Below are 57105 nucleotides of genomic sequence, written 5' to 3'. Positions count from 1 at the left end.
CGGGCGAGGCCGCGAGCATCCGCGTGCGGGCCGGCCCGGGAGTCGGCCAGGGCGAACTCGTCTCCGCCCTGACTCCCGTGCTGCCCAAGGGAGTCGAGGCCATCACCGGACAGGAGTCGGCGCAGGAGAACACCGAGGTGATCTCCAGCCAGTTCCTGACGATCTTCACCACGCTGCTGCTCGTCTTCTCCGGGATCGCGCTCCTCGTGGCGACCTTCTCCATCCACAACACCTTCGCCATCGTCGTCGCCCAACGCACCCGCGAGAACGCGCTGCTGCGTGCCATCGGCGCCTCGCGCCGACAGGTCACCGCCTCGACCCTGGCCGAGGCGACCGTCGTCGCCGTGACGGCCTCCGCCGTCGGACTCGCCGGTGGCGTCGGAATCGCGGCAGGACTCCAGGCACTCTTCCCGGCCATCGGATTCCCCTTCCCGGAGGGCGACTTGGTGGTGAGCGGCCTGTCCATGCTGCTGCCCCTCGCCGTCGGCGTCGTCGTCTGCCTCGTCTCCGCGCTGCTGCCCGCCGCCCGGGCCGGACGCACCGCGCCGCTCGCCGCCCTGCGGGAGACCGCCGTCGACGAGTCCGGCGCCTCCCGGGCGCGCGCGATCACCGGCGGGGGACTCGCGTCCCTCGCCGCGGCCGTCACCCTGACCGGTGTCCTGCTGACCCCGTCCCTCTGGCTCGCCGGCCTCGGCGCGCTGCTCGCCCTCGCCGCCTTCGTGGTCCTCGGACCCGTGGCGTCCGCCACCGCGGTACGTGTCCTCGGGGCACCCGTGGCCCGGCTGCGCGGTGTCACCGGTGGACTCGCCCGGCGCAACGCGCTGCGCAGCCCCCGCCGCACGGCGGCCACGGCCGGCGCCCTGATGATCGGCGTCGCCGTCGTCTCACTGTTCACCGTGTTCGGCGCCTCGCTCAAGGCCACCATGGACCAGACGGTGTCCCGTTCCTTCGCGGGCGACATCGCCGTCAGCGCGCCCTCGTTCGGCGCCGGAGGCAGCGGGCTGAGCCCCCGGCTGGCCCCCGCCGTGGCACGGGCACCGGTGGTCCAGGACGCCGTCGGGCTGGGGAAGGGCGTCGCCGAAGTCAACGGCAGCGGACAGGCGTTGACGGTGACGGATCCGGTCACGCTCGGCAGGGTCTTCGATCTCGGCCGTGTGCAGGGCTCGTTGAGCGCTCTCGGTGCCGACGGCATCGCCATCACCCGGAAGGAGGCGGACCGGCAGCACCTGGTGACCGGTGACACGGCCCGGCTCACCTTCACCGACGGCCGCAGTCAGGACTTCACCGTCCGCGCCGTCTACGGACAGTCGGAACTCGCGGGCGAGTACGTCATCACCCGCGCTGCCTGGGCCCCGCACCGCACGCAGGACTCCGACCGGCTCGTGGCCGTCTCCCTGAAGGACGGAGTGAGCACGGAGCAGGGCAGGGCCGCCGTACGACAGGTCGCCGAGCGTTACGGCAACCCCGAGGTGCAGACCCGCGACGCGTACGCGCGGTCCTCCGCGGGCGGCATCGACATGATGCTCACCCTGGTCTACGCGCTGCTCGCCCTCGCGGTCCTGATCGCCCTGCTGGGCATCGCCAACACGCTGACGCTCGCGATGCACGAGCGCACGCGGGAGATCGGACTGCTGCGCGCCGTCGGGCAGACCCGGGCGCAGCTTCGCGCCATGGTCCGCTGGGAGTCGGTGCTCGTCGCCGCGTTCGGCACGGCGGGCGGTATCGCCCTCGGTGCCTTCCTGGGCTGGGTGCTGGTCGAGGCGTCCGAGGGGGCGTCCGACACCGCGTTCGCCTTCGCGGTACCGCCGCTCCGGCTCGTGGTGGTGGCCCTGGTGGGCCTCGGCGCCGGGGCCCTCGCCGGCCTGCGTCCCGCTCGGCGGGCGGCGCGACTGGACGTACTGCGCGCGATCGCCACCGAGTGAGCCGTCCGGACCCGTACGACATGCTCGGGGGAGCGGCGTACGCGACGGGGGTCACCGCCCGGTCAGCCGGCAACGGCCGACCGGGCGGGAGCGTGTTCCGGCCGAAGGACGTCGACGGTCTGCCGCAGCGGGGCCTCGCGGGAGATCTCGTACGGCGAGCGGAGCGTGGACGCCACCACGGGCGCCTTCGCCGGAAGTGTGAACCAGACGACCTTGCCCGACTCGCCGTCGGGCCGTGCGCCCCAGTTCTCGCTGACCGCGGCGACCATGGCGAGGCCGCGCCCGCACGTGGCGCCGGTGTCCGCCTCCCGCACCTCGGGAAGCCGCGGGTCGTGGTCGCGCACCGAGACCGTGAGCGTGTCGAGCAGCAGCTCGATCTTCACGGTGCACTGTTTGTCGGGCTGGGCGTGCAGGTGCACGTTGGTGAGCAGCTCGGTGACTCCGAGCGCGGCCCGGTCTATCAAGGGGTCCAGATGCCAGTAACGCAACTGTGCAGAGACGATTCTGCGGACCTGGCCGATCCGCGACGGCAGGGCTTGGAGCTCCACCGTGCAATGCCTGCTTGGCTGGCTGATCACGGCTGCGACTCCCCGAATTGAGGTCCGGAAGAAGACGGAGATCGGATCCAGCGGGGCGGCTGAGTGGAACGGCCGCCCGCTGTGGTGACCGGCGGGCTGGTTCGCAGCGTTATCGCCGGTTGACCCAGAGTAGTGAAGTGACATCAGAGTGACCCAGGGGGCGCCGTCCTGCAACTCGCGGTGCCTTCCGAGTCGTCGTGGACCGCCTCAGCGGCCGTGTCCCGCCGCCCTGCGGACCGCTTCGATGAAGCGGCGCGCCGAAGGCGGCCCCGGCTTTCCAGGGGCGGGATCGTGCTCGCCGAGGGTGAGCGAATAGCGGGTGCCGTTGACGTCCGCCGACGCCCGGTCCTCGTGTGCGAACCAGGGCTTCGACGCGCGCACCGCCTGTACGGGGGCACTGTCGATCTCACTGCCGTAGCTGGTGAGCAACTGCAGCCGGCCGTCGCTGATCCGGACCTGTCCGGCCCGGGTGAGCGAACGCAGCCGCTTCCCGATCCGTACGCCCGTGGCCGTGAACTCCGGCTCCCCCATGCTGCTCCGCCCCCTTGTGCGCCGCGGCTGTGCCTGTCGTGATTCCCGCTCTCCGTCCGCCGGGGGCGATCGCCCCGTGGGGCAGTCTGCCCGCAGGCGGCGCCCAGCACCAGTGCGCATGGCGAGGCGGTCGGGGCGCCGGGCGCAAAGGCCGGTATGCGCCCCCCTCGCCGGCGCCCGCGCGCCGTACCCAGGGGTGCCTTTGGGGCGCCCAAAGGTGTGTTTATGCAGGTGAGAAGCGTGCGGAAGGTGTTTATGATCGAAGAGTCCGACCAGTTCAAGCGGCGTCGGCACCAGGCGTTAGGAGCCCTGCCGTGAGCACTCCCCAGCAGATCCGGACCGGAGAGACCCTCGACGTCGACCGTACCGACGAGAGGTACCGGAGCTGGCTCAAAGAGGCCGTCCGCAAGGTCCAGGCCGACGCCAACCGCTCGGCGGACACCCACCTGCTCCGCTTCCCGCTGCCCGAGGCATGGGGCATCGACCTGTACCTGAAGGACGAGTCGACCCACCCCACCGGCAGCCTCAAGCACCGCCTCGCCCGCTCCCTGTTCCTGTACGGCCTGTGCAACGGATGGATCCGCCCTGACCGCCCGGTGATCGAGGCGTCCAGCGGTTCCACCGCCGTCTCCGAGGCCTACTTCGCGGGGCTCATCGGCGTGCCCTTCATCGCCGTCATGCCCCGCACCACGAGCCCCGAGAAGTGCCGCCTCATCGAATTCCACGGCGGCCGGTGCCACTTCGTGGACGACTCGCGCCGGATGTACGAGGAGGCCGCCGCCCTCGCGGTCGAGACCGGCGGCCACTACATGGACCAGTTCACCTACGCGGAACGCGCCACGGACTGGCGCGGCAACAACAACATCGCCGAATCCATCTTCCGCCAACTGGAGTTGGAGCGGTTCCCCGAACCCGCGTGGATCGTCGCCACGGCCGGCACCGGTGGCACCTCGGCCACCCTCGCGCGCTACGTCCACTACATGCAGGCGGACACCCGCATCTGTGTCGCCGACCCCGAGAACTCCTGCTTCTTCGAGGGCTGGACCACCGGCGACCCGGACGTCACCTGCGACTGCGGCTCACGCATCGAGGGCATCGGCCGGCCGCGCATGGAACCGAGCTTCGTGCCGGGTGCCGTCGACCGCATGATGAAGGTCCCCGACGCCGCCAGCGTCGCCGCCGTGCGCGCGCTGGAACAGGCCATCGGCCGCAAGGCGGGAGGTTCGACCGGAACCGGCCTGTGGAGCGCCCTGAAGATCGTCGCCGAGATGGTGGCGGCGGGACGCAGGGGCAGCGTGGTGACCCTGCTCTGCGACCCGGGCGACCGCTACCTCGACAAGTACTACTCGGACACGTGGCTGGAGGAGCAGGGGCTGGACATCGCCCCGTACACCGAGGCGATCACCAGCCTGCTGCGCACCGGTGTCTGGCCGGACTGACCCACACGGGGCAGGAGTTCAGGCGGGGGCCGGCGTCAGACGCCGGTCCAGGGCCGTCACCGCGCCGCGGAAGGCACGGCCCAGACCGGCCCGCCCCACGGTGAGGCCCCCACGGAACAGCGCCGACCCGTCGGCGGCGAAGGTCCACCGCACACACGTGCCCCGGCCGGCGGGTGTCAACCGCCACTCCTCGACGAGCGCCCGTATACCCGGCGCGTTCGTGACATCCACCCGGTACGCGTATGTCCGGGGCGCCTCGGCGACCAGAACCGTCTCCTCGAACCGCGTGCCGCCCCGCAGCCGCAGCTCGCGGCCCGCGCCGTCGGCGGTGGGCCGGGCCAGCGTCACCGCCGAGAACCAGTCGCTCCAGCCGGAGACGTCCTCGGCCAGCGCCCGGAAGACCGCCTCCGGGGCGGCGGCCACCTCCCGGGCGAACACCAGACGCACCGGAGCGGTCTCGACGAAGTCGGCTCCTACCGGGCGCAGACGGCGTGCCATGAGCGAACCCCCCAGCGGGAACCAGTCCCGGTCGGCAGCGATCGATGACCTCGCGCCCGGCACCGCGACAGCTCCGGCGGCGCGGGCAGCGCCACCCTAGCTGGCGGACCGTCAGATGTCTGTATCGTCCTCGGGCTCACCGGCCACGACCAGCCGCCGCAGATGCTCCGCTATCTCCGACCGGGCTCCGGCCGGAAGACCCCCGTCGGTGACGAGCGTGTCGACCTGCTCCAGGGCGGCGAACGAACTCAGGCCCACCGTGCCCCACTTGGTGTGGTCGGCGACCACGACGACCCGCCGCGCGGACTGCACCAGCCGGCGGTTGGTCTCCGCCTCCGCGAGGTTCGGCGTCGACAGACCCGCCTCCAGCGATATGCCGTGCACGCCGAGGAAGAGGACGTCGAAGTGCAGGGTCGCGATGGCCTGATCGGCCACCGGCCCGACGAGCGAGTCGGACGGCGTGCGGACCCCGCCCGTGAGGACCACCGTGGCGCCGCCCTGCCGCTGGCCCGACGTGCGCTGCGCCGAGTGGAACACGTCCGCCACCCGCACCGAGTTGGTGACCACGGTCAGGTCCGGGACGTCCAGGAGCCGATGCGCCAGCGCGTACGTCGTGGTACCGCCGGAGAGCGCGATCGCCGACCCGGGCGCGACCAGTTCCGCCGCCGCCCGCGCGATGTCCTCCTTCGCGGTCAGCTCCAGACCCGACTTGGCCTCGAAACCCGGCTCGTGCGTGCTCGCCTCGGCCACCGGGACCGCGCCGCCGTGCACCTTCTCGACGGCACCCTGACGGGCCAGCGCGTCGAGATCGCGGCGGACCGTCATGTCGGACACACCGAGCTTGCGCGTCAGTTCGTTCACACGGACGCCGCCGCGCCGGCGCACCTCGTCGAGGATCAGGGCGCGACGCTGCTCCGCGAGGAGGTTCTGATTCTCACTCACGACCGCTTCGGTCCTTTCGCCGCTGCCTGCCCGACACTCCGTCCGAACCCACTCCCACGTGGACGTTCTCCTTGTCCGAGGTCTGGAGGAGGTCCCATCCTCGCACGGGACACCGTCGGTCGCGCCACTGCCCGCACGCCCGTTCCGGCCCTCCAGAGCCGTCACTTTCACACGTATCGGGGAGATTCCGCGCGTTCGGCTGTGCCCGGCGCCGCCCAGCCGCGATCCTTGTGCCTGAACATGACAGATGTGGCACGCGTTGCCCGGGGGAGTGCGGAACAGTGGAACACGCACCGGAACAGACCGCCGACGGGGAGAACGGACGAGCCTTACCCCGGCCCGAGGCGGACGGCATGGCGCTGGAACTCCTCGTCCACGGCGTGGGGGGCGCGACCCCCGAGGACATGCTGGACGATCCGCGGACCGTCCGCGTCACCGGCGACGCGACCGCCGCCGTCTTCCGCCGCGCGGAGGACGCCGACGCCGAGGAACATCCGGAGGCCCACCGCGGCGCCCCGGTGCGCGAGGCGTACGTGTGGTGCAACCTCACCTCCGGCAACGGCGCCCGTGCCCTGTGGCTCGTGCTGCTCCCGTTCATGGTGGTCAACCTCGCGCACTGGATGCGCCCGGCCTCCCACCACCGCCCGCGCACGGTGCGCCTGTACGGCCTGCTCGTCCGGCTCGCCGGGCTCACCCTCACCGTGCTTCTGGTGGCCGCCGCCTGCGAGGTGGCCCTCGACCTGGCCGCCTGGCAGTGCGCCGGCACCCGCCGTTGCGTCCGTAACCACTCCTGGCTCGGATTCCTCTCACCGGACCGCCCCGACGCCGGCTGGTGGAGCCAGCCGGGCCGCCGCCTCGCCCTGGCCGCCCTCGTCCCCGCCGCGCTCACCGCGGTCCTCTGGTACCTCTCCCACCGCACCTGGAGCGCGTACGAGTCCCAGCAGCCGATGTCCCGCCGGGCCGAACCCGACGAGGAGACCGACGGCACCGGACTCGGCCGCCCCGGCTTCTGGTACGGGCGCCGCCTGGTGGCCCGGCTGCGCGCGGCGCACACCGCTGCCGGCTTCCTCACCGTCGCCGCGGCCGTGACCGCCTCCGCCTCACGCCACGACCGCGGACCGGGCGGACCCGGCGCGCTGAACGTGCTGGGCACCCTCCTGAACACAACCCTCGTGCTGGCGGCGGCCGTTGTGCTCTGGGTGGTCTGCCGCCGGGGCCGCAGCGAGAACCGCATCGACCGGGGGCGCGACCGGACACTGGTCCGTCTGCTGCCCCAGGGCGCGATCCTGCTGCTCGCCCTCGCCCTGGTCTACGCCGGCTGGTCACGCCCCGAATGGCACGCGACCGGACGCCTCCCCGGCGACGCCACGTTCGGCGGCCTCGCCCTCGTCCAGGGTCTGCTCGTCATCGGGCTCGGCCTCGTGGCCCACTTCCTGTACCGCACGAACCCCGCGACCTGGGGCGCCCCGGGCAGGCCGGACGCCCCCGTCGACACCCGCACCGCGATGCACGGCCTCGCCGGACCCGCCGTCGCCATGCTCGCCTGCGCCCTGGGCGGTGTGATGTCCGGAGGCGTCTCCCAGCGGGTCGCCGACTGGCTCGACGGAACCCGGCACTCGATCCCCGGCCCGCCCGTCCTGCTCACCTGGCAGGCCTCCGCGATCCCGCCGCTCCTCCTCGTCCTGTTCGCCGTCGTCGCCCGCCTCGGCCGCCGCACCTGGACACTGCGGCGCCGCGAGATGAACGCCGTCGAACGCGACTACCCGGGGGAACCCAAGGACACCACCCGCACCCGCCGCATCGCGAGCACCCGCGCGATGTCCGGCCTCACCGACCGCGCGCCGTTCATGGTCGGCGTCGTCTCCTTCGCGACGCTCCTGCTCGGAGCGGGCGCGGTGGCCGGCGCGTTCGCCACCGGCGACGCCCCGAGCGAGGCCGCACGAGGGACGTACGGCATCGTCCACGGCGCGGCCGAGACCGCCCAGGCACTCGGTTCCTGGCTGATCGGGCTCGGCTTCATACTCTTCGTCACCTGGGGCCGCCGCGCCTACAAGGACCCCGCGGCCCGCCGCACCATCGGCATCCTCTGGGACGTCGGCACCTTCTGGCCGCGCGCCGCCCACCCTTTCGCGCCACCCTGCTACGCCGAGCGCGCCGTGCCCGACCTCACCTGGCGCATGGCCACCTGGACCCGCGCCACCGGCGGGCGGCTCGTGCTCTCCGGACACTCCCAGGGCAGTGTGCTGGCCGCCGCAGCGGCCTGGCAGCTGCGGCCCGCGACCCGTCGGCGGATCGCCCTGCTCACCTACGGCTCCCCGCTGGAGCGCCTCTACGGGCGCTGGTTCCCGGCCCACTTCGGACCCTCCGCCCTCGCCTCACTCCACCGCGAGGTCGCCTGCTGGCGCAATCTGTACCGCCCGACCGACCCGATCGGCGGACCCGTCCGGCTGCCCGGCGACTGCGGCCCCGAGGTCGACCACGAACCCCTCAAGGACCCGCTCGCCTACGGCCGCACCGCACGGCAGCCGCTGCCCGCACCGATCCTCGGCCACTCCGACTATCAGGCGGACCCGGCCTTCGCCGCCGAGCGCGAACTGCTGCTCGCGCGGCTGCGGACCGAGGTCCCCGGCCAGCGCCCGCACGGGATCGCTCAGGACAGCTCCGGCAGATCCTCGGAGTAGAGCAGTGTCAGATCGTCCGTGCTCGGCTCGTCCAGCTGGGCGACCCGGCCCGCGTGCCGCTCCACCATCGCCTCGAACGTCTGCCGAGCCGTACGGCCGTTGCCGAACGCCGCGCCCTTGGGAATCGCCGTGAAGTACTTCAGGAGCGCCTCGGCCGCACCCGGGCCGAGCCGGTACTCGTGCTCCTCGGCCTGCTGCTCCACGATGCGCAACAGCTCGTCGGGGAGATAGTCGTTGAAGGTGATGGTCCGCGAGAAACGCGACGCCACACCGGGGTTGACCGACAGGAACCGCTCCATCTCGACGGTGTACCCCGCGACGATCACCACCACCGCCTCCCGGTGGTCCTCCATCAGCTTCACCAGGGTGTCGATGGCCTCACGCCCGAAATCGCGACCCGAGTCCTCCGGCGACAGCGCGTACGCCTCGTCGATGAACAGCACGCCGCCGCGCGCCCGGTCGAACGCCTCCTGGGTACGGATCGCGGTCGACCCGATGTGCTCGCCGACGAGGTCCACCCGGGACACCTCGACGAGATGTCCCTTCTCCAGCACACCCAGCGAGGCGAGGATCTCGCCGTACAGCCGGGCCACGGTCGTCTTGCCGGTACCGGGGGAGCCGGTGAAGACGAGATGCCGGCGGGCGGACGCCGCCTTCAGCCCCGCCTGCTGCCTGCGCCGGCCCACCTCGATCATGTCGGTGAGCGCCCGCACCTCGCGCTTGACGTTCTCCAGGCCCACCAGCGCGTCGAGTTCACCGAGGACGGCCTTCGAGGCGCGCGCCGGCGGGGTGGCCTCGGTCTCGGTCGCCAGCGGCTCCCGCGCGGTGGTGCGCTGGCCGGGGATCGCCCCGCTCAGACTCGGCGACGGGTGCGACGTCTCGACGGCGGTCTCGTGGGCCGGAGCACGCAGACCGGTGCTCTCGTCGCTCGCGCAGTCCTCGACGACCGGTCCCGCGCCGGGTGCGCCGCCTTCCGCGAACTCGTAACCTCCGCGCGCGCAGCGCTCCGTGCGGCACTTGCGCAACGTCGCGCGGCAGCCGTCGATCACATGGAAGCCGTAACCCCCGCTGTCCGCCACGCGGCAGTTGAGGAAACTGCCCCGCCCGTCGGCCGACACATAGAAGCCGGCCTCGGCGGGCGAGGTCACCGTGCAGCGCTCGATCGTCGGATCGGCGCCCTTGGTGACGATCACGCCGGTCTGGGTGCCGTCCACCGTGCATCCGGAGAGCGTGCCGCCGCTGCCGTGATCACGGAACCAGGCCCCTGTCGCGGCGTCCCTGATACGGCAGTCGTCGAGCTGCGCCGTGGCGCCGTCGCTCACCGACACCGCCGTGTTGCGCACCTGCGAGATGTCGCTGTCGACGACGTCCGCGCGCGAACCCCGGTCGAGGACGAACAACGCGTCCGGCACGTCGTGCACCCGGCACGAGTCGAGCACCGCCGTCGCCCCGTCGCTCACCCACACCGCGGGGTAGTCGCCGGTGCTGTCGAAGATCTCGCACTGGTTGGCGTCGACACGGGTGCCCGGGTCCCAGACCGACAGGCCGTTGCGCCCGAACTGCCGCACGGTGGTGCGCGTCAGGGTCAGCACGGAGCGGGACCGCAGGTCGACCGCGTTCTCCGGGATGTCGTGGATGCGGCAGTCGGCGAGGGTGAGGACCGCGTCCGTGTCCAGGGTGACGCCGTCCGCGGTGGTCCGGTGCACATCGCAGTCCGTGAGGTGGGCCGTGGCCCGGGCGGTGACCTGCACGCCGGAGCCCTTGACCTCGTACACCTCGCAACCCACCGCCTCCAGCGACGAGTTCTCGCCCGTCACCGACAGGCCGGCACCGGAGGTGTGGTGCACCCGGCAGCGCTCGAGGCGCGGATGCGCGCCCCCGCGGACCAGGACGCCCGACTGACCGGCCGCGACGACCTCGCACTCCTCGAACACCCCGCCGCCGCCGTCCAGTACGGCGATGCCGACGCCGCCGGGATTGTCGACGGTACAGCGACGCACGGTCGGGCGGGCACCGCCGCGGACCTCGATCCCGGCCGCGGAGCGTGTCACGATCCGCACGTCGAGCAGTTCGGGCGTGCCGTCCTCGACGAGGAGCGCGGGCGCCGCCGAGTCCTGGCCCTCCACGTGCAGGTCCTGCACCACGGCGGAGGCGCGGACGGTCAGCGGCACGCCGTCGACCGGCGCGATGCGCACCGAGCCGGGCGATCCCTCGGGGCCGCGGAGCGTCACCGCCCGCTCCACCACCAGGTTCTCGCGGTAGGTGCCGGGAGCGACGGTGAGCACGTCACCGTCGGCCGCGGCTTCCAGGGCGGCGGCCAGCGATGCGTACTCACCCGTGCGGCGCCGCCACCGCGAGGTTCCGGTGTGCGTCACCTGGACCGTGCCCTGTGCCATGGCGCTGTCGTGCCCCCACCTCGTCGTACGCGGGTCCTGCGAGGCCGTGCTGATACCCCGTCGGCGGGGATTCAGGCCCCTGCCGGACAGCCTCTCATGACGGTGCGGGTCAGCGCGGCCGGTCCACCGTAGCGTGCGCGGACAGGGGCTGTTGACCGCTGACGGCGGGCCGTCAGCTGCCGGTGCCCGCCTTGCCCCAGTCGGGACCGGCCTTGTCCCAGGCCCGGTCCCAGTGCGCGTACCGCCGGCGGACCAGGTGCCAGACGATCATCCGTCTTCCGCACTCCACGCATCCCGCCGTCAGGACGGCCGCGCCGAAACCGGCCAGAACGGCGTGCGTCGTGGCGGTGGCACCGTCCAGCGGGCGGCCCACCAGGCGGCCGTGCCGGTCGGTCCAGAGCGCGAAGTGGGCTCCCGCACGGGGCGACTTGAGCAGGGTGATCACGACACCGCGCTGCCGTGTGCCGTCCGGCGCCGTCCAGGAGGCCATCACCCGGCTGCGCACGTCCCGCGCCGTCGACGACTCGGGGTCGGACTGCAGGGGCCCGTGGGAGAGTGTCCTGACGACGGTGGCCGCCACCACGTGGCGGTCGGCACGCTGATGCCGGACGGCCTGCTGCAGCGCGTGCTCCGCCGAGGCGCCGACGGCCGCTCCGGCGAAGGGCGCTCCGACGACGAGGATCACCAGGGTGGCCAGGGCGAGCCAGGCCTCGACGAGATCCGTCGTGCGGCGCAGCGGGTTGTGCCGCCAGCGCCAGAGTCCGATGAGCGAACGCACCGTCCCGCACCCCCTTCCGCGTCCGTGATAACCCCCCGCGGAGCCGTTCACGCCCATGGCCGGGGAAGAGAGAGTGAAATCACCTCTCCGCCAAGACCTCCGTGACCGCCCCGCATGCCTTCAACGATCCTGCCCGCGGCCGGGGTTCCCCGTGCGCCCGGCCTCCGGGCGACGGGCCCGCGCGGGCTATTCGAGGATCGTGACCGGGTCGCCGACATGCAGTGTTCCGCGGGACTCGGGCACCAGATTCTGCCCGAAGACCAGCTTGCCCGCGAAACGCCGGTGGCGCGCGAGCGTGCGCAGGGGCTCCTTGCCGCGCACGGCGGTGTCCTGGTCGGTCGTGGTCACGACGCATCTCCCGCACATCTTGGCGACGCGGAAGGTGACGTCCCCGATGGCGATACGGGACCAGTCGTCCTCGGCCCAGGCGTCGGTGCCCGAGACGACGGCGTTCGGCCGGAAGCGGGTCATCGGGAGGGGGCCCTCGTCGGGATGGTCGCCCCGCGCGATCAACGAGTTGAGGGCGTCGAGCGAGCCCAGCGTGGTGACGAGGAGCGGATAGCCGTCGGCGAAGCTGACCGTCTCGCCCGGCCGCGCGAACAGCGGGTCCACTGGGCGGCGGACGGCGGGGTCGTCCATGTGGGCCAGACGCACGTCGGCGCCGAGACGGGCACTGCACCAGGCGTGGGCGGCGGCATCGGCGAGCACCGCCTCCACCTTGTCGCCGAAGATCTCGACGGTCGTCGTGCCCACGGGTTCCGGCACGGGGACGGTCACCGGAGCGCTGCCCTCGGCGGACAGACGAAGACCGCCGTCCGAGAGGATCTCGGCGGCGGCCAGCGCCATACGCGGCTGCTCGCGCTGTGTGACGACCTTTCCCCCGGCGTCGATCAGGACCCAGCGTCGGTCTCCGGCCAGCCCCCAGGGCTCCACCAGGGCCTCCCTGGGCGACTGGGCCCGGAACGCCTTGACCGGATGGACGTGAATCGAGTGCAGTACCGCGTTCCCCATGACCGCCATGGTGCCAGGAGGCACCGACAATCCGGCGCGAAGGGGTCAGTAGCCGCGGTACTGCTGACCGTTGTTGTACGGGTCCTGGTACGGGGTCGGCGCGGGGCGCGGAGCGGCGGGCCGCATCGCCTCGTAACCGGTGTTGCCCGACATGGGGCGCGGCTGCTGCGGCTGCTGGCCGGGGTAGCCGCGCGGGGCGCCCGCCTGCTGCGGGATGTACGGAGCGGGGGCCTGGTGCAGCGGAGCGGGCTGCTGGGCCTGCTGGTATCCGTACGAGGAGGCCTGGTGCGAGGGGCCGGCCGGCAGTGCGGGCAGAGCGGACGGCAGTGCGGGGAGGTGGCTGCCCGAGTCGTACGCGGAGGGAACGCGGATCGGGGCGATCTGAGGGGTACCCCGCTCGGCGACGAGGGAGTCGTAGATCGGGGTGTCCTGGAAGGCGGAGTAGTAACCGCCGCCATAGGTGGAGCGGGGGGAGGTCATGGCACATAAGTTAAGCCCACGATGTGCTGGTTGGGGAGACCGATAAGAGGGTTGTTTTCCGTGTGCGCGGTGATGCGGGATCCCCAATGCGAGCGAACTCGGCAAAAAAGGACGCCAAAGCGGGTTCAGATCGTGTAAAGGGCGAGTTCCTTGCGGGTTACCGGCGGTCGGCCGGGGATCTTCCGGTCCGAGTCGGGGGAGTTCCGCGGGCCGGGGGATTAGGTTGGGCGGGAACGGAGCCGGGGGGCCCGCGGGGCTCGGACCCGGTGCGGAGACACGCGATGGGGGCGCACATGAGCATGTCCAAGGGATCCAATGTTCCTGTCCCGACGAGCACGCTGCGGGTGGAGCTGGGCTGGCGACCGGGCCCCGGGGTGCCCGACGCGGACGCCTCGGCGCTGCTGCTGGTGAACGGCAAGGTCCGATCGGACGGCGACTTCGTCTTCTACAACCAGCCGGCGCACACCTCGGGCGCCGTGCGCCACGAGGGCAAGCGGACCGCGGACGGCCAGGTGACCGACGCCCTGCTCGTCGACCTGCCGCGCCTGGAACCGGTGATCGAGAAGGTGGTCCTGGCCGCCTCCGCGGACGGCGGCTCCTTCGGACGCGTGCCCGGCCTCCACATCCGGGTGCTCGACGCGCGCGACGGCACGGAGGTCGCCCGTTTCGACAGTGCCGACGCGACCGTGGAGACCGCCTTCGTGCTCGGTGAGTTCTACCGCCGCCAGGGCGCCTGGAAGTTCCGCGCCGTCGGACAGGGCTACGGCAGCGGTCTCGAAGGACTGGCCACCGACTACGGCATCACCGTGGACGAGCCGCAGCACGCCGCCCCGGCACCCGCCCCGCCCTCGCCCGCCACCCGGGTGCAGGGACCGCCGCCGCCCGCGGCCCCGCCGGTCACCGTGCCTCCGCCGGTCGCCCCGCCCGTGACCGTGCACCCGCCACAGGCACCGCCCGCGAACCCGTGGCAGCCCGCGGCCCCTCCGGCGCCGGTCCGTCTCTCCAAGGTGACGCTGACCAAGGAAGCGCCCTCCGTCTCGCTCAGCAAGCAGGGCGGCACCTCCGGTGCCCTGCGCGTGAACCTCAACTGGCAGGTGCGCAAGCAGTTCTCGGGGTGGGGCAGCAAGCGCGGCCGGGCCGTCGCCATGCACGCCGACCTCGACCTCGACCTGTGCGCCCTCTACGAACTGAGCGACGGACGCAAGGGAGTCGTCCAGGCCCTGGGCAACGCCTTCGGCGCACTGCACCAGCCGCCGTACATCCACCTCGACGGCGACGACCGCACCGGAGCCGTGGACACCGGCGAGAACCTCAGCATCAACCTCGACCACAAGCACGACTTCCGCCGCATCCTCATCTTCGTGACCATCTACGAGGGCGCCCGCTCCTTCGCCGACCTGCACGCCACGGTGACCCTCCAGCCGCTGAACGGCGCCCCGATCGAGTTCTCCCTCGACGAGTGCACGGTCCCCTCCACCGTCTGCGCGCTCGCCCTCATCTCCAGCAACGGCACCGACCTCGTCGTCCAGCGCGAGGCCCGGTACCTGGTCCCCGAGCGCGGTGTCAGCCCGCAGCGCACCATCGACCACGTCTACGGCTGGGGCATGAACTGGACACCCGGCAGGAAGTGAACGCCCGCGGCGCCGTCCGGACGTCCGTCAGCCCTCGTCGAGGGCGGTGTCGGGCCGCGCGTAGGTGCGGCCCTTCCACGCGGCCCCGCGTCCCCTGTAGTGCTGCACCGCCGAGTCGACCGTCATGAGGAGATAGAGGAACGCCGTCACCGGCAGCAGCGGAGCGAGCCACGGGGACTGCCGGTAGTAGCGGAGCATCGGCAGATACGTCGCCGCCATCAGGGCCCAGGCGAGCCCTCCGGCCGCCGCCGCCCGGTCGGCGCCCGTGACGAGTCCCGCCAGCAGGGCGACCGGCGGCACCAGGTACACGAGCGCGAGTCCGGCGACCGTCCCGGCGAGCAGCGTCGGACTGTGCCGCAGCTGCGCGTACGCGCTGCGCGAGACCATGCGCCACAGATCGCGCAGCCGCGGATACGGGCGCACGCTGTCCACCCGGTCGGCCAGGCCCAGCCAGATCCGGCCGCCGCCGCGCTTGACCGCCTTGGCGAGTGCCACGTCGTCGATGACGGCGTGCCGGATCGCGTCCGGGATCCGCGCCCGCTCGGCGGCGTCCGCGCGCAGCAGCACGCAGCCGCCCGCCGCGGCCGCCGTCCGCGCCCCGTCCACCGCGATCCGGCGGAACGGATAGAGCTGAGCGAAGAAGTAGACGAACGCCGGCACCACGAGGCGTTCCCCCACGCTCTCCACGCGCAGCCGGGCCATGAGGGAGACCAGGTCGAAGCCCCCGGTACGGGCGGCCGCCACCAACTCCCGCAGGCTTCCCGGCTCGTGCGCGATGTCCGCGTCCGTCAGCAGGAGGTACTCGGGACCCCGCGCGCGGGCCAGGCCGATGCCGTGGCGCACGGCCCACAGTTTGCCGGTCCAGCCCGCCGGAGGTTCGCCCGGCGAGCCGACGGTGAGCGGCAGACCGCCGTGCCGCCGCGCCAGGTCGAGGGCCAGCTCTCCGGTGCCGTCCGAACTGCCGTCGTCGACGAGGAACACCTCGGCCCGTCCCGGATAGTCCTGGGCGAGGAGCGAGGGCAGGCTCTCGGGCAGCACGCCGGCCTCGTCCCGGGCCGGCACCACGACACAGACGAAGGGCCACTCGGCCGGCGCCTCGCGCGCGGGCAGCCGGACGTCCGTCCGCCAGAAGAAGCCCTGGCCGAGCAGCAGCCACAGCCAGGCGAGCAGCGATCCGACGGCGATCCACACGAGGGCGTCCACCCGCCGCAGTCTGCCCCACGGCGGAAGGCGTCCGGGGCGGATCGTCTATGGTGACCGGGTGAAGATCGCGCTCATGGACTCCGGAATCGGCCTGCTCGCTGCTGCCGCGGCGGTGCGCCGACTGCGGCCCGACGCCGATCTCGTCCTCTCCTCGGACCCCGGCAGCATGCCGTGGGGACCGCGCACCCCGGAGGACGTCACCGCCCGCGCCCTGGCCGTCGCCGAGGCCGCCGCACTGCACCGGCCCGCCGCCCTGATCGTCGCCTGCAACACCGCCTCGGTCCGCGCCCTGCCGGCGTTGCGCGCCCGGCTGGAGCCGGACGTGCCCGTCATCGGCACCGTCCCCGCGATCAAGCCCGCCGCCGCGGGCGGCGGACCCGTCGCGATCTGGGCCACGCCCGCCACCACCGGCAGCCCCTACCAGCGCGGACTCATCGCGGAGTTCGCCGGGGACGTCGAGGTCACCGAGGTCGCCTGTCCCGGGCTCGCGGACGCGGTGGAGCACGCCGACGAAGCGGCCGTCGACGCGGCGATTGCCGCTGCTGCGGCGCGCACCCCCCAGGATGTGCGGGCCGTCGTCCTCGGCTGCACCCACTACGAACTGGTCGCCGAACGCATCCGCGCGGCCGTGCAGCGCCCGGATCTCCCGCCCCTGGTCCTGCACGGCTCGGCCGGCGCGGTCGCCGCGCAGGCGCTGCGCCGGATCGGCGCCGGACCCGACCCCGCGGCGCCCGCCCGCTCCACGGTCACGGTGCTGCTGTCCGGCCAGGAGGGCGCTCTGCCCGCGACCGCCCTCACCTATGAGGAAGGCCGCATCCTCGCGGCGGTCAGCCCGGCACACTGAGTGACGACTGCCGCGCCGGGTCCGCGCGCACATCTATGCCGCGCACCTGATGGGCACACGCCCTGGACACCGGTGGTACCCGGGTGGACACCCCCGGTACCGGCACGCGCCGTCACCATGACGAAGCCGTCGGCGGGTGGATCGCCCACCCGGGGGAGTAACGCTCCGCGACCCGGTGCCCGCTCAGCGGAACCTGAGTAGTCTCATACGTATGAGGGACCACCCCCACGGCAAAACCATCCCGCTGCCGGAGCTCTGGACCGGTCGCGCGAGGAACCGCGTCCAGTTGCTGCCCGCCCTCGGCGGTGTGGCCTGCCTGGCTCTCGGGATCGAGCTGGCGGTCGACTCCGGCTGGACCTCGGGCACCGCCCCGCTGATCATGTCCGTGGTCGGCTGCATCGCGGCCGGACTGCTCATCCTGTTCGGCACGCTCGCGTTCGTGCATGTCGCCGTGAAGGTGGACAAGGACTGCCTGGAAGTCCGGTGCGGTCACATAGGGCTCCCGCGTCGCCGCATCCCCCTGTCGACCGTCGTCGGCGCCGACTTCGCCCCCCAGGTCACCCCGCGCCAGTGGGGCGGCTGGGGCTACCGATGGCGACCCGAGCAGGGAACCGCCGTCATCGTCCGCCGCGGTGAGGGCGTCGTGCTGCGCCTGGGCGACGGCCACACCTTCACCATCACCGTGGACAACGCCGAAGCGGCGGTACGGATCATCCGCGACCACCTGAGGCCCGGCGCGTCCGGCGCGGTGCGCTGACGCCCTGCCGAGGCGCTCAGGGTTCCGGCTCATCCGCCGGACGCGCGATCGCGCCGACGGAATCGTCCGGTTCGTGGGAGCCGAGCGGGCGGGCGGTGGCGAGGCCCGCGAGCAGTCCGGCCCCGGCCGTGACCGTCATGAAGCTGAGCGCGTTGCCGATCGACGCGATCACCGCCAGTGCCGTGAGCGCCGCGCCCGCCGTCAGCGCGATCGGCGTGGAGCGCGGACTGCGCAGGAGCGCGTAGAGCATCCAGCAGAACGCCGCCGCGAGCAGGGCCACGCCGATCAGTCCCTGCTCCGCCGCCTGCTGGAGGGGCGCGGAGTGGGCTTTGCCGTCCGGCAGCAGCGACCGGGCGACCGTGGGACTGAGATCGCCGTACCGCCCCGGCCCGACCCCCAGCACGGGATCGGCCCGGACCATGCGCAGCGCGTCCTGCCAGAGCAGCATCCGGTGGCCGGTGAGCCGGCCCTGCAGCGCGGCCGTCGGACCGTCGGGCAGCGCGTCCTCGCCGATCGCCCAGGCAGCCCCGGTCACCACCACGGCCGCGGCCGCGAACCCCCCGAGGCCGACCGCGCGACGGCGTACCCGCGCGGCGGCGAGCGAGCACAGCAGGACCCCGGTACAGGTGACGAGACCGGTGACCGAACCGAGCAGCGCCGCCGTCACCGCGATCACCGCCGCCAGCAGGTGGAGCGCGAGCCGCAGGCCGGGCGGGCGGGCCGCCCAGGCGGCGCAGCACGCGGCACCGCAGGAGAGGGTCAGCAGCGCGGCGGTCGCTCCGCTGTGACCGAGGTGCAGGCTGATCTGCGGGCCGGGTGTGGCGATGGCGAGGCCGAGACCGGTGAGTGCTCCCGCGCAGGGCGCGGCGACCGGCAGGAGCACGCCGAGGATCCGCCCCGAGGCGTAGCCCGCGGTCACGGCGAGCACCGCGAGCAGCACACCCTCGGGCCGGCCGTCGTGCGCGGCCGCCGTGATGAGCGACCAGGCCGCACAGGCCGCGAGAACGGCCATGCCCGCCGCGTCGGACCCGCTGCGTCTCTCCGCCGTGACCGAGGCGTCCGTCGCGGCCGCCGTCCCCGTGGAACCCACCCCGTCGCCCCCCGGCGTCGTCGGACCTCGGGCGCCGTCACCGGGACAGGCCGCACGTCAGAGGCTCGGGCACACCGTAACGGCTGATGTGCCGCTTTGGGGAGAAGTTGTGCAGGAACGTTGCTGCATCCGACGGCACGGCCGTCCACGGAGCACCGTCCCACCCCCTGGGGTCCGGCGGACCGAGCTGTCGGCCCCCAGGTCAGCCGCCGTACACTCCCGGAGTGACCGCCACCGCAACCACCGTAGACGAGCCGGAACAGCTCGAACCCCAGGCCGCGCCCGCCTCGCGCGGGGCCGTTCTGGTCCGCCGTCTCGTCCCGGCCGCCGCCGCGGCGCTCTCCGGCGTGCTGCTGTACGTCAGCTTCCCGCCACGGACGCTCTGGTGGCTGGCCCTGCCCGCCTTCGCGGTCTTCGGCTGGACCCTGCGCGGCCGCTCCTGGAAGGCCTCTCTCGGCCTCGGCTACCTGTTCGGCCTCGGATTCCTGCTGCCCCTGCTCGTGTGGACGGGCGTCGAGGTCGGTCCCGGCCCGTGGATCGCGCTCGTCGTGGTGGAGGCGGCGTACGTGGCGCTCGTCGGCGCCGGCATCGGACTTGTCTCCCGGCTGCCCGCGTGGCCGGTGTGGGCGGCGGCCGTCTGGATCGCCGGGGAGGCGGCACGCGCGCGTGCTCCCTTCGGCGGGTTCCCCTGGGGGAAGATCGCGTTCGGCCAGGCCGACGGCGTCTTCCTGCCCCTCGCCGCGCTCGGCGGCACCCCGGTGCTCGGCTTCGCCGTCGTGCTCTGCGGATTCGGCCTCTACGAACTCGTCCGGCTCGCCGTCGAGGCCCGCGGCACCCGGGTCCTGCGCCGGGGCGCGGCGGCCGCGGCCCTGCTGAGCGTCGCCGTCCCCGTCGTCGGAGCGCTGGCCGCCCGCACCCTCGTCAGCGACAAGGCCGAGGACGGCACCGCGACCGTCGCGCTCATCCAGGGCAACGTCCCGCGCGCCGGGCTGGACTTCAACTCCCAGCGGCGGGCGGTCCTCGACCACCACGTGCGGGAGACCGAACGACTGGCCGCCGAGGTCAAGGCGGGCAAGGTCGCCCGGCCCCAACTGGTCCTGTGGCCCGAGAACTCCTCCGACATCGACCCCTTCGCCAACGCCGACGCCCGCGCCGTGATCGACGAGGCGGCCCGCGCGATCGGCGCCCCCATCTCGGTCGGCGGCGTCGTCGAGCGCGACGGCAAGCTCTACAACGAGCAGATCCTCTGGGACCCGGTCAAGGGTCCGCAGGACACGTACGACAAGCGGCAGATCCAGCCCTTCGGCGAGTACCTGCCGATGCGCTCGCTGCTCGGCGCCATCAACAAGGACTGGACGACCATGGTCCGCCAGGACTTCAGCCGGGGCACCGAGGCGGGCGTCTTCACCATGAACGGCACCCGGGTCGGCCTGGTCACCTGCTACGAGGCGGCCTTCGACTGGGCCGTGCGCAGCACCGTGACCGACGGCGCCCAGATCATCTCGGTGCCCAGCAACAACGCCACCTTCGACCGCAGCGAGATGACCTACCAGCAGCTCGCCATGTCCCGTGTCCGGGCCGTCGAGCACAGCCGTACCGTCACCGTGCCCGTCACGAGCGGTGTCAGCGCCGTGATCATGCCCGACGGGCGGATCACCCAGAAGACCGGCATGTTCGTCGCCGACTCCCTGGTCCAGAAGGTGCCGCTGCGCTCCTCCCGGACCCCGGCCACCGAGCTCGGGATCGTCCCGGAGATGCTCCTGGTGCTGGTCGCCGCCGGCGGTCTCGGATGGGGCGCCGCGACGGTGCTGCGCGGCCGGCGGAACACCGCAGCGCAGCGCTGATCCGGGTCGCCTCCGGGAGAGCCCGGGCGCGCGGTTAGGGTCGGGGCCATGGCTACTCCCGACTTCATCCTCGCGATCCGGGCCTCCGCCGGCCACCAGCTCCTCTGGCTCCCCGGAGTGAGCACCGTCGTCTTCGACGACGAGGGCAGAGTGCTGCTGGGGCAGCGTTCCGACAACGGCCGGTGGGCCCTCATCTCCGGTATGCCGGAGCCGGGCGAGCAGCCCGCCGCGTGCGCCGTGCGCGAGGTGTACGAGGAGACGGCCGTGCACATCGAGGTCGAGCGCGTCGTCCTGGTCCAGGCGGGCGAGCAGATCACCTTCGACAACGGCGACGTCTGCCAGTTCATGGACACCACCTTCCGCTGCCGCGCCGTCGGCGGTGAGGCCCGCGTCAATGACGACGAGTCGCTCCAGGTCGGCTGGTTCGCCGTGGACGCCCTGCCGGAGCTGAGTGAGCACGCCCTCCTGAGGATCAAGCATGCCCTGCTCGACGGGCCGACCTGGTTCGAGCCCGCGACCTGACGCCCGCGGCGGGCACCGCCGCGCCGGTCGGACCACCGCCGCGGCCGACCCCGTGCGACGCCTCTCAGCGGGCCACCCGGAAGCCGGTGTTGCCGGTCGAGCTGTCCGGGGTGTTGGAACTGCGCGCGCCGACCCGGTAGCGGTTGCAGTACGAGACATGGCACAGGTGGGAGCCACCGCGCATGACCCGCGCCGTGCCGTGCGTCGGCCCCACGGGCGACGAGCGGGGGCCGGTGCGGTGGAAGTCGGGGCTGAACCAGTCGGCGCACCACTCCCACACGTTGCCGACCGTGTTGTAGAGGCCGAAGCCGTTGGGCCGGTGCGAGCGGACCGCGGTGGTGCCGTTGTGGCCGCCCGGGTCGGCCCGCGGGAAGTCGCCCTGCCAGATGGTGAGCATCTCCCGGCCGCGCGGCGCCAGTTCGTCGCCCCAGGGATAGCGCTTCCGCTCCAGACCGCCGCGTGCCGCGTACTCCCACTCCGCCTCCGTCGGCAGCCGGGTTCCCGACCAGGCGCAGTAGGCCGTCGCGTCGTTCCAGGAGACGTGCACGACCGGGTGTTGCTGCACGTCGAGGAAGCGTGAACCGGGTCCTCGGGGCGCCCGCCAGCTCGCTCCGGGCACCGCCCGCCACCACGGAGTGCCGGGGACCGGCGGGGACGAGGCCTGGAGCTCCGCGCTCAGGAAGCCCGCGAAGACGTACGAGAACCCGAAGCGTTCCGCCTCGGTGACATGGCCGGTGGCGTTGACGAAGGTCGCGAACTCGGCGTTGCTGACCGTCGCGGGGGCGACGGAGAAGGCGCCGACCGTCACCTCGCGCACGGGCCCCTCGCCGTCGGCGGGCACGGCGTCGGGGTCGTCGCTGCCCATCAGGAACGTTCCGCCGGGCAGCGGAGTGAGGGCTTTGCGGGCCCTTCGGGCGGCCGGGCCGTCGGCGGCCGGCCGAGGCTCCGGGGGCAGCAGATCGAGGGGTCCCCGGGCCGGGGCGCAGCAGGACGGGCGAGGAGCGCTGTTCATGGAGTCTCCCGGGGCGGACGGCGGACGGCGGACGGCGGACGGTGAGGGACGGTCACCGGTGGCGGGGTCGCGGGCCGGTGTGGTGGTGCGGCGGGCGCCCGCCGCACCACCACACCGGCAGGTCAGGCCGCCCGGTCCGCGGCGAGCTGGGCGGCCAGGGCCGGGATGCCCAGGCGCCGTTCGTCGGCGGGGGTGGCCCCGTACAGCAGGTTGGTGAGCTGGTACGGGTCGTTCACCAGGTCGTAGTACTCGCGGAACAGCACCTCGCCGGTGCCCGCCTCCTGCCCGGAGCCGTCGGTGTGCAGTGCGTAGTACTCGGTGTACTGCTCGGTGGCGCTCTTGTAGGAGGACCAGGTGTGCGGGTTTCCGCCGGGGTTGCGGTGCCACCACTCGATGAGCAGGTGGTCGCGGCTCGCCGTGCCGAGCAGCGACCGGCCGTCGTGCAGCGGGCTCGGTGCGATACCGGCCGCGTCCAGGATGGTCGGTGCGACGTCGATGTTCGCCGCCAGCCGGTCGTCGGTGGTGCCCGCGCCGAGCCCGCCGGCCGGCCACGACACGTAGAACGGCACTTCCACAGCGGGACGGTAGGGCACCGACTTGGCGCCCCAGCCGTGGTCGCTCCAGCTGTAGCCGTTGTCGCCGAGGTAGAAGACCAGGGTGTTCTGCAACTGTCCGAGGTCGGCGAGCTTGTCGTGCAGCGCTTGGACCGCGTCGTCGACGGACAGCAGCGTGCGCAGTTGGTTGCGGCGTACGGTCTGGCCGTCGGCGAGCGTGCGGTCGGCGTTCTGGACGTAGTCCGGCTTGTCGCTGCGGTCCGCCTCCGGCACCGAGGGCCGGCCGTTCCAGGCGGGCACCGGAGTGTTCGCGTACTTCGGTTCCGGCGTGTTCGGGCCGTGCGGTGCCTTGGGCGCCACGAACGCGAACCACGGGCGGTGGTCGGTGGCGGCCTTGTCCAGGAACTGGAGCGCCCGGTCCCGGATCACGCCGGTCGTGTAGCCGGGCAGGGTGCGGACCGTTCCGTTGTCGTTGTAGGTCCCGTCGTTGTACGTCACCGGAGCCGACAGCAGCCACTCGTCGAAGTGCGGAGGGTTGTCCTTGTTGCTCCAGGCGTTCAGGTACTTCCCGAAGAGCCCGGTCCGGTATCCGGCCTGCTGGAGATGGCGCTGGACGGTGGTCGACTGGTCCAGGTTGTACGGGCTGCTGTTGTCCCGGACGCCGTGGTGACGGGCGTGCCGGCCGCTGAAGATCGACGAACGCGACGGTGCGCAGAGCGGGGTGGCGACGTGCCCCCGGGTGAACTCGACACCGCCGTCCACCAGCCAGCTCAGCGTCTTGGGCGTGGCCCATTCGGTGTGCAGCGGCTGGTCGTCGGTGAGGATCACCAGGATGTTGGGACGGCTCGCCGCCGCGGCCGTGGCGGCCTCGGCGCGGGCAGCGAGCGTGGGGACGGTGGCGGCTGCCGCGACGGCGGTGGCGCCGGCGAGGAACCCCCGGCGTCCGAGGTCGGGCTGGTCGCTCCGGCTCATGGTGGAAACCCTTCTGAAGGTGCGCTCGCGAAAGCGCACGCGGAGTACGACAGAGGAGGGAGGAACGGGGCGGTGCCGCCGGGGCGCGTCCGCACCAGGGCCTGCCGGAGTGAACCTAGGAGCGGGTGAGCGTCGTGAGCAATGGCGGCCGGAGCGCCGTCACAGGCATTTCATGTGCGCGCAGTAATCCGCCGGACGCACAGGGAGACGGGCGGGGTGCGTCGTGGAGGGCGGGACGGGAACGCCGGACGAAGGCGTCCGCGCCGAGGGGCCGGTCCGCCGCGCAACCACGCGGAGCCCGGCCGAAGTCGGGGGGCAGGGACGGACGGACCGGTCGTCGGGCGCCGCCGGGCGATCCGTTCCGGTCACGGGCCCGCCGCGTTCAGTCGCGCAGCGACGCCAGTGCGGCGGCTACCCGTGCGCGGGCCTCCGGAGGTGTCGAGGCGTGCGGGGAGAACCGGAGGGAGTCGGCGCGCACCGTCGGCGTGACACCCTCCGCGTGCAGCGCCTTCGCGACGACGGCGGGATCGTGGTCCGGCATCGTGAAGGCGAGGACGCCCGCACGCCGTGCCGGGTCGGCGGGGGAGAGGACGCGACCGCCGTGCTCCTCGACGGCCTCGGCCAACTCGGCGACCCGCAGGGCGATCGCGCCCTCGATCGCCCCGACCGTGTACCGCTCGACGAGGCCGAGAGCCGTCGCGAAGGCGGCGGCCGTCACCGGGCTGAGGTTGGTGATGGACCACCGTCGCGCGTCCCTGGCGGGCAGGTGCTCCGTCCCGTCGAAGACGCCGACGTCCTCGACTCCCGTCCAGCCGGTGAGCACCGGCTCCAGGGACTCCAGCGCGCGATCGGACAGCGCGGCGAAGCCGGTGGCCCAGCCCGCGCGCAGCCACTTCTGGCCGCCCGCGACCACGACGTCGGCGGCGTCCCAGGCCATCCGGGCCACCCCGAACGCCTGGATGGCGTCCACGATCAGCAGCCGGTCCGGTCCGATCGCCTCGCGCAGCGCGGCGAGGTCGGCACGGAAGCCGGTACGGAAGTCCACGGCGCTGACGGACAGGGCGACGACGTCGTCGGTCAGCGCGGCCCGGACCAGGTCGGGGGTGACGCCCCCGCCGTTCGCGGGATCGAGCCAGCGCGGTGTCGCCCGGCCCAGGTCGGCGCTGCGCCGCCAGGGATAGTGGTTGGCGGGGAAGTCGGTGCGCGGGGTGAGGACCACGCCCTCGCGGATCCCGAGAGCGGCGTGGAACAGTCCGGTGGAGGCGTTCGGCAGGAGCACCGTGTGCCGGCCGTCGGTCCCGGCGAGCCGGGCGGCCGTGTCCCGCGCGACCACCTCCGCGCGCATCAGGCCGTCCACGGTGGTGTGGTCGGCGCGGGCGGACTCCTCCAGCGCCCGGGCGGTCGCGCCGACGACGTCACGCGAGGGCGGCCCGAACCGTGCGAAGTCGAGATATCCGGCAGGCGTGTCGAAGTGGTCCGCGTACGACGTGAGCACGGGGTTCGTCCTTCCGGGAGGGTGCGGGTCGGGTGACGGCAGGTACGTCCGGGCGGGGTGCCGGGCGGCCGGCGGTGCGTGGTCCCGCTCACGGACTCCAGCCCGTGCCGTTCTGCCTGCTCGAACGGTACGCGGCGCATCCCGCGAGGACCTGACCGGGGTGAACGGTGTCGGACGCCGGAAGCCCGGGTGCCGTGCCCCGCAACAGCCGTGCGTCACGCGGGAACGGGGACGCGTGAGGGGCACCGCGGCCCCGCCCCGGCGTCGGGGCGACGGGGCCCGCGGGAGGGCGCGCACTCGGCGTCGCGAGCGGGGTGGGCCCGGCGGCCCAGCGGTCTCCGGGCGACGGGCCGGTGCGCGGCCGGGACGTCCACCGCGCGCCGCACGACCACAGCGGACGGGACGGCCCCAGACCCCTCCGAAGAGGTCTCGGGCCGTCCCGTCCGCCCTGGCGTCCGGTCGGTTCAGTGACCGGCGGACTCCTCGGGGCGGGCACGGCGCGGCAGGAGGAACGCGAGCAGGAAGGTCAGGGCGAGCATGCCGTCGACGATCCAGAGCACCGTCTGCATCACCGAGCCGAAGCCGCTGCGGAAGGCCGACGACGCGGTGGCCTCCAGCGCGGCGGGCACACGGGCACCCGCCTCGGACGAGGTCACCGCGGACCGTGTCTCCTTCGTCAGCAGTGCGCAGGACGCCGGATTCGCGGACGGGTCCTTTGCGGTGGCCCGGTCGGCGGCGCAGCGGCGCAGGTCCGCCACGATGCGGTCCTGCGCGCCGGGCGCGACGTGCGCCGCGGTCAGCCGGCCGCGAAGGTCGTCCGAGCGGTGGTCGACGGCCGTGGCGATCCCGCCGCCCAGCAGGCCGAAGAACACGGTGCCGAGGACGGCCACGCCGAAGGCGCCGCCGAGCTGCTGCACCGCGGTCATCGTGCCGGACGCCGAACCCGTCTCGTGTTGCTCGACGCTGGCGAGGACGATGTCGAAGAACGGCGCCATGAGCAGGCCCATCCCGATGCCGGTGACGAGCAGCGACGGCAGCAGCTGCCAGGGGCCGACGCCGGATCCCGCCTGGTCGAGGGTCAGCCAGACGCCGAACACGCCGAGCGCCATGACCAGCGCACCCGCCTGCAGCACGGCTCGTCCGAACCGGACGACGCCCTGCGCGAGTCCGAAGCCGACGATCATGCCGCCCGACCAGGGCACCATCACCAGGCCGGCCTTGAGCGGCGAGTAGCCGAGGCCGATCTGGGTGTACAGGTTGAACACCAGCATGAAGCCCTGCATCGTCGAGAAGAAGACGAGCCCGAGGATCATGCCGCCGCTGAAGCCGCGCTTGCGGAAGAGGCTGGGGACGACCAGCGGGTCCTGTCCGGAGCTGCTGCGGTGCGACTCGTACCGCGCGAAGACCGCGAAGACGACGACGGAGGCGGCCATCATCGCGAACGTCCACAGGGGCCAGTCGTACTCACGGCCCTGGACCAGCGGGAAGATGATGAGCAGCGCGCCCAGGGAGACCAGGAGCATGCCGGGGATGTCGAGGCGCGGTGTGGTCTCGGAGCGGCCCTTCGGCAGGTAGCGCAGGGCGCCGGCGATGGCGGCGGCACCCAGCGGAAGGTTGATCAGGAAGATCATGCGCCAGCCGGTGCCGAAGTAGTCGGCGTCGACCAGCCAGCCCGCCAGGATCGGCCCGCACACCGCGGACAGACCCATGACCGGACCGAACATGCCGAAGGCCTTCTGCGACTCCTTCGGCGGGAACATCTCCTTGATCATGCCGAGGCCCTGCGGCAGCATCACCGCGCCGAACAGGCCCTGCACGACGCGCGCGCCGATCAGCATCTCCGGAGACACGGATATCGCGCAGAGCAGCGAACCCAGCGTGAACCCGGCGGCTCCCACCAGGAACATCCGGCGGCGCCCGTGGATGTCGCCGAGCCGTCCGCCGGTCACCAGCCCGACCGCCATCGACAGGGTGTACGCGGCGGCCAGCCACTGCAGTGTGGAGGCTCCGCCTCCGAGATCGGCCCGCATGGAGGGGCCCGCGATGTTCGTGACGACGGCGTCGAGGAGGTCCATCACCTCGGCCGCGAGGATCACGAAGAGCGCAGCCCAGCGCCAACGGTAGGGCGCTGGTGAGTCGATGGGCGTCTCGGCGGACGCGACACCGGTGGTGGACATCGGAACTCCTCGAAGAGGGACCGCGCGCGGAGACGATCGGCACGCGCGGCGGGACGGACGGAAGGCGACTCCCTGGCTCCCTGGCGGGCGCGCGGAAGGGCGACCGAACACCGGAGAACACTGTTCACCCTAACAGAACGGTGCTCACCGAGAGAACGGCGTTCATTAAGATATAGCGCAACGGGAGGGCGCAGAGAAGATATATCGCGTATCTCCGGGAGAACACTGCTCACCCGGAGAGAACACCGCTCTCCCGACGCCTAGACTGTCCTCATGAGCGACGCGGCCGCCGGCACCCCCGAACAGCCTCCGCCGTCCCCCTGGGAGCGCGAGCGTCCGGCCCGTGCCCGCGTCACCCCCGCGCGCACACCGCTGTCACGCGAGCGCGTCGTCGAAGCGGCCTTCACCGTGCTGGACCGCCAGGGGCTCGACGGCCTGTCGATGCGGCAGGTGGCCGCCGAGCTGGGCGTCACGGTCTCCGCCCTCTACGCCCATGTCAGTTCCAAGGACGACCTCCTGGAACTCATGTACACCCGGCTCTTCGACGGCTTCGAGCCGCCCGAGGCCGATCCGGAACGCTGGCAGGAGGAGGTACGGGAGTACGCCCGCGCGGGGCGTCGACGCCTGCTGTCGCACCGGGACATGGCGAGGATCTCCATGGCCCACGTGCCCTTCACCGCCGAACTGCTCCCGCACGTCGAGGCGTTGCTCGCCGTGTTCCGTACCGCCGGACTGCCCGACCGCATCGCGGCGGAGGCCGGTGACCTCATCTCGACGTACATCGACGGATTCGTGCTGGAGGAGGGCATGTGGCGGGACCGGGCCGCGCAGCAGAGCTCCGGCACCTCCTCCCCGGCCCGGCCCGACTGGCGTGAGATGGCCGACGAGATGCAGAACTACTTCGCCTCCCTGCCCGCCGCCGACTTCCCCCATCTGCGCGCTCTGGCCGGCGTCATGGTGACGGACTCCTCCGACGAGCGGTTCGACATCGGCCTGGAGATCATCCTGCGCGGCCTGGCGAGCTATCTGCCGGATCCGGCGGCCTGAGCGGACAGGCGGGGGAGCGGGGTCAGTTGTTCCAGCTCTCGTCGTACGGATCACGCGGCGCAGGGACCGGTCGGGCGGTGCTCACGTCGAGGAACGGGATGATGCCGCCGTTCACGGGATCCTTCGTCCGCCTGCTGCTGTAGGTGCCGGTCACCTCCAGCCAGGCGTCGGGCTGGAGCACGGGCGGAATCCGTCCGGACAGCCCGATCTTGACCGGCTGGGCGTCGGCGGCACAGCAGTTGAGGGCCATGCGGACGAGATACGGGGTGCCCGCGTGGTCGAGTGCGACGAACCCGGTGATCCTGACCCGCCGGTCGCCGAGCGTGTGTCCGTGCCCGTACGCCGCCCGGCCCGCGTAGTCGACCAGGCCCAGCGGCACCGGGTCGCCCGCGGGCAGCGCGGGGTATCCGAACGGCGCCTGCAGCGCCGTGCCCGTACGCATCGCGCTGTACGAGCCGAGCGCGGGCGGGGCGACCAGGATGAGGGCCAGCAGTGGCAGGACCAGGAGCCAGGAGATGCGCGGCTCGCGGTGCGGATGCGCGTGACCGTCTCCCCCCGCGCTCCCGGACGCGGTCCGCCGCTCGCGCACCTCGTACCCGACCGTGGCGAGCGCCGTGACGATCAGCACCACGCCGGCCGCGAGCAGCAACGGCCGCAACCCCGCCTTGACGTACCGGAGATAGAGATCCGTGGCGCCGGCGTGCAGCACCGCCGCGCCGACCAGGAACAGCACCGCGGCCTGCGCCTGCCGGTTCACAGCAGCACCGCCCCGACCAGTACGGACACGAGGATCGCGAGGGCGAAGGTGGTGGGCGCGAACCGGGTCGCGAAGCCGCGTCCGAAGGTGCCCACCTGCATCGCGAACAGCTTCAGGTCGATCATCGGCCCGACCACGAGGAACGCCAGCTTGGCGGTGAAGGAGAACTGCGTCAGGGAGGCCACCACGAAGGCGTCGGCCTCCGAGCAGATCGACAGGAGGACGGCCAGCACCGCGAGGGCGAGCACCGACACCACAGGATTCCCGGCCGCGGCGTGCAGCCAGCTCGCCGGGACGACGGACTTGAGTGTGGCGGCGGCCATCGCGCCGAGCACGAGGAAGCCGCCCGCGTGCATCACGTCGTGCCGGACCGACCCCCAGAACGCGGCTCCTCTGCCGAGGCCTTCGTGCGCGGGCCGCTCCGGGGGCCGCAACCAGTCGGCGCGACCGAGCCGCTGCCACAGCCAGCCCATGGCGCACGCCACGAGGAGACTGGCCACGAAGCGGGCGAGGACCATCCGCGGGTCGCGGGGGAAGGCGACGGCGGTGGCCGTCAGGACGATCGGGTTGATCGCCGGCGCGGACAGCAGGAACGCGAGAGCCGCCGCCGGGGTGACCCCGCGCCGCACCAGCGCGCCGGCCACCGGGACGGAGGCGCACTCGCAGCCCGGCAGCACTGCCCCGGCCAGCCCGGCGACCGGGACCGCGAGCGCCGGACGCTTCGGCAGTGCCCGGGCGAAGAACGACGGCGGGACGAACACCGCGATGACCGCCGACAGCAGCACGCCGAGGACCAGGAACGGGAGCGCCTGGACGACCACGGCGACGAACACCGTCATCCAGCTCTGCATGACCGGCGCGGACAGCGCCCGCCGGACCGGTCCCTGCGCCGCCACGACCAGCAGCAGGAGCATGGTCAGGGCCAGGGGAGAACTGACGTGCCAGCCCTGCCGGGGCGACTGCTCCGGGTCGTCGTGCGGATGCACCGGCGGCGGGGCCGGTCGGGTGATGGTCACGCGTGCGCTACCTCCGGTCGGGAGGGGCCCGCCGGCTGCGCTCGCCCCTCCATCGTGAATACGCCGGTCCGGTCCGAGCGTCTCACCGGGGCCGCCGACATGGCCCGCACCAGGGGAAATCTTGACCTTGCGGTGAGGCGCCGGGACGCCGCGGCCCCTACGCCTCCCCGCCGTCAGTCGCGTCCCGAGCCCCGGTAGAGGTCCAGCTCGCCGTCCAACTCGACGGCCAGCACCGTCGCGTGGGCGTCCAGGTCCTCCGCGGCGGGAGCGTCGATCCAGGTCACACCGGGAACCGCGTGCAGGCCACCGGTCACGCGATGGCGGAGCTCGCCTCCGGTGCCGAGGACGGTCACCCGGCGCACCGCGTTCCGCAGGCCGCGGACCGACACCGCCTCCCGGGGCGCGTCGAAACACACCAGGTACAGGGTGCGGCGGTCGGCGGAGAGGGTGCTCGGACCGTAGTGGTGCCCGGCGGGCAGTCCGGCGACGGTGCCGTACACGGCCTCGGCGTGCCGCGCGATCCACGCGCCGAGCCCTTCCAGACGCTCGGTCTGCTCCGCGGGGATCGTCCCGTCCTCGCGGGGGCCGACGGCGAGCAGCAGGTTGCCGCCCAGGCCGATCGTCTCCGTGAAGTACCGCACCAACTGGCCGACGGACTTGAAGTCGCGGTCGTCCGGCCGGTGTCCCCAGGAGCCGTTGACGGTCAGGCACAGCTCCCACGGTCCGTCGGGCGCCCGGAGCGGGACCCCCTGTTCCGGAGTGGCGTAGTCGCCGTGGCTGAGCATCCGGGCGTTGAGGACGGTGTCCGGGTTGCCCGCGAGGATCAGGTCGGCGAGCTCGCGCATCCGCCACTGCTCCTCGGTGCGCTCCCACTCACCGTCGAACCACAGCAGGTCGGGGCGGAAGCGGTCGACGAGTTCGCCGACCTGGCCGTCGCGGTACGCCAGGTAGCGCTCCCAGGCCGCCGGGTCCTCCGCACCGGGTTCGGCGTGCGAGAACCGGCTGGGCGGCACGTCTCCCGGCTGTACGGGCCGCAGGCTCGGGTAGTCGGGGTGGTTCCAGTCGGAGTGCGAGTAGTAGAGGCCCACCTTGAGGTCGCGGGCGCGCAGGGCGTCCGCGAAACCGCCGATCAGGTCACGTCCGGCCGGGGTGTCCCGCGCGACGTCCAGGTGGTGGTGGGCGGTGTCCCACAGGGCGACGCCGTCGTGGTGCCGGGCGGTGAGCACGGCGTAGCGGGCGCCGGCGCGGGCGAAGAGGTCGGCCCAGGCCCGCGGGTCGTAGTGCGAAGCGGTGAAGCCGTCGAGCTGTTTCATGTACCGCTCGTGGGTGACCTCGCCCGTGTAGAAGGACCAGGACTCGGCCACGCCGTCCACGGCGTAGATCCCGTAGTGGAGGAAGATGCCCAGCTTGGCGTCGGTGAACCAGGGTTGCATCGGCATGCGCACACGCTAGGCGCGGCGCCCCGGCGGGCGCGTGGGTCTCGGTCACCATCGCTGGTCCGTTTTCACCCCGCGTTCCGGACGCTGTGCGATGTCTTTACGTCTCTGTCATGTCCCTGTAGCTTCCGCCCGCAAAGCCTTTCAGGAAATTGCCGGTTGTTCTTGCAATGCAACTCCCCGCCCCCCGGCCCGCATTGGAGACCGCCCCATGAGACGCGGACACCGACACCGCCTGCTGCGACCCCTGGTGGCGCTCGCCGCCGTGACCGGGATCTTCGCGACCGCCACACCGAACGCGGACTCCACCCCCCTGGAGGGGACGTCCGCGGCCTCGGCCACGACGACGGTCTTCTACTACACGAAGACCAAGAACTGGTCCGCCACCTATCTGCACTACGCCCCCGACGGCGGCTCGTGGACCACCGTGCCCGGCGTCCGGATGGAGACGGCCTGCACCGACTGGGTGAAGGAGACCGTCGACCTCGGCTCGGCCGCCGGGCTGCGGGCCACCTTCACCGACGGAAGCGGGACCTGGGACAACAACGGCGGCACCAACTTCGCGCTGGGCACCGGGACCGTCACCGTCAAGGACGGCGTGGTCGCCCACAGCGATCCGTGCGCCGACACCGGGACCGGCACCGGCAACCGGGCCACGGTCTACTACTCGACCGCCACGTCCGGTTGGAGCACGGCCAACCTCCACTACGCGCCCACCGGCGGTTCCTGGACCACCGTCCCCGGCGTCGGCATGGAGTCGGCCTGCACCGGCTGGTGGAAGAGGACCGTCGACCTCGGCCCGGCCACCACGCTCAAGGCGGCCTTCAACAACGGCAACGGCGTCTGGGACAACAACAACGGCGCCGACTACGCGCTCGGTTCGGGCACGACGACGGTGAAGGACCGGACCGTCACGGCCGGAGCCGCCGACCCGTGCGCGGCCCAGGCGCCCGACACCCAGGCACCGACCACGCCCACCGGGGTCACGGCGAGCGCCACCGGCACCTCGGTCGTGGTGAGCTGGAAGCCCGCCAGCGACGACACCGCCGTGACGAAGTACCAGCTCACACGGACCGGCGGCACCGAGGGAACCGTCGTCACCGACGTCGGCTCGACGGTCTGGTCCGACACGGGACTGGCGGAGAAGACCACCTACACCTACACGGTGAAGGCCGTCGACGCCGCCGGGAACACCTCGCCCGCCTCCTCCGCGGCCCCCGTCACGACGGGTGAGAAGGCTCCCGCGCCGGCCGCGGGAACCCCGCTCGGCACCGACCCGCGCAAGGACCCGATCTACTTCGTCCTCACGGCCCGCTTCTACGACGGCGACACGTCCAACGACCGCGGCGGCAGCCAGGACGTCAAGTCGGGCAACGCGGCGAACAACGACCCCATGTTCCGCGGCGACTTCAAGGGCCTCGTCGACAAACTCGACTACATCAAGGCGCTCGGCTTCTCCGCCGTCTGGATCACGCCGGTCGTGCTCAACCGCTCGGACTACGACTACCACGGCTATCACGGCTACGACTTCTACACGGTCGATCCCCGCCTGGAGTCGGCCGGCGCCTCCTACCAGGACCTGATCAACGCGGCCCACGCCAAGGGCATGAAGATCTACCAGGACGTGGTCTACAACCACAGCTCGCGCTGGGGTGCCAAGGGCCTCTTCACGCCGACCGTCTACGGCGTGCGCGACACGCAGTGGAGCTGGTACTACGACGAGAAGAACGCGGGATTCGACTACGACGGCCTGACCGTCGAGCCCAAGTCCGGGAAGTCGTACTACAACGGCGACCTGTGGTCGACCGCCGAGCCCTCCGGCAACACCTGCCTCAACTGGGGCAAACCCACGGGAGGCAAGAGCCCCGAGGGGTACACGCTCTACAACTGCCAGTGGCCGAGCCCCACGTCGGGCATGTTCCCCAAGGCGTACTACCACCAGTGCTGGATCGGCAACTGGGAGGGAGAGGACTCCCGTTCGTGCTGGCTGCACGAGGACCTCGCCGACTTCGACACCGAGAACGCCACCGTCCAGAACTATCTGATCGGCGCCTACGACAAGTACATCGACATGGGCGTCGACGGATTCCGCGTCGACACGGCCGTCCACATTCCGCGCGTCACCTGGAACCGCCGCTTCCTCCCGGCCATCCACGACCGGGTCACCCAGCGGTTCGGCGCGGACGCGGCGAAGAACTTCTTCGTCTTCGGTGAGGTGGGCGCCTTCGTCAACGACAAGTGGAACCGCGGCTCGGTGAACCACTCCGCGCAGTTCTTCACCTGGAAGGAACGCAAGGAGTACAGCGCCGACGACGAGAAGGCGGCGATCGAGCAGTACGACTACGAGGAGCAGCTCGGCACCGGGAACCAGCCGGCCTCCGCCAACGCCTTTCTGAACGGGAACAGTTACCACACCCCGGACCGCAGCCAGTTCTCCGGGATGAACATCATCGACATGCGCATGCACATGAACTTCGGTGACGCGCAGAACGCCTACAACAACGGCAGGGACTCCGACGACTCCGTCAACGACGCCACGTACAACGTCGTGTACGTCGACAGCCACGACTACGGGCCGAACAAGTCGAGCACCCGCTACAGCGGCGGCACCGACGCCTGGGCGGAGAACATGGCCCTGATGTGGACCTTCCGGGGCATCCCCACGCTGTACTACGGATCGGAGATCGAGTTCCAGAAGGGCAAACAGATCGACTGCGGGCCGACCTGCCCGCTGGCCGGCACCGGACGCGCCTACTACGGGGACCACCTCGCGGGCGGTGTGACGGCCTCCGACTTCGGGACGGTCGCCTCCGCGAGCGGTGAGGTCGCCACCACGCTCGCCCAGCCGCTGGTCAAGCACCTCCAGCGGCTCAACCGGATCCGCCGGGCGATCCCGGCCCTCCAGTCGGGTCAGTACTCCACCGACGGGATCACCGGATCGATGGCCTTCAAGCGCCGCTACACCAGCGGCTCGACCGACAGCTTCGCCCTGGTCACGGTCACCGGCGGGGCCACCTACACCGGTATACCGAACGGCACGTACACGGACGCCGTCACCGGGGACGTGAAGACCGTCTCCGGCGGCACCCTGTCCGTGGCGGCGCCCGGCAAGGGGAACCTGCGGGTGTACGTCCTGAACGGTCCCGGCAGGATCGGCGCCGACGGGCCCTATCTGAAGTAGCCGGCACTCCGGACCGGTGGACGGTCCGAGGGGCCGCGGCCGTGGTCACCCCGGGTGTCGGACGCCCGGGGCGACCACGTGACCGGCCTGATCGGCGCACCCGATTCCGGATGGGGCGGGGCCAGGATGAATGGCGTGGTGTGCGATGGGTACGCGACGGTCGTTGCACCCGGGAAGACCGCGAACCGCCCGGGTGGCCACCCACCGACCACGAACGAGGGATCTTCCATGGACACCCCGCAGAACAACCACCACCCCACCGCGGCCGAGGCGACCCCCGCCCAGGAGGCCCTGAACACGCTCGCCGAGAACACCCAGGACACCGCGGCGCTGAACACGCTCGCCGGCAGTGACGTGCTGGTCCCCGTCCCGGACGACGTCACGGACGCGGACGTCGCCGACCCGACGGCCGTCGCGCTGCCCGTCCTGGACCAGCCGGGCGGCGAACAGGTGGTGCCGGTCTTCACCTCCGAACTGGAGATGGCCGAGCTGCTTCCGTCGGTCTCCCGCTACCGTCTCGTGCCGCTCGGCGCCCTCGCCTCGCAGTGGCCGACGGGCGATCTCGCCCTGACCATCGACGCCAGCTCGCCGCACGGTCTGACCCTCAGCTCGGAGGGCGTCCGCACGCTGCTGGCCCGCCCGCTCGGCTGAACGCCGGGATGCCCGCGGCCACCCGGCGGCATCGGGGTGGAGCGGGTCAGTCCCGCAGCATGCGGGCGAGCACGGACCGCTGCAGGGGGAGCACCTCGGCGTGCAGGGCACGGCCCTTCCCGGTGAGGGCGACCCAGACCCCGCGGCGGTCCTCCTCGCAGACGGTGCGCTCGACCAGGCCGTCCTTCTCCAGACGTCCGATGAGCCGCGACAGCGCGCTCTGGCTGAGATGGACCCGCCCCGCGATGTTCTGTACCCGGCAGTGCTCGCCGGGCTCCGACACGGCGCCCGAGGCGAGGATGTCCAGGACCTCGAAGTCACTGGCTCCGAGGCCGTGCGGGTGCAGGGCGCGGTCGATCTCGCACATCGTGCGCGCGTGCACCGAGAGGATGTCCCGCCACTGGTCCTCCAGCCGGGCATCGGGCGTCTGCGTTGCCATAACCGAATGGTACTGGAGATCGGGCCATTCATTGACTGTGCAACTAGTGCATTCGCATCCAGTTCGCCCGTGGCTCCGGACCCGTGCGCCGTCGGCCGCGAGCCCGGGGTGCGGTTCGCACGCCCCGGGCCCGCACGGCGGTGGCTACGCGGCGGTGTCCTGGATCAGCCCGACCTGGTTGCCCTCCGCGTCCTTGACCGACGCGATGAGCCGGCCGCCGCCCACGTCCTGGACGTCCTGGAGCGTCTCGGCACCGGCCGAGAGCAGGTCCGACAGCGTCTTCTTGATGTCGTCGACGTGCCAGTACGGCACCGGCCCGGTCATCCCCTTGGAGTGACCGCTCGGGTCCAGGCCGACGTCCTGGCCGGCGTCCTTGAATCCGACGTAGTACGGCTCGTCCACGTACGGCTCCACCCCGAGCAGCGCGGTGAAGAGCGCCTTCGCCTTCGCGATGTCCTTGACGGGGTAGATGACGGTCTTGAGTCCGGCGGTCATGGCGAGTCCTCCGTGTGCGTGGCGGCCGGGTCGGCCGGTCCCGTCGGCTGTTCCGGCGGTCCCTCCACGCTAGGCCGGGGGACCGGCCGACGGCTTCTCGAATCCTGACCGGTACCGCCGCCCGGGAGAAAGGACACCGGTGCGGCGGGCTGTCGTGCCTCCCCCTCCACCGACTGCCGGGGGGGGTACGTGAATCAGTCGTGGCGGGCTTGGGGCGCACGGCCGGCGGGTTGGCCAGGTCAAGCACGTGTCTCGCGCGCGGCGGCGTGATGGAGCGATCACGCGACCGCGCCGCCGTCTCCATCGCGACACGGCTCGCCACCCGGTGCGCCGACCACGCCGCGCACCCCTGTGGAACGTCCCCAACGAGTGCGGCGTCCCCTTCTCGGCCTGCTACTGCGCCGCCTGTGCCGCGCACTTCTGTCGCTGGCCCGCGGACTCCACGGCACCGTCGACGCCCTCGACGAGGCCTGGGGAACGGCCTTCTGGGGCCAGCACCGCACCGGCTTCGACCAGGTCGACCACCGCGCGTGATCCCGGACGGCCCCCGTCGCCGAGACACGGACGGTCGCCGACGTGGCCGTGCCGTGGGACTGGCACTGCTGGTGGGCGCAGAGCCTCCAGTGGCGGCCCAGCGATGAACACGACCCCCGCGAGCGCGCCGACACGTTCTAAGAGGCCCGCTGAGTCCGACACATCACCGTCGACTTCGCCCACCCGGAAAGCGACTTGTCGGCCTATCGCCTTGTCGCCGTCCCAGCTCTCAACCTCATGGCCGAGGTCGCGGCCGAGAACGTCCGCAGGTACGTCGAGAGCGGCGGCACCCTGCGCGTCCCTACTTCTCCGGCATCGTCGACGAGCACGACGCCGTGCACGACGGCCCCTGCCCCGGAGCCCTGCGGGACGTACTGGGCCTGACGGTCGAGGAGTTCTCCCCGCTACTCCAGGGGGAGCGCGTCCGCGTCACCAGGCCGGACGGCTCCGAACTCACCGGCGACCTGCGGACCGAGTTCGTGATGCCGCGCGGCGCGGAGACCGTTTGGACCTACGCGGACGGCCTCACCGCCGGGCACCCCGTCGTGACCGTCACGCACCCTCGGTGCCGGCGACGCCTGGTACATGTCGACATGCCTCGGAGCCGAGAGCCAGAACACATCGTGGAGGCCGTTCCGAACGGCCGCGGCCTCGGCGTCTTCTACTGGGAGGCCACCTGGACGGCGGTCGCCGGGAACGGCTGGGACCCGGCCGACCCCGCCTCCGGCAACGGCTGGGAGAACCAGGCCCTGTTCGGCTTCGACGACAAGGCCCTTCCGGCCATGTCCCTCTTCGGCCACCGCTGAACGCGAGGGTCCGGCCGCCGATGCGGCCGGGCCCCGTGCGTTCCGCCGCCGTGCGGGTCCGGCCAGGCTCGCCGAAGGCCGTGCGGGCCGCTCCGGGCTGCGGGAGAGTAGCGGGAGACCGTCACGACGGAGGGGGACGAGATGCTGAAGGTTCCCGACAACGGGCATCGGCTGGACATCCTGGAATGGCTGCGCGACCCCGCGGAGCACTTCCCGCGGCAGCGGCACGGCGACCTCGTCGAGGACGGCGTGAGCCCCGAGTCCCTCGCCCACAAGCTGGGTGTGAGCCGGGCCGTGGCGCGCACCCACCTCGACCTCCTCACCGGGGTCGGTCTGCTGCGCGCCAAGAAGGTCAGACGGCGGACCTACTACCGGCGCGACGAGTACCGCATCGCCGAGGTCAGCCACTTCTTCGAGAAAGGCTGGTAGCCGCGTGGACCGGACGTCCGCCGCCGCACGCCCCACCGCCCTCGTGCCCCGGCGTCTCCTGCCGCTCGGCGGCCGCGGCCCCGAGGACGTGGTGGCCGACCACCGCGGCGGGGTGCTGACCGGCCTGGAGGACGGTCGCATCGTCCGAGTGGAACGGCCCGGCGACGCCGACCGCCCCGGAGTCCGCGTCCTCGCCGAGACGGGCGGCCGACCGCTGGGCCTCGAACTCCTCCCGGACAACGCCCTGCTGGTGTGCGACGCCGAACGAGGACTGCTGCGGATCGGGCTCGACGACGGAGTGGTCCGCGTCCTCGCCGACACCGTCGCGGGCAGGCCGCTGCGCTTCTGCAGCAACGTGGTCGCCCTGGCCGACGGCACCGTCCTCTTCACCGTCTCCAGCCGGGACTACCCCCTCGCGCACTGGATCGGCGACCTCGTCGAGCACACCGGAACCGGTCGCCTGCTGCGCCTCGCCCCGGGCGAGAAGGAACCCGAAGTGCTGCTGGACGGGCTGCAGTTCGCGAACGGGCTCGCCGTCGCCGGCGACGAGTCCTTCCTCGTCGTCGCGGAGACCGGCGCGTGCCGGCTCGCCCGCTACTGGCTCACCGGGCCGCGGCAGGGGCGCGCCGAGACCTTCCTCGACGACCTGCCCGGTCAGCCGGACAACCTCTGGCGCGCCCCCGGCGGACCGATCTGGGTGGCACTCGCCGGTCCCCGCGTCGGCGCCCTGGAACTCTTGCACCGCCGGGGTCCCGCCGTGCGCCGCACCGCCGCCCGGATCGCCGTCCGCGCCCCGTTCCGGCCGCCCCGCACCACCGGCGTCCTGGCCGTCGACGACGAGGGCCGCGTCCTGCACCACCTGGAGGGCCGCCGCTCCCGGTTCCGCATGGTGACCAGCGTCTGCGAGTCCGACGGCCGGCTGGTCCTCGGCAGCATCTGGGAACCCGGTCTCGCGGTCTGCGACCTGCCCGGTACCCCGGGCTGAACCCCGCACGGACCGGTCGGCGAGCCCGGCCGACCGCGCGCGCAGACCGGGCCGGGGGTGAGGCGCGTGTGCGCCGTCCGCGCGCACGGCGGTACGCTTTTCACCGGCCGCGATCTTGTGTCGCGGCGCGGCGGTGGGGCCCGCCGTACCCGAACCGCGGCAGTCGCGCCGCCGACGGTCCCTGCTTGCGATGCCGTGCGCCCGCACCGGCCCGGCGAGTAGGAGCACGAGGAACATGACGGTCCCGCACCCCGACCGCGTCGACGAGTCCGGCAGCCCGGTCCGCGCACCCGCGCGCAGCGCCTCCCCCTGGCACGGCCAGGGCCCGGTCGTCGCGATGGTCGCCCTCGGCGGCGCCGTCGGCGCCACCGCCCGCTACGGCGCGGGCGAGCTGTGGCCCACGCCCGCCGGCACCTTCCCCTGGACCACCTTCACCGTCAACGTCGTCGGCTGCGCGGTGATCGGCGTCTTCATGGTGCTGATCACCGACGTGTGGGCGGCGCACCGCCTCGTCCGCCCCTTCTTCGGCACCGGCGTGCTCGGCGGCTTCACCACCTTCTCGACCTACGCCGTCGACATCCAGAAACTGGTCGACGACGGCCGTCCCGGCGTCGGTCTCGGCTATCTCGCCGCGACCCTGTCCGCGGCACTCGCGGCGGTGTGGCTGGCCGTGACGGCGACCCGGCGAGCCCTGGCACGGAGGCAGCGATGACGAGGCTGACAGGCAGCGCCCTGCGGGTGACGATCTTCATCGGCGAGAACGACACCTGGCACCGCAAGCCGCTCTACGCGGAGATCGTGCACCGGGCCCACGCGGCGGGGCTCGCGGGCGCCAGCGTCTTCCGGGGCATCGAGGGCTTCGGCGCGTCCTCGCTGATCCACACCTCACGGCTGCTGTCGATGAGCGAGGACCTCCCGGTCGCGGTGATCGTCGTGGACACCGAGGAACGCGTCCGGGCCTTCCTGCCCCAACTCGACGAACTCGTCACGGAGGGACTCGTGATCCTCGACGACTGCGAGGTCGTCCGGTACGCGGGACGGGGCGGCACACCCGGACGGGAGCATCCGGAAACCGGTGGCGGCACGGCTGACGAAGGTGAGAACTGGTTGTGAACTGGCTGCTGGTGGTCCTCGGCGCGGCGGTCGGCGCACCCCTGCGTTATCTGACCGACCGCGCGGTGCAGGTGAGACACGACACGCTGTTCCCCTGGGGCACCCTCGTCGTCAACGTGGCGGGCTGCCTGGTGCTCGGCCTGCTGACCGGCGCCGCCTCGGCCGGACACGCCTCGGACCACCTGCAACTCCTGCTCGGCACAGGCCTGTGCGGGGCCCTGACCACGTACTCGACGTTCTCCTACGAGACGCTGAGGCTGACCGGGACCGGGGCCGCGTTCTACGCTGCCGCCAACGTGATCGTCAGCGTGACGGCGGGCCTCGGCGCCGCGTTCGCCGGGGTCGCGTTCGCGCACGCGGTGTGGACGTAGGTACCGTGCTGCGCCGTGCGTAGGCAACACTGTCTCCTGCGCTGTCTACAGCACTGTCGTCCATCTCCTCAGAACTGGATCCCATGAGCGTCATCAACGTCGGTCAGGCCGTCGTCCTCGGAGTCGTCGAGGGGGTGACCGAATTCCTCCCCGTCTCCTCGACCGGCCACCTCAAGATCACCGAGGGCCTGATGGGGATCCCCGTCGACGACGACGCCGTCGTCGGATTCTCCGCGGTCATCCAGGTCGGCGCCATCGCGGCCGTGCTCGTGTACTTCTTCAAGGACATCGTGCGGATCGTCTCCGCCTGGGGCCGCGGGCTGCGGGACAAGGAGCAGCGGACCAGCCACGACTACAAGTTCGCCTGGTGGGTGATCTACGCGACCATCCCGATCGTGATCGTGGGTCTCGCGGCCAAGCCCCTGATCGAGGGCCCGCTCGCCTCCTTGTGGGTCGTCGCGGGATCGCTGATCGCCGGCAGTGGCGTGATGTGGGCGGCGGACCAGATGGGCCGCCACAAGCGCGGTGAGGACGACACCTCGTTCAAGGACGCGATGCTGGTGGGCAGCTCGCAGATCCTCGCCCTGCTCTTCCCCGGCTTCTCGCGCTCCGGCGCCACCATGTCGACCGCGCTCATCCTCGACCTGGACCGTGTCGCCGCCACCCGGCTCTCCTTCTTCCTCGGCATCCCGGCCCTCACCGGCGCCGGTCTCTACGAGCTGAAGGACGCCCTCGGCACCGGGGTGGGGGCCGCCCCGCTCGTCGCCGGCACCGTCGTGTCGTTCGTGGTCGCCTACGGCTCCATCGCCTGGCTCCTGAAGTTCGTCGCCAAGCACTCCTTCAACGCCTTCGTGATCTACCGGATCGTCATCGGCGTGGCGCTCCTCGGCCTGCTGGGCGCCGGAGTCCTCGACAGCTGAGACCAACACCCGGGGTGCCCGCGCGAAGCGCCGTCCCGGACACGCAGGAGCCGCTCCCAGGGGGCGCGAGGCCGAGCAGCGGGCCGCGCGCCCCCTGGTGCGTGCCGTGCCGGTTTGACACGTGCCTCACCCGTCCGGAGGATCATCCGGGTGAACCTGTCAGACAGCCAGACAGGTGGTCCGGTGCCGCGGCGCGTCAGCGCGATGGAAGCGGTGCTGACCCACCTCCGCGACGCCATCGAGCGCGGCGACCACGCCGTCGGCGACAAGCTCCCCTCCGAGGCGGAGCTGTGCCGCCGCCTCGAAGTGAGCCGCCCGGTGCTCCGCGAGGCGCTGCGGGCCCTTCAGGCGATGGGCCTGACCGTGTCCCGTACCGGCAAAGGCACCTTCGTCGTCGCCGCCACGGTCCAGGACCCCACCTTCGGCGACTACACGGCGGGCGACCTGCTGGAGGTGCGCCGCCATGTCGAACTCCCCGTCGCCGGCTACGCGGCCCTGCGCCGCACCCCGGAGGACCTCGACCGGCTCACGGGGCTGCTCGACCGGATGGAGCGCGAGACCGACACCACGGCCTGGGTCGCCCTGGACACCGTCTTCCACATCACCGTCGCCGAGGCCTCGCGGAACCCTGTCTTCCGCCGCGTCATCGAGGAGATCCGGGACGCGCTCGCACGGCAGTCGGCGTTCCTGAACGAACTGGGCGGCCGGCGCGAGCAGTCCGACCGCGAACACCGGGCGATCCTCGAAGCGCTCGCCGCGGGCAGCGAACACGACGCCGTCGACGCGATGGCCCACCACCTGGACCGCGTGGAGACCACCCTCGCCTCCATCGTGCGCCCCGAGCGCGCGGACACCCCCACGAAAGGCCGCCCCGAGTCATGAGCGAGCACACCCGGAACCAGGACGGTCCCGCGCACACCCCGCGCACCCGGATACGGAACGGGGCCCAGGCGTGAACCCGGCCCCGGCCTGCGGCGGCCCGCGCTCCGCGGCGGCGCCCGTCATCCGCGAACCCCTGCACGCACCCGTCGCCCGGCTCGTCCGCGGCGGCGTCATCGAGGGCATCCACTACGGCTCGGTCGTCGTCCTTTCCGCCGACGGCGGCGTGGACCTCCAGCTCGGCGACATCGAGGCCGCCTTCTACCCGCGCTCCGCGCTCAAGCCCGTACAGGCCGTCGCCATGCTGCGCGCCGGGCTCCCGCTCGACGGTGAACTGCTCGCCCTGGCCGCCGCGAGCCACTCCGGGGAGGAGCGGCACCTCGCCGGAGCCCGCCGCATCCTGGAGCGGGCCGGACTGCCCGAGGACCGGCTGCGCAACACCCCCGACCTGCCCTACGGTCCCGCCGTCCGGGATGCCTGGACCCGTGCCGGGCGGTCCGCCTCCCGGCTCGCCCAGAACTGCTCCGGCAAGCACGCGGCCATGCTGTACACCGCGCGCCTGAACGGCTGGACGCTCGACGACTACCTCGACCCGGAGCACCCGCTCCAGCGGGCCGTCGCCGAGACCGTCGAGGACCTCACCGGTCAGGCCGTCGCCCAGGTCACCGTGGACGGGTGCGGCGCGCCCCTGTTCTCCGTCTCGCTGCACGGCCTCGCCCGGGCCGTCGTCCGGATCGCGGCAGCCGAGCCGGGCACCCCCGAGGCACGGGTGGCCCGCGCGATGCGCGAGCACGCCGAGATGGTCTCGGGGGAGGGCCGCGACGTGGCGGCCCTCATGCGCGCCGTCCCGGGACTCGTCGCCAAGGACGGGTTCGAGGGAGTGCAGGTCGCGGCGCTGCCGGACGGCCGCGCCGTCGCCGTGAAGATCGCCGACGGCGCCGACCGGGCACGCGTCCCGGTGGCCGCCGCGGCGCTCGCCCGTGCCGGGGTCGACCCGGCGGCCCTGACCGCCTTCGCCGGCGCGCCGCTCCTCGGCGGCGGCGCGGTGGTCGGGCACATCCGTCCCGTCCGGGCGCTCGACCCGCTGGGCGCGGTGGCCCACGCCTGAGGGGGGGGCCGGGCGCAGTGTCCCGCCCTGCCAGTCCCGTCCGGTCCCGCCCCGGACGGGACCGGACCGCGACATCGGATCCGGGACGAGCCGCACGACCGGGAGGGCCGCACAATGGTGATCATGCCTGGGGAATCGTGGTACCCGTCGTCGCTGACGTTCCAGCCCGTGCTGGAGCGCATCGCCACCGAGGTCGCCCAGACGCCCGGACGTGGCCGGCCCGCCGACTACATCCCGGCGCTGGCCGCCTGCGACCCGCGCCGCTTCGGCATGGCCGTCGCCGAACTCGACGGCACGGTGTACGGCGTGGGGGACTGGCGGGAGCCGTTCTCGACGCAGTCCATCACCAAGGTCTTCACCCTCGCCCTCGACCTGGCACGTGAGGGCGACGCCCTGTGGGACCACGTCGGGCGCGAACCCTCCGGCAACCCGTTCAACTCCCTCGTCCAGCTGGAGTACGAGAACGGCATCCCCCGCAACCCGTTCATCAACGCCGGCGCCCTCGTCGTCACCGACCGGCTGCAGACCCGGACCGGCGACGCGGCCGGCGCGCTGCTGGAGTTCCTGCAAGCCGAGAGCGGCAACCCCGATCTCGCCTTCGACCAGGACATCGCCGCGTCCGAGGCCGCGAACGGCGACCGCAACGCCGCACTCGGCCACTTCATGGCGTCGTACGGCAACATCGACAACCAGGTCCCGGTACTCCTGGAGCAGTACTTCCTCCAGTGCTCGATCGCCGCGTCCTGTGCCGATCTCGCCCTGGCCACCGGCTTCCTCGCCCGGCACGGTATCCGGGCCGACGGCAGCCGGCTGCTCACCCAGAGCCAGGCCAAGCAGATCAACGCGATCATGCTGACCTGCGGGACGTACGACGCGGCGGGCGACTTCGCGTACCGGGTGGGGCTGCCCGGGAAGAGCGGGGTGGGTGGCGGGATCATCGCCGTGGTGCCGGGCCGCTGCACGCTCTGCGTCTGGAGCCCGGGACTCGACGAACGCGGCAACTCCGTCGCGGGCGTGGCGGCCCTGGACCGCTTCACCACCCTCACGGGAGTGTCGGTGTTCTAGACGTGTTCCGGGCGCCGGCCCTGGCCCGGCGTCCGTCCGGTGCCCCGGCCGCGACACCGGGCACAGGGAGGTCACGCGTCCGACCCCGCCAGGAGAGCGCCGCGTCGCCTTCCGGCCACTCGGCGTCGACACGCTGACCGAGTGTTGGCCATGGGTTTCCCCGTCGATCTCCGTCGCTGTCAGGCCCTCGGCCTGGCCGGTACCGCCTTCCTCGCGCTGGGCGGCGAGACCGCCGGGGCGCTGCCCGCCCACGACTTCCTCGCCCCCGGCTCGGTGCAGGCCGTACTGGGCCTCGTCGGCGTGTACTTCGGCGTCGTCCTGCTGATAGCGGCCTGGGTGCTGCTCGGCGGAGTCGTCCGCGGGCCCGAACCGCCCACCCCGCGTTCCCTGTTGCTCGTCCTCGCCGTCTGGGCGGCACCGCTGCTGCTCGCGCCACCGCTGTTCAGCCGGGACGTCTACAGCTACCTCGCGCAGGGCGCGATGGTCGACGCCCACATCGACGTGTACGCGAACGGGCCCGCGCAGCTCGGCGGACCGCTCGCCGACGAGGTGGCGCCCGTCTGGCAGCAGACGGCGACGCCGTACGGACCGGTCTTCCTCGTCGTCGCCTCCGTCCTGTCGGCGCTGACCCGCGGTCAGCTGCCGGCGGGACTGCTCGGCATGCGTCTGATCGCGCTGCTCGGCGTCGCCCTGATGGCGGCCGCGCTGCCCCGCCTCGCCCGGCACAGCGGCGCCGATCCGGCCGCCGCGCTGTGGCTCGGCGCCCTCAACCCGCTGGTCCTCCTCCATCTGGTGGCCGGCGCGCACAACGACGCCGTCATGCTGGGCCTCCTCGGCGTCGGTCTGGTGGCCGCGCGCGGCCGGTGGCCCCTTCTCGGCGTCGTCCTGATCACGCTCGCCGCCCTGGTCAAGGCGCCCGCGGCGCTCGGCCTGGTGGCGGTCGTCGCCCTGCGCTCGCGCGGGCGTGGACCGCGGGCGGTGCTGCGGCACACGGTGACCACCACGACGGCGGCCGCCGCCACGACCGTGGTCGCGACGGCGGCCGCGGGGACCGGGTACGGCTGGATCGCCGCCCTGAAGACCCCCGTCTCACCGCACAACTGGTCGCCCACCAGCCTCCTGGGCCGCGTCACCGGAGCCGCCCTCGGACAACTGGGCAGCGGGCTCGCACCGTTCGCCCTGCCCGCCTGGCACGCCGCCGGACTCCTCGTCACCGCGGCCCTGCTGCTGTTCATATGGCTGCGGCTGCGGCCCGGACCCGTCTACGCGCTCGGCCTGAGCCTGGCCGCCGTCGCGGTGTTCGGACCGGCGGTCCGGCCCTGGTACGCGCTGTGGGGCCTGTTTTTGATCGCCGCGGCGGCGCCCACCGGTTCGGTGCGGACCCGGGTCGCCGCCGCCAGCGCGGTGCTCGCCCTCACGGTGCTGCCGAGCGGCGCCCCGGCCGACGTGGAACAGGTGATCCTCGCCGTCTCCGGGGGCGTCCTCGCCCTCGTCGTCCTCTGGCAGGCCCACCAGGCGGCCCGGCCGCAGTCACCGGTACGGGAGCGAACGGCATGACCGCCGACGGCACGACGAAATCCCCGCGCGGCGCAACGGTCCGGAGCAGGGTGAGAGGGAGGTACGGGGCGCGCGGGCGCACCGGCGACGCGCGGGGCGCCGACGGCGCGACGGCGCTGCTGAGCACCGACCGCCGACGGCTCGTCCTCGTGCTGCTCCTGGCAGTGACGGTCGGGGTGTTCACGGCCACGGTGCCGCTGCTGCGCGACTGGTTCGACCTGCGTGTCTACTACGGCACGGTCGACGCCTGGATCCACCACGGCGGCCGGATCTACGACTACCGGGTACCGGGGACGACGTACGGCTTCACCTATCCGCCGTTCGCGGCCCTCGGCATGCTGCCCATGGCGCTGGTCGGACTGCGCACCGCGATCGTCCTCGCCCTGCTGCTCAACCTGGCGGCCCTGGCGGTCGTGGCCGGATTCCTGATCGGGCCCGCCCTGCGCCGCCACGGCTGGTTCGGGCTCGCCCTGACGGCCTGTCTGCTGCCCCTGTTCGAGCCGCTCCGCGACACGTTCAGCTTCGGGCAGGTCAACCTGGTGCTGCTGGCCCTCGTGCTCACCGACGCGCGGCTGCTGGCGCGTGGGCACGGTCGCTGGGCCGGTGTCGGCATCGGCCTCGCCGCGGCGGTCAAGCTCACCCCCGCGCTGTTCATCGTGCTGCTGCTGCTCGGCCGCCGCCGACGCGCCGCCGGTGTCGCCACGGCCGTCGCCGGGGCGGCCACCGGCCTGGCCGCCTGGGCGGCACCGGCGGCCTCGCGCTTCTACTGGACCGACGCCCTGTGGGACACGGGCCGGGTCGGCCGCCTCGCCTATGTCTCCAACCAGTCGGTGCAGGGAGTGCTCGCGCGGCTCGCCGCACCGGGGGAACCGAGCCGGGCGCTCTGGGCGACGGCCGTCCTGCTGGTCCTGTGCGTATGGGCGTGGCGGACCTCGCGCGCCCTGGTGGCCGATGACTGGGCCGCCGCGTTCGCCCTCACCGGCCTCGCAGCCTGCCTGGTCAGCCCGATCACGTGGGTGCACCACCTGGTCTGGCTGCTGCCGTCCTTCGCCGTGCTGCTGCGCCACCGCAGGCTCCGGATCGCGGCGGCCCTGTACGCGGTGCTGTGCAGCAGCGTCGTCTGGCTGTGGTTCGACGACGCGTCCGGGTTCGACGGCTTCCTCGGCAGCAACATCTATACGTGGATCACGCTCGGGCTGTTGGTGTGGTTGCCGGTGGGGGAGGCCGTTCGGCCCGGTACCGGCCGGGCAGCGGTGCCCGGTGCCGCCGCCCCTCTTCCTCCGGCCCTGAGGGCACGTCGTCCGGCGGAGCGTCACCCGGGCGGACGACGTGCTCGGGTGACGCGGCGGGCGCGGGAGGCGGTGGATCCCGCGTGCCCGAGCGAGGCCGATCCGTACGCCGGGCCCCAGGTCAGGCGCGCGGCCCCCGGGCCGCCTTGAACCTTAGGGCGAGAGCGACACTCACGGCGCCCAGTACGGCGGCGCCGGCGATGCCCGCGGCCCCCGCCCACCCGAGCCCCTCGTCGTCCGGGACCGCGGCGGCCACGGGACGCGCAGCGGGACCGGCCGCCGGCACGGACCGGGTGTCGAGCAGGGTGCCCACGGGATCGACGTGGCCGGCGGCCGCGAAGCCCCAGTCGAGCAGCGAGCGCGCCTCCTCGTACACGGTGAACCCGCCGCCCGCCTGAGGGTTCATCACGGTGACCACGAGGGTGCGCCCGCCGTGCCGCGCGGCGGCGACGAGGGTGTTGCCCGCGTTGGTGGTGTAGCCGTTCTTGATGCCGATCATGCCCGGGTAGCGCGCCACACCGTCGGCGCCGGTCAGCAGCCGGTTGGTGTTCTGGATCCCGTACGGAGAGCCGTTGCCCGGGAACATGGAGTCGACCGTGGCGCAGTACCGGGCGAAGTCGGCGTTGCGCAGCCCGGCGCGGCCGAAGACCGCCAGGTCGTACGCCGACGACACCTGCCCCGGCATGTCGTAGCCGTCGGGCGACACCACGTGGGTGTCGCGGGCGCCGAGAGCGCGGGCCTTCGCCTGCATCTGGGTGGCCGTGCTCGTCCAGCCGCCGTTCATCGAGGCGAGGACGTGGACGGCGTCGTTGCCGGAGTTGAGGAAGACCCCGCGCCACAGGTCTGCGACGCGGTAGGTGTTTCCCTCGGCGACACCGACCATGCTGCTGCCCGGACCGATGCCCTCCAGCTCGCGCTCGGTGACGGTGTGCCGGATGCCTCCGGGCAGACTCGGGAGGACGGTGAGCGCGAAGAGCGTCTTGAGGGTGCTGGCCGGCGGCAGCGCCCGGTGGGCGTCGTGGGCGGCGAGCACGTCCCCGGTACGGGCGTCGGCGACCAGCCAGGACAGCGCGGAGATGTCCTCGGGAACGGCGGGAGCGCCGGCCTTCAGCCGCGCCTGGGTCCCCTCCTGGTAGAGCGACGAGGGCGGGGCGACCGTGGGCCGCGGTGTCCCCGGGTCCGCACCGGACAGGGCGGCGGCCTGCCCCGGCGTGACGGCCAGCGCGCCGGCCACGCAGAGGGCGGAACAGCGGGCGGCGACGCGGGAGACCGCGGAACGAGAGGCGGCAGTCCGGAATGAGAATCCGATGGTCATACCGCAAACGTAGGAACGGAGGCCCGACACGCCGGGCTGCCCGGGCCGAGTGACGGCGCCGAGCACCCGGATGCCGCAACGGGAGAGGTCAGGAGCGCAGGGTGGGCTGCACCTGTCGCAGGAAGGCCGCGTTGTCGGGCGTGGCACGCAGGCGCTCCAGGAGTGTCTCCAGGGAGGTCTGGCCGTCTCGGGTCTGCAGGGCGCGGCGCAGTCCGCGTACGGTCTGCAACTCGGCGGCGGGAAGGAGCAGTTCCTCGCGGCGGGTGCCGGACGGGTTGATGTCGACGGCGGGGAAGACGCGGCGGGAGGCCAGGGTCCGGTCGAGCCGGAGCTCCATGTTGCCGGTGCCCTTCAGCTCTTCGAAGAAGTACTCGTCGGCGCGGGAGCCGGTCTCGACCAGGGCGGTGGCGAGGATGGTGAGGGAGCCGCCCTCCTCGGCGAGGCGTGCGGCGCCGAACAGCCGTTTGGGGCCCTGGAGCGCGGCGGCGTCGACACCGCCGCTGAGGGTGCGGCCGCCGGCGGAGGCCGCGTTGTTGTGGGCGCGGCACAGCCGGGTGAGGGAGTCGAGCAGGATCACGACGTCCTGGCCCGCCTCGACGAGCCGCTTGGCCCGTTCGACGACGAGTTCGGCGAGCGCGATGTGCTGCCGGGGCGTCTGGTCGAAGGTGGAGGCGAAGACCTCGCCGCGCACGGAACGCCGCATGTCGGTGACCTCCTCGGGCCGCTCGTCGAGCAGCACCACCATCAGGTGGCATTCGGGGTGGTTGCCGGCGACGGCGGCGGCGATCTGCTGGAGCAGGACCGTCTTGCCCGTCTTGGGCGGCGCGACGATCAGGCCGCGCTGGCCCTTGCCGACCGGTGCGAACAGATCGACGACCCGTCCGGCGGCTCCGCTCGCCGGGTGTTCGAGACGCAGCCGGTCGCGCGGGTGGAGCGGGGTGAGGTCGCGGAAGTGCGGGCGGTGGCGCAGCTCTTCGGGGGAGCGGCCGTTCACGCTCCGGATCTCGGTGAGGGTGCGGGGCCCGCCGCGTACGCCTTCGACGGTGTCGCCCTTGCGCAGGCCGTGTCGGCGGACGAGCGCGGGGGAGACCTGGAGGTCGGCGGACGAGGGCAGGCAGTCGGCGGAGCGCAGGTGCCCCTTCCCGTTGCCGTCGATGTCGAGGACACCGCCGGCGGTCTGGGTCCGGGGCTGCTCCTGTACAGGGGGGCGTTCGAGTGTGGTGGTCATGGGGTGTCCTCTCGGGGACGGGACGCATGGGACATGCGGAAGGAAGGGGGGAGGAGCCGCGGAAGGGAGGGCGCGGGGCGCGCCTCGGGGCGGCGGGAGCATCACCTCGGGTACGACGGGAACGCGTCCCTGGTCGTGCACGGGAGGTGGTGCGAGAAAGCTGGTCCGCGGTCGGAATCGACGGCGTGTCAGCGAGAAGGAAACGAACCGGCACCGGCGCCTTGACGAGGAGGCGTACACAAGTGCTGTGGCCACCGTACCACCGGTGTGGCGGGCCCGACAGTGACCGGCCTCTCGGCGGGTGGTGTTCGAGGGTGTCAACGTGCCGGTGGTTCCACCTATTCCGCGGTGTCGGTTCGGCGCCGGCGCACCTACGCTGAACTGGCCACCTTCGAGCAGCCCGCCGCCCCCTTCGATCCGCACAGACCACCCGAGGTGAGGACATGACCACGATCGCCGTCATCGGAGCAGGCCCCGGACTCGGCACGGCCGTCGCCCGGCGGTTCGGCCGCGAGGGCTTCGGCATCGCCCTCGTCTCGCGCGACCAGGAGCGGGTGGACGCGCTGGCCGCCGAGCTCGCGGACGCGGGCCTCACGGCGCGGGGCTTCGCCGCGGACGTACGCGACCCGAAGGCGCTCGCCGCGGCGCTGGAGGCCGTGCCCGAGGCGCTGGGCCCCATCGAGGTGCTGCAGTACAGCCCGATCCCGCACCCCGACTTCATGCGGCCGGTCCTGGAGACCCGCCCCGACGACCTCGTCGGACCGATCGAGTTCTCCCTCTACGGACCCGTGACCGCGGTACGCCAGGTGCTGCCCGGAATGCGCTCCCTCGGCCGCGGCACCGTCCTGTTCGTCAACGGCGGCAGCGCGGTGATCCCGCACCCCGAGCGCGCGGGCACGTCGATCGCGTTCGCCGCGGAGAGCGCCTACGGCCATCTGCTGCACGACACCCTCGCCCCCGACGGCATCCACGTCGGACAGCTGATCATCCCCGGCGCCATCAGCCCCGGACACCCCCGCAAGGACCCGGACGCGCTCGCGGAGACCCTCTGGGGCATGCACCGGGACCGGCACGGTTTCCGGCACTTCGCCGACGACCTCGACAGCTGACCCTTTCCGGCCGAATCCCGGACGCGGATTCCCCGCGGCCCGAAAGCCTTCCCGGAGGTACTGCGCGCGCCGCTCCGAGCGGACACAATCGGTCGTCGCAGGACGCCGACGGTGTCGTGCGACCGTCAACTCGGCCCGCAGCAAGGAGAACCCGGTGGACAACCCGTCCCGCACGCCGCACCGCCCGGACCCCGCCGGCGGCTGTCCGCACGCCGACAACGCACGGCTGCTCGCGCGCGGCGCCGTCGCGACGGTGCTGCTGCCCGGCGAGGTGGAGGGCGCGGCGGTGCTCGGACACGAAGCGCTGCGGGAGTTCCTCGCCCACCCCGACGTCGCCAAGGGGGCCGAGCACTTCACCGCGCTGCGCGAAGGACACGTCACCGCCGGATGGCCGCTGCTGACCTTCGCCACCGTGCAGGGGATGACGACGGCGGACGGTGACGACCACCGGCGGCTGCGCTCCCTGGTCAGCAAGGCCTTCACCACCCGCCGGGTGGAGCAACTGCGGCCCCGCATCGTGGACCTGACGGACCGTCTGCTCGACAACCTGGACGCGGCGGCCCGGGACGGCGGGGGAGTGGCCGACCTGCGCCGGCACTTCGCGCTGCCGCTGCCGATGGGCGTCATCGGTGAACTCCTCGGAGTGGAGGCCGCGTACCTCGACCGGCTCCACCACCTGTCCAACCAGGTCGTCGCCACCGACATCGGTCCCGAGCAGGTCGTCGCCGCGAACCGCGAACTCGTCGCCGTGCTCGCCGCGGTGGCGGCCGCACGTGCCGAGAACCCCGGCGACGACCTCACCAGCGCGCTGATCGCCGCCCGGGACGAGGAGGGCGACCGGCTCAGCCAGCAGGAACTCATCGGCACCCTCGTCCTCATGATCATCGCCGGGCACGAGACCACCCTGAACCTGATCACCAACGCCGTACGGGCGCTCTGCGGGCACCGGGACCAGCTGGAATCGGTGTTGCGGGGCGAGGCGGACTGGGCGGACGTCGTCGAGGAGACGCTGCGCTGGGACGCGCCGGTGAGCTACTTCCCGTTCCGCTACCCCGTACGGGACCTGACCCTCGACGGCACCGTCATCCCCCGGGGCACCCCGGTCCTCGCCGGATACTCGGCCGCCGGGCGCGACCCGGCCGCGCACGGAGCGGACGCCGACCGCTTCGACGTCACCCGCGCCCGCCGGACCGGCGCCGTGCGCCACCTCTCCCTCGGGCACGGCGCCCACTACTGCCTCGGCGCCCCGCTCGCCCGGATGGAGGCCACCATCGCCCTGCGGCGGCTCTTCACCCGCTTCCCGGACCTCGACCTCGCCGTGCCCGAGAGGGACCTGACCCGGCACGCCAGCTTCGTGGGGAACAGCGTCCGTGCCCTGCCGGTCCGGCCAGGCGCCGCCCGCCCCTGACCTGCGGCTTCGCCGGTCCGTTGGTCGGAGAGAAAAAAACTTCGCGGTCCCTGTCGATTCGCCGTGACCCCGTTCGTCGGTGGGGTGTAGGAAGCCCCTGAGCACCTGGAGGAACCATGAAGTACATGCTGCTCGTCTGCGGCGACGACACCGCCGACTGGTCGGGCACGGCGCCCGTCGAACCCTGGGTGGAGGAACTGAGCGTCGAGCACGAGGTACGGCTGCACGGCCACCGGCTGCGGCCGCCGGCCGACGCGGTGACCGTCCGCGTCCGCGACGGCGAAGTGCTGCGCACCGACGGCCCGTTCGCCGAGACCAAGGAGTACATCGCCGGCTTCGACGTCCTCGACTGCGCCACCCTGGAGGAGGCCGTGGCGGCCGCCGCGAAGCACCCGGTCGCGTCTGTCGGCGCCATGGAGGTCCGCGCGTTCTGGGACGAGGAGGAGGCCGAGACCGCGATCCGTCGCCTCGAGACGGAGCTGACCGAGGCCGCCCGCGAGCGCGACGTCGAGCGCGCGATGGCCTGCTACGCCCCGGACGTCGACGTCTTCCACTCCGTGAGCGGCCAGGAACAGAGCGGGATCGACGCCCTCCGCAAGGCCGAGGAGCTCCGGTTCTCGACGATCACCGGGCCCGTCGAGCGCGAGGTGTCCGACTACCGCCTCCGCGTCGACGAGAGCATCGCCTTCAGCCACGCGCTGGTGCGGACACGCGCCACGCTCGCCGACGGCGGGACGCTGGACACCACGGAACGCGTCACCACGGGCTACCGGGAGGCGGGCGACCGCTGGCAGATCGTCCACCAGCACAGGTCGGTGCCGGCCGGCACCGACGGCCCCGGAGCCGAGGAGGACCGGTCATGAAGTACGCCCTGTTCATCTGCACGCCCGTCGGCGGCGAGGAACTCAGCCCCGAGGAACTCGCCGAAGACCCCCGCTTCCTGTCGTACATCGACGAGGTCCGCACCCGCGACATCGTCAAGGGCGGCGCCCGGCTGCGGCCGGCCGCGGACGCCACCACGGTCCGCGTCCAGGGCGACGAGGTCCTGCTCACCGACGGGCCGTTCGTCGAGTCGAAGGAGTACGTCGCGGGCATCGACATCATCGACGTCGCCGACCTCGACGAGGCCATCTCCCTCGCCTCCCGCCATCCGGCCGCGCTCGGCGGCGGATCGGTGGAGGTACGGCCGGTCTGGGAGTGAACGAGGACGTCGAGAAGGCGGTCGCCGCCGCCTTCCACGAGGAATGGGGCCAGGTCGTCGCCACCCTCATCCGGGTGACCGGCGACTGGGACCTCGCGGAGGAGTGCGCTCAGGACGCCTTCGCCCAGGCCCTCGACCGGTGGCGGCGCGACGGAGTGCCGCGCCGCCCCGGTGCCTGGCTGACCACGACCGCGCGCCACCGTGCCCTGGACGTACTGCGCCGGGAGGCCGTCGGCGCGCAGAAACTGCGGGAGGTGGCGGTGCTGGCACGCGACGACGGACCCCGCGACCCGGAGTCCGAGGACGACAGCGGCGTCCAGGACGACCGGCTCCGGCTGATCTTCACCTGCTGCCACCCCGCGCTGCCCATCGAGGCCCGGGTGGCACTCACCCTGCGCACCCTGGCCGGCCTGACCACACCCGAGATCGCGCGGGCCTTCCTCGTCCCCGAGGCGACCATGGCCCAGCGGCTGGTGCGCGCCAAACGCAAGATCCGCAACGCGGGCATCCCGTACCGCGTACCGCCCGCGCATCTGCTGCCCGAGCGCACCACCGGCGTCCTCGGCGTGGTGTACCTGCTGTTCAACGAGGGGTACGCGGCCAGCACCGGCGCCGACCTGGTGCGCGCCGGCCTGTGCGCCGAGGCGATCCGGCTGGCCCGCGTGCTGGCCCGGCTGATGCCCGACGAGCCCGAAGTCCTCGGCCTGCTCGCCCTGTTGCTGCTGCACGACGCCCGGCGCGACACGCGCGTCGACGCGGCGGGCGACCTCGTCACCCTGGAGGACCAGGACCGCGCCGCGTGGGACCGGGCCGAGATCGACGAGGGCGCGGCACTCCTGGAGGCCGTCCTGCGCCGGGGCCGCCCCGGCCCGTACCAGATCCAGGCCGCCATCGCCGCCTGTCACACCACCGCCGCGACGGCCGGCGACACCGACTGGGCCGACATCGCGGCCCTCTACGGCGAGCTCCGGCGCTTCGTCCCCTCCGCCGTCGTCCGGCTCAACCGCGCCGTCGCCGTGGGCATGGCCGACGGAGCCGACGCCGGACTCGCGCTGGTCGCCGAACTGGAGGAGGAGGGCGAGCTGGCCGCATACCACCTCCTCCCCGCCACGCGCGCGGACCTGCTGCGCCGCGACGGGCGGACGAAGGAGGCCCTCACGGCCTACGAGCGGGCGCTCGACCTCGTGGAGAACGCGGCCGAGCGACGCTTCCTGGAGAAACGGCTCGCGGAGTGTCGATCCGCCTAGGGCCCCTTCGTCGGTGGGATGAGGACACCTCGCGCGCCGTCGGCCGGGAGGTGTCGGCACCGACCACCCGACGCCCCAGGAGGATCCGATGACCACATCGCCGACCACCACCCCACCGACCGGCCCGCGCGCCGGCGGCCGGAACAGCCTCCGCGCCCTGTTCGCGCGCCACGCCCGGCCGCGGGCCGGTGCCGCCCTCCCGTCGGACCCGCCCCGGGAGCCGGGGCGGCCGGATCCCGGGGCCCCGGACATCTGGCTCGCCGGACTGCGCCTCGGGGGCTGACCCTGTCCGACGAGCGCGCCGCCCGGGCCCCGGTGGCTCTATGCTCGGCGAGATGTTCTCCCCGCAAGGTCCCACCCTCCGTGAACTGACCGTGCAGGCCCTCTCGTCCGTCGAGCACGGCTACGACCTCCTGGCGCCCAAGTTCGACCACACACCGTTCCGGACGCCGGACACGATCCTCGACGCGGTGGGGCGGGCGCTGGAACCGCTGGGGCCGTTCGGCGCGGGACTCGACCTGTGCTGCGGAACCGGGGCGGGCATGGAGGTCCTGCGGGAGCTGTGCCGTGACCGCGTGGCCGGCGTCGACATCAGCGCCGGGATGCTCACGGTCGGACGCCGGCGGCTCACCGCCGGCGCCTCTCCGTCCGGGGCGGCACCGGGCAGTGGTTCGCCCGCCGTCTCCTGGGTGCGCGGTGACGCCCGCGCACTGCCCTTCGGGTCCGCCTTCGACCTGGTCGTCAGCTTCGGCGCGTTCGGGCACTTCCTTCCGGACGAACTGCCGGGCCTGTTCGCCGGGGTCCACGCGGCGCTGCGACCCGGCGGACGCTTCGCCTTCCCGGTCGCCGCGCCGCCGCGGATCGGCTCGCCCTGGTACTGGGCACTGCTCGGCTTCGACTCGGTGATGCGGGTGCGCAACGCCGTCCTGCGTCCCCCGTTCGTCATGTACTACCGGGAGTTCCGGCTCGCGGACGTGCGACGCGAGCTGGCGCGGGCCGGGTTCCGGACGGAACTGCACGCGCTGCCCGAGTTCGGCCGCCGGAAGGACGGCGCCCCGCGGGCCCGGATGGTCGTGGCCACCCGGCCCGGCGCGACGGGTCCCCGGGGCGAGGGCCCCGGGGACCCCGCGGTCCATCAGGCGGCCGGCAGCGTGAACTCGTAGACGAGAGCGTCCTGTTGGGCGTCCACGGTGAGGTCGGTGATCTCCAGCGGGCGGTCGTACTGGTCGTGCACGCGCCGCGTGACCCGGACGGACTGGGGGAGGCGGGTGATGGCGTCCCGGTGGTGCAGGGTCAGGCCCGCCTTGCGCATCCAGTCGTAGGCGCGCGACAGCTGGGCCGAGGCGTGGCCGTCCGCGCGGTCGCGGTAGCGGGCCAGCTCCTCGACCTCGGACACGGCGATCGCGGAGAAGGACGTGACGGCCGTCCGCAGCCCGCTGCCGTCCGGGGCGGCCGACTCGTAGCGGTGGACCAACGTGGCGCGCCGCGGGGCGAGTCCGAGGGCCTTCGCGTGCTCGGGCGGGGGAGTCTCCCAGGTCACCGAGGTCCGGCGGCGCGCGCAGGGCTGACCGGTGTGCGCTCCGACAGGGAAGTCGAGGGACGGTACGGGTTCGGCGGGCCCCCCGGACAGGGTCGCGTGGCTGCCGCGCCGGTCGGTGGAGACCTGGCCGCTGCGCCGCAGCAACTGCAGGGCCTGCCGTACGGTCTCCCGGCTGACGCCGAACCGGGCGGCCAACTCCCGCTCCGCCGGGAGGCGTTCGCCGGGCGGAACGGACCCGTCGCGCAGCTCGCCGAGCAGCTGCGTGGCGACGCGGGCGTAGAGCGGTTCGTGGTCGGACGTGTGGGTGGTGCGGGCCATGTCCGCGCCTCCTGTGTGGTGACTCGACGTAGCCGTGCGGGCTCATTGCGCCACCACATCTAGCATTGGTCTAAACCACTTGGAAAGAGCGGCCGGAGACTTCGGCCGGTTTCAGTCCGCGTCGCCGGACCGCACGGGAGACCCTCCGAGCGCGTTGTACAGCGCGTCGACAAGGGCGGACTTCCTTGGGTCGTCTGCGATGTGCGGGCCCATGCGGTTCATCACGTACCCCAATGACACGCCCGCCTCCGGGTCGGCGAGCCCGCAGGAGCCCCCGAACCCGTCGTGTCCGAAAGCCCTCGGG

General features: G+C 72.8%; 52 protein-coding genes and 2 pseudogenes (2 of these 54 cut by a window edge). 31 read left to right on the top strand and 23 right to left on the bottom strand.

Features of this window, described 5'->3' with window-relative positions; all coding sequences use genetic code 11:
• A protein-coding gene (locus B0675_RS30930; RefSeq protein ID WP_081222907.1) for an ABC transporter permease crosses the window boundary here: on the top strand, nucleotides 1-1922 show its 3' portion. The gene continues 640 nt to the left of window position 1, outside the view; the window shows 1922 of its 2562 coding nt (coding positions 641-2562); its start codon lies beyond the left edge, outside the window; it ends in the stop codon at nucleotides 1920-1922.
• A 62-nt stretch (nucleotides 1923-1984) separates the two neighbouring features.
• On the opposite strand, the gene B0675_RS30925 is transcribed toward B0675_RS30930, so the two are convergent.
• Nucleotides 1985-2500, bottom strand: a complete 516-nt coding sequence (locus B0675_RS30925) for an ATP-binding protein (protein ID WP_081222906.1) — start codon at nucleotides 2498-2500, stop codon at nucleotides 1985-1987.
• 207 nt (nucleotides 2501-2707) lie between these two features.
• Entirely contained in the window at nucleotides 2708-3031 is a 324-nt protein-coding gene (locus tag B0675_RS30920; protein ID WP_081222905.1) for a hypothetical protein, read from the bottom strand.
• A gap of 314 nt (nucleotides 3032-3345) precedes the next feature.
• On the opposite strand from B0675_RS30920, the gene B0675_RS30915 reads away from it, so the two are divergent.
• Nucleotides 3346-4470, top strand: a complete 1125-nt coding sequence (locus B0675_RS30915; RefSeq protein ID WP_081222904.1) for a PLP-dependent cysteine synthase family protein — start codon at nucleotides 3346-3348, stop codon at nucleotides 4468-4470.
• 18 nt (nucleotides 4471-4488) lie between these two features.
• Here the strand turns inward: B0675_RS30915 and B0675_RS30910 are convergent, their stop codons facing one another.
• Nucleotides 4489-4968, bottom strand: a complete 480-nt coding sequence (locus tag B0675_RS30910; RefSeq protein WP_081223981.1) for an SRPBCC family protein — start codon at nucleotides 4966-4968, stop codon at nucleotides 4489-4491.
• Between the two features lie 111 nt (nucleotides 4969-5079).
• Nucleotides 5080-5910, bottom strand: coding sequence for a DeoR/GlpR family DNA-binding transcription regulator (locus tag B0675_RS30905; RefSeq protein ID WP_081222903.1), 831 nt, complete (start codon nucleotides 5908-5910; stop codon nucleotides 5080-5082).
• Nucleotides 5911-6263: 353 nt separating this feature from the next.
• Between B0675_RS30905 and B0675_RS30900 the strand changes: the two genes are divergently transcribed.
• Nucleotides 6264-8591: a hypothetical protein gene (locus B0675_RS30900; RefSeq protein ID WP_107482948.1), complete on the top strand. Its 2328-nt coding sequence runs from the start codon at nucleotides 6264-6266 to the stop codon at nucleotides 8589-8591.
• On the opposite strand, the gene B0675_RS30895 is transcribed toward B0675_RS30900, so the two are convergent.
• The 4 genes from B0675_RS30895 to B0675_RS30880 all read right to left on the bottom strand — a co-directional run bounded on the left by B0675_RS30895 (nucleotide 8561) and on the right by B0675_RS30880 (nucleotide 13256).
• Nucleotides 8561-10987 carry a right-handed parallel beta-helix repeat-containing protein gene (locus tag B0675_RS30895; RefSeq protein WP_081222901.1) on the bottom strand — a complete coding sequence of 809 codons (2427 nt, stop codon included), beginning with the start codon at nucleotides 10985-10987 and terminating at the stop codon, nucleotides 8561-8563. The two genes, B0675_RS30900 and B0675_RS30895, sit on opposite strands and share 31 nt — an antisense overlap.
• Before the next feature lie 172 nt (nucleotides 10988-11159).
• Nucleotides 11160-11765: a hypothetical protein gene (locus B0675_RS30890; protein WP_179165476.1), complete on the bottom strand. Its 606-nt coding sequence runs from the start codon at nucleotides 11763-11765 to the stop codon at nucleotides 11160-11162.
• 186 nt (nucleotides 11766-11951) lie between these two features.
• Complete coding sequence (locus B0675_RS30885) at nucleotides 11952-12776, bottom strand: MOSC N-terminal beta barrel domain-containing protein (RefSeq protein ID WP_081223980.1); 825 nt, start codon at nucleotides 12774-12776, stop codon at nucleotides 11952-11954.
• Nucleotides 12777-12821: 45 nt separating this feature from the next.
• Nucleotides 12822-13256 (bottom strand): DUF6643 family protein, encoded by a 435-nt coding sequence (locus B0675_RS30880; RefSeq protein WP_081222899.1) that lies wholly within the window; start codon nucleotides 13254-13256, stop codon nucleotides 12822-12824.
• A gap of 293 nt (nucleotides 13257-13549) precedes the next feature.
• Between B0675_RS30880 and B0675_RS30875 the strand changes: the two genes are divergently transcribed.
• On the top strand, nucleotides 13550-14887 hold the full coding sequence (locus tag B0675_RS30875; RefSeq protein WP_179165475.1) for a TerD family protein: 1338 nt from the start codon (nucleotides 13550-13552) through the stop codon (nucleotides 14885-14887).
• 27 nt (nucleotides 14888-14914) lie between these two features.
• On the opposite strand, the gene B0675_RS30870 is transcribed toward B0675_RS30875, so the two are convergent.
• Nucleotides 14915-16090, bottom strand: a complete 1176-nt coding sequence (locus tag B0675_RS30870; protein WP_241540060.1) for a glycosyltransferase — start codon at nucleotides 16088-16090, stop codon at nucleotides 14915-14917.
• 58 nt (nucleotides 16091-16148) lie between these two features.
• Between B0675_RS30870 and B0675_RS30865 the strand changes: the two genes are divergently transcribed.
• Nucleotides 16149-16934, top strand: a complete 786-nt coding sequence (locus B0675_RS30865) for an aspartate/glutamate racemase family protein (RefSeq protein WP_081222898.1) — start codon at nucleotides 16149-16151, stop codon at nucleotides 16932-16934.
• Nucleotides 16935-17145: 211 nt separating this feature from the next.
• A complete protein-coding gene (locus B0675_RS30860; RefSeq protein WP_081222897.1) occupies nucleotides 17146-17691 on the top strand; it encodes a hypothetical protein in 546 nt (181 codons plus the stop codon).
• Between the two features lie 16 nt (nucleotides 17692-17707).
• Here the strand turns inward: B0675_RS30860 and B0675_RS30855 are convergent, their stop codons facing one another.
• On the bottom strand, nucleotides 17708-18703 hold the full coding sequence (locus B0675_RS30855) for an O-antigen ligase family protein (RefSeq protein ID WP_107482947.1): 996 nt from the start codon (nucleotides 18701-18703) through the stop codon (nucleotides 17708-17710).
• A gap of 302 nt (nucleotides 18704-19005) precedes the next feature.
• Between B0675_RS30855 and lnt the strand changes: the two genes are divergently transcribed.
• On the top strand, nucleotides 19006-20625 hold the full coding sequence (gene lnt / locus B0675_RS30850) for an apolipoprotein N-acyltransferase (RefSeq protein ID WP_081222895.1): 1620 nt from the start codon (nucleotides 19006-19008) through the stop codon (nucleotides 20623-20625).
• Nucleotides 20626-20673: 48 nt separating this feature from the next.
• Nucleotides 20674-21147 (top strand): NUDIX domain-containing protein, encoded by a 474-nt coding sequence (locus B0675_RS30845; RefSeq protein ID WP_081222894.1) that lies wholly within the window; start codon nucleotides 20674-20676, stop codon nucleotides 21145-21147.
• A 64-nt stretch (nucleotides 21148-21211) separates the two neighbouring features.
• On the opposite strand, the gene B0675_RS30840 is transcribed toward B0675_RS30845, so the two are convergent.
• The 4 genes from B0675_RS30840 to B0675_RS30825 all read right to left on the bottom strand — a co-directional run bounded on the left by B0675_RS30840 (nucleotide 21212) and on the right by B0675_RS30825 (nucleotide 27357).
• A complete protein-coding gene (locus B0675_RS30840; protein WP_081222893.1) occupies nucleotides 21212-22159 on the bottom strand; it encodes a formylglycine-generating enzyme family protein in 948 nt (315 codons plus the stop codon).
• Nucleotides 22160-22281: 122 nt separating this feature from the next.
• On the bottom strand, nucleotides 22282-23685 hold the full coding sequence (locus tag B0675_RS30835) for a sulfatase (protein WP_081222892.1): 1404 nt from the start codon (nucleotides 23683-23685) through the stop codon (nucleotides 22282-22284).
• Nucleotides 23686-24067: 382 nt separating this feature from the next.
• A complete protein-coding gene (locus B0675_RS30830; RefSeq protein WP_081222891.1) occupies nucleotides 24068-25180 on the bottom strand; it encodes an aminotransferase class V-fold PLP-dependent enzyme in 1113 nt (370 codons plus the stop codon).
• Nucleotides 25181-25644: 464 nt separating this feature from the next.
• The gene (locus tag B0675_RS30825) at nucleotides 25645-27357 is read right to left on the bottom strand and encodes an MFS transporter (RefSeq protein ID WP_081222890.1); all 1713 of its coding nucleotides are present in this window, start codon (nucleotides 27355-27357) and stop codon (nucleotides 25645-25647) included.
• 273 nt (nucleotides 27358-27630) lie between these two features.
• Here B0675_RS30825 and B0675_RS30820 point away from each other — a divergent pair, with 273 nt between their 5' ends.
• Nucleotides 27631-28404 carry a TetR/AcrR family transcriptional regulator gene (locus B0675_RS30820; protein ID WP_081222889.1) on the top strand — a complete coding sequence of 258 codons (774 nt, stop codon included), beginning with the start codon at nucleotides 27631-27633 and terminating at the stop codon, nucleotides 28402-28404.
• A 22-nt stretch (nucleotides 28405-28426) separates the two neighbouring features.
• Here the strand turns inward: B0675_RS30820 and B0675_RS30815 are convergent, their stop codons facing one another.
• The 3 genes from B0675_RS30815 to B0675_RS30805 all read right to left on the bottom strand — a co-directional run bounded on the left by B0675_RS30815 (nucleotide 28427) and on the right by B0675_RS30805 (nucleotide 31616).
• Nucleotides 28427-29161, bottom strand: a complete 735-nt coding sequence (locus B0675_RS30815) for a TIGR03943 family protein (protein ID WP_081222888.1) — start codon at nucleotides 29159-29161, stop codon at nucleotides 28427-28429.
• Nucleotides 29158-30147 (bottom strand): permease, encoded by a 990-nt coding sequence (locus tag B0675_RS30810; protein ID WP_241540111.1) that lies wholly within the window; start codon nucleotides 30145-30147, stop codon nucleotides 29158-29160. The genes B0675_RS30815 and B0675_RS30810 overlap by 4 nt, the downstream gene beginning before the upstream one ends.
• A gap of 203 nt (nucleotides 30148-30350) precedes the next feature.
• Nucleotides 30351-31616, bottom strand: a complete 1266-nt coding sequence (locus tag B0675_RS30805) for an alpha-L-fucosidase (protein ID WP_081223977.1) — start codon at nucleotides 31614-31616, stop codon at nucleotides 30351-30353.
• Between the two features lie 208 nt (nucleotides 31617-31824).
• Between B0675_RS30805 and B0675_RS30800 the strand changes: the two genes are divergently transcribed.
• Both B0675_RS30800 and B0675_RS30795 read left to right on the top strand, forming a co-directional pair.
• On the top strand, nucleotides 31825-34794 hold the full coding sequence (locus tag B0675_RS30800; RefSeq protein ID WP_081222886.1) for a carbohydrate binding domain-containing protein: 2970 nt from the start codon (nucleotides 31825-31827) through the stop codon (nucleotides 34792-34794).
• A gap of 228 nt (nucleotides 34795-35022) precedes the next feature.
• Complete coding sequence (locus B0675_RS30795; protein ID WP_081222885.1) at nucleotides 35023-35445, top strand: SseB family protein; 423 nt, start codon at nucleotides 35023-35025, stop codon at nucleotides 35443-35445.
• Nucleotides 35446-35491: 46 nt separating this feature from the next.
• On the opposite strand, the gene B0675_RS30790 is transcribed toward B0675_RS30795, so the two are convergent.
• Both B0675_RS30790 and B0675_RS30785 read right to left on the bottom strand, forming a co-directional pair.
• Nucleotides 35492-35884: a MarR family transcriptional regulator gene (locus B0675_RS30790; RefSeq protein WP_081222884.1), complete on the bottom strand. Its 393-nt coding sequence runs from the start codon at nucleotides 35882-35884 to the stop codon at nucleotides 35492-35494.
• A 144-nt stretch (nucleotides 35885-36028) separates the two neighbouring features.
• A complete protein-coding gene (locus B0675_RS30785) occupies nucleotides 36029-36379 on the bottom strand; it encodes a VOC family protein (protein ID WP_081222883.1) in 351 nt (116 codons plus the stop codon).
• A gap of 290 nt (nucleotides 36380-36669) precedes the next feature.
• Between B0675_RS30785 and B0675_RS30780 the strand changes: the two are divergent.
• The 13 genes and pseudogenes from B0675_RS30780 to B0675_RS30720 all read left to right on the top strand — a co-directional run.
• Nucleotides 36670-37522: pseudogene (locus B0675_RS30780) on the top strand (beta-galactosidase trimerization domain-containing protein); the annotation flags it as partial.
• An 11-nt stretch (nucleotides 37523-37533) separates the two neighbouring features.
• Nucleotides 37534-37719, top strand: a pseudogene (locus B0675_RS42275) (glycosyl hydrolase 53 family protein); the annotation flags it as partial.
• A 141-nt stretch (nucleotides 37720-37860) separates the two neighbouring features.
• Entirely contained in the window at nucleotides 37861-38148 is a 288-nt protein-coding gene (locus B0675_RS30770) for a winged helix-turn-helix domain-containing protein (protein WP_081222882.1), read from the top strand.
• A 4-nt stretch (nucleotides 38149-38152) separates the two neighbouring features.
• Entirely contained in the window at nucleotides 38153-39133 is a 981-nt protein-coding gene (locus B0675_RS30765; RefSeq protein ID WP_081222881.1) for an SMP-30/gluconolactonase/LRE family protein, read from the top strand.
• Nucleotides 39134-39368: 235 nt separating this feature from the next.
• Nucleotides 39369-39845: a fluoride efflux transporter CrcB gene (gene crcB / locus B0675_RS30760; protein ID WP_081222880.1), complete on the top strand. Its 477-nt coding sequence runs from the start codon at nucleotides 39369-39371 to the stop codon at nucleotides 39843-39845.
• Nucleotides 39842-40246 carry a DUF190 domain-containing protein gene (locus B0675_RS30755; protein ID WP_081222879.1) on the top strand — a complete coding sequence of 135 codons (405 nt, stop codon included), beginning with the start codon at nucleotides 39842-39844 and terminating at the stop codon, nucleotides 40244-40246. Before crcB (B0675_RS30760) ends, B0675_RS30755 begins: the two co-directional genes overlap by 4 nt.
• Nucleotides 40243-40617, top strand: coding sequence for a fluoride efflux transporter CrcB (gene crcB, locus B0675_RS30750; RefSeq protein ID WP_081222878.1), 375 nt, complete (start codon nucleotides 40243-40245; stop codon nucleotides 40615-40617). Before B0675_RS30755 ends, crcB (B0675_RS30750) begins: the two co-directional genes overlap by 4 nt.
• A gap of 83 nt (nucleotides 40618-40700) precedes the next feature.
• A complete protein-coding gene (locus B0675_RS30745; protein ID WP_081222877.1) occupies nucleotides 40701-41537 on the top strand; it encodes an undecaprenyl-diphosphate phosphatase in 837 nt (278 codons plus the stop codon).
• 150 nt (nucleotides 41538-41687) lie between these two features.
• Entirely contained in the window at nucleotides 41688-42419 is a 732-nt protein-coding gene (locus B0675_RS30740; RefSeq protein WP_081222876.1) for a FadR/GntR family transcriptional regulator, read from the top strand.
• A 70-nt stretch (nucleotides 42420-42489) separates the two neighbouring features.
• Entirely contained in the window at nucleotides 42490-43524 is a 1035-nt protein-coding gene (locus tag B0675_RS30735; protein WP_081222875.1) for an asparaginase, read from the top strand.
• Between the two features lie 114 nt (nucleotides 43525-43638).
• Complete coding sequence (locus B0675_RS30730; RefSeq protein ID WP_081222874.1) at nucleotides 43639-44589, top strand: glutaminase; 951 nt, start codon at nucleotides 43639-43641, stop codon at nucleotides 44587-44589.
• A 150-nt stretch (nucleotides 44590-44739) separates the two neighbouring features.
• A complete protein-coding gene (mptB, locus tag B0675_RS30725; protein ID WP_081222873.1) occupies nucleotides 44740-46146 on the top strand; it encodes a polyprenol phosphomannose-dependent alpha 1,6 mannosyltransferase MptB in 1407 nt (468 codons plus the stop codon).
• 116 nt (nucleotides 46147-46262) lie between these two features.
• Nucleotides 46263-47585, top strand: coding sequence for a glycosyltransferase 87 family protein (locus B0675_RS30720; protein WP_241540110.1), 1323 nt, complete (start codon nucleotides 46263-46265; stop codon nucleotides 47583-47585).
• Here B0675_RS30720 and B0675_RS42270 read toward each other — a convergent pair.
• Together B0675_RS42270 and rho are read right to left on the bottom strand one after the other, a co-directional pair.
• On the bottom strand, nucleotides 47557-48750 hold the full coding sequence (locus B0675_RS42270) for a serine hydrolase (protein ID WP_081222871.1): 1194 nt from the start codon (nucleotides 48748-48750) through the stop codon (nucleotides 47557-47559). The genes B0675_RS30720 and B0675_RS42270 overlap by 29 nt on opposite strands.
• An 88-nt stretch (nucleotides 48751-48838) precedes the next feature.
• Nucleotides 48839-49978 (bottom strand): transcription termination factor Rho, encoded by a 1140-nt coding sequence (gene rho / locus B0675_RS30710; RefSeq protein WP_081222870.1) that lies wholly within the window; start codon nucleotides 49976-49978, stop codon nucleotides 48839-48841.
• A 443-nt stretch (nucleotides 49979-50421) separates the two neighbouring features.
• Between rho and B0675_RS30705 the strand changes: the two genes are divergently transcribed.
• The 7 genes from B0675_RS30705 to B0675_RS30675 all read left to right on the top strand — a co-directional run bounded on the left by B0675_RS30705 (nucleotide 50422) and on the right by B0675_RS30675 (nucleotide 56106).
• Nucleotides 50422-51087 carry an SDR family NAD(P)-dependent oxidoreductase gene (locus B0675_RS30705; RefSeq protein WP_081222869.1) on the top strand — a complete coding sequence of 222 codons (666 nt, stop codon included), beginning with the start codon at nucleotides 50422-50424 and terminating at the stop codon, nucleotides 51085-51087.
• Nucleotides 51088-51241: 154 nt separating this feature from the next.
• Nucleotides 51242-52495: a cytochrome P450 gene (locus tag B0675_RS30700; protein WP_081222868.1), complete on the top strand. Its 1254-nt coding sequence runs from the start codon at nucleotides 51242-51244 to the stop codon at nucleotides 52493-52495.
• A gap of 116 nt (nucleotides 52496-52611) precedes the next feature.
• Entirely contained in the window at nucleotides 52612-53358 is a 747-nt protein-coding gene (locus B0675_RS30695; protein ID WP_081222867.1) for an SgcJ/EcaC family oxidoreductase, read from the top strand.
• On the top strand, nucleotides 53355-53696 hold the full coding sequence (locus B0675_RS30690) for a YciI family protein (RefSeq protein WP_081222866.1): 342 nt from the start codon (nucleotides 53355-53357) through the stop codon (nucleotides 53694-53696). The genes B0675_RS30695 and B0675_RS30690 overlap by 4 nt, the downstream gene beginning before the upstream one ends.
• Entirely contained in the window at nucleotides 53693-54943 is a 1251-nt protein-coding gene (locus tag B0675_RS30685) for an RNA polymerase sigma factor (RefSeq protein ID WP_081222865.1), read from the top strand. Before B0675_RS30690 ends, B0675_RS30685 begins: the two co-directional genes overlap by 4 nt.
• 88 nt (nucleotides 54944-55031) lie before the next feature.
• Entirely contained in the window at nucleotides 55032-55226 is a 195-nt protein-coding gene (locus B0675_RS30680; RefSeq protein ID WP_081222864.1) for a hypothetical protein, read from the top strand.
• 52 nt (nucleotides 55227-55278) lie between these two features.
• Complete coding sequence (locus B0675_RS30675) at nucleotides 55279-56106, top strand: class I SAM-dependent methyltransferase (protein ID WP_081223976.1); 828 nt, start codon at nucleotides 55279-55281, stop codon at nucleotides 56104-56106.
• On the opposite strand, the gene B0675_RS30670 is transcribed toward B0675_RS30675, so the two are convergent.
• Both B0675_RS30670 and B0675_RS30665 read right to left on the bottom strand, forming a co-directional pair.
• Nucleotides 56079-56801, bottom strand: coding sequence for a GntR family transcriptional regulator (locus B0675_RS30670; RefSeq protein WP_081222863.1), 723 nt, complete (start codon nucleotides 56799-56801; stop codon nucleotides 56079-56081). The genes B0675_RS30675 and B0675_RS30670 overlap by 28 nt on opposite strands.
• Before the next feature lie 111 nt (nucleotides 56802-56912).
• Nucleotides 56913-57105: the 3' end of a serine hydrolase domain-containing protein gene (locus B0675_RS30665; RefSeq protein ID WP_081222862.1), read on the bottom strand. Its footprint extends 1007 nt past the window's final position; only the last 193 of its 1200 coding nucleotides appear in the window; the start codon falls outside the window, past its right edge — the gene reads right to left on this strand; the stop codon is at nucleotides 56913-56915.

It is taken from the genome of Streptomyces sp. M41(2017), assembly GCF_002078175.1.
Classification (GTDB): domain Bacteria; phylum Actinomycetota; class Actinomycetes; order Streptomycetales; family Streptomycetaceae; genus Streptomyces.
This window is presented reverse-complemented; position numbering and strand designations above follow the sequence as displayed.

Coding starts and splice junctions, on each gene's coding strand:
- B0675_RS30855 (WP_107482947.1), bottom strand. CDS start 18,703: ATGGCCGTTCTCGCGGCCTGTGCGGCCTGGTCGCTCATCACGGCGGCC.
- B0675_RS30920 (WP_081222905.1), bottom strand. CDS start 3,031: ATGGGGGAGCCGGAGTTCACGGCCACGGGCGTACGGATCGGGAAGCGG.
- B0675_RS30860 (WP_081222897.1), top strand. CDS start 17,146: ATGAGGGACCACCCCCACGGCAAAACCATCCCGCTGCCGGAGCTCTGG.
- B0675_RS30845 (WP_081222894.1), top strand. CDS start 20,674: ATGGCTACTCCCGACTTCATCCTCGCGATCCGGGCCTCCGCCGGCCAC.
- B0675_RS30690 (WP_081222866.1), top strand. CDS start 53,355: ATGAAGTACGCCCTGTTCATCTGCACGCCCGTCGGCGGCGAGGAACTC.
- B0675_RS30680 (WP_081222864.1), top strand. CDS start 55,032: ATGACCACATCGCCGACCACCACCCCACCGACCGGCCCGCGCGCCGGC.
- B0675_RS30880 (WP_081222899.1), bottom strand. CDS start 13,256: ATGACCTCCCCCCGCTCCACCTATGGCGGCGGTTACTACTCCGCCTTC.
- crcB (WP_081222880.1), top strand. CDS start 39,369: ATGACGGTCCCGCACCCCGACCGCGTCGACGAGTCCGGCAGCCCGGTC.
- B0675_RS30800 (WP_081222886.1), top strand. CDS start 31,825: ATGAGACGCGGACACCGACACCGCCTGCTGCGACCCCTGGTGGCGCTC.
- B0675_RS30795 (WP_081222885.1), top strand. CDS start 35,023: ATGGACACCCCGCAGAACAACCACCACCCCACCGCGGCCGAGGCGACC.
- B0675_RS30835 (WP_081222892.1), bottom strand. CDS start 23,685: ATGAGCCGGAGCGACCAGCCCGACCTCGGACGCCGGGGGTTCCTCGCC.
- B0675_RS30895 (WP_081222901.1), bottom strand. CDS start 10,987: ATGGCACAGGGCACGGTCCAGGTGACGCACACCGGAACCTCGCGGTGG.
- B0675_RS30670 (WP_081222863.1), bottom strand. CDS start 56,801: ATGGCCCGCACCACCCACACGTCCGACCACGAACCGCTCTACGCCCGC.
- B0675_RS30885 (WP_081223980.1), bottom strand. CDS start 12,776: ATGGGGAACGCGGTACTGCACTCGATTCACGTCCATCCGGTCAAGGCG.
- B0675_RS30755 (WP_081222879.1), top strand. CDS start 39,842: ATGACGAGGCTGACAGGCAGCGCCCTGCGGGTGACGATCTTCATCGGC.
- B0675_RS30875 (WP_179165475.1), top strand. CDS start 13,550: ATGAGCATGTCCAAGGGATCCAATGTTCCTGTCCCGACGAGCACGCTG.
- B0675_RS30675 (WP_081223976.1), top strand. CDS start 55,279: ATGTTCTCCCCGCAAGGTCCCACCCTCCGTGAACTGACCGTGCAGGCC.
- B0675_RS30770 (WP_081222882.1), top strand. CDS start 37,861: ATGCTGAAGGTTCCCGACAACGGGCATCGGCTGGACATCCTGGAATGG.
- B0675_RS30820 (WP_081222889.1), top strand. CDS start 27,631: ATGAGCGACGCGGCCGCCGGCACCCCCGAACAGCCTCCGCCGTCCCCC.
- B0675_RS30695 (WP_081222867.1), top strand. CDS start 52,612: ATGAAGTACATGCTGCTCGTCTGCGGCGACGACACCGCCGACTGGTCG.
- mptB (WP_081222873.1), top strand. CDS start 44,740: ATGGGTTTCCCCGTCGATCTCCGTCGCTGTCAGGCCCTCGGCCTGGCC.
- B0675_RS30785 (WP_081222883.1), bottom strand. CDS start 36,379: ATGACCGCCGGACTCAAGACCGTCATCTACCCCGTCAAGGACATCGCG.
- rho (WP_081222870.1), bottom strand. CDS start 49,978: ATGACCACCACACTCGAACGCCCCCCTGTACAGGAGCAGCCCCGGACC.
- B0675_RS30805 (WP_081223977.1), bottom strand. CDS start 31,616: ATGCCGATGCAACCCTGGTTCACCGACGCCAAGCTGGGCATCTTCCTC.
- B0675_RS30825 (WP_081222890.1), bottom strand. CDS start 27,357: ATGTCCACCACCGGTGTCGCGTCCGCCGAGACGCCCATCGACTCACCA.
- B0675_RS30705 (WP_081222869.1), top strand. CDS start 50,422: ATGACCACGATCGCCGTCATCGGAGCAGGCCCCGGACTCGGCACGGCC.
- B0675_RS30840 (WP_081222893.1), bottom strand. CDS start 22,159: ATGAACAGCGCTCCTCGCCCGTCCTGCTGCGCCCCGGCCCGGGGACCC.
- B0675_RS30910 (WP_081223981.1), bottom strand. CDS start 4,968: ATGGCACGCCGTCTGCGCCCGGTAGGAGCCGACTTCGTCGAGACCGCT.
- B0675_RS42270 (WP_081222871.1), bottom strand. CDS start 48,750: ATGACCATCGGATTCTCATTCCGGACTGCCGCCTCTCGTTCCGCGGTC.
- B0675_RS30790 (WP_081222884.1), bottom strand. CDS start 35,884: ATGGCAACGCAGACGCCCGATGCCCGGCTGGAGGACCAGTGGCGGGAC.
- B0675_RS30745 (WP_081222877.1), top strand. CDS start 40,701: ATGAGCGTCATCAACGTCGGTCAGGCCGTCGTCCTCGGAGTCGTCGAG.
- B0675_RS30900 (WP_107482948.1), top strand. CDS start 6,264: ATGGCGCTGGAACTCCTCGTCCACGGCGTGGGGGGCGCGACCCCCGAG.
- B0675_RS30730 (WP_081222874.1), top strand. CDS start 43,639: ATGGTGATCATGCCTGGGGAATCGTGGTACCCGTCGTCGCTGACGTTC.